Genomic DNA, 57,671 nt, shown 5'->3' with positions numbered 1-57,671 from the left:
TGCCACCTTGAAGTTTATTGATAATAGGGTATAAAATCAATCCATTAATAGCAGGAATTACCAATCTTGTGCTGTCAACTATGTTTTCAGGTATATACATTGCAATTCCAATCAAAGCGAGAGTCCAAAGGATGCCAATAAAAATCCAGGCAACACCTTTCTGGCTCTCTCCGAAATGCTTGTAATTATTATAAATCAGTATTCCAGCTACAATAGGTGATCCAATGACACAGGCTACCTCAATCTGTTTAAGGTTGTAAATCTTATTGTTGTACATCTGATTGCTTTGTTTTCTCAGTTTTAGGGACTATGACTTCAATCCGTCTGATAACCTGCGCTATCAGCCACGAAAATACGAATAAATTTTCCTGGGCTTGAATCATTGTGATGCCCTATCCTGTTAACAGGATACCTTGAATAAATCGATTTAAACAGAAACCTTGATAATGCAGGACTTTGGATTTTAAGCGGTCAATTTTTTTATCATTCCATCGAAAATTATTCCATGAAAAGGGAAAACTGAATACCAGTATAGCCTTCCGGCCAATCCCAATGGCCTGAAAGTCGCTGTATGAATAAGCGTGTTTTCATGAATTCTGAATTCCAGCCATGCTTCCCCTGGCAATTTCATTTCGGCAAAAAGCAGTAGACGGCCTTCCTGCCTGTTTGCATACAAAACCCTCCAAAAATCCAGTGTATCGCCGGTATGGATAGAGTTAGGATTTGTCCGGCCCCTGCGTAAACCGACACCTCCGGCCAGTTTGTCTAAAAAGCCGCGGAATTCCCACAACCAATTTCCATAATACCAACCGTTTTCCCCTCCGATACCCCATATTTTTTCAATGCATTTTTCGCGGTCATTAAACTTCATGATGCGCCTGTCTTTGAAACAGCCATATTCGGGAACCTGAACAAAAGCTGATATTTTGAAATTGAAACCGCTGCTAATATTAGCATCTTTCCAGCTTGATTCAATTTCATGTGTTTCGATCCGGCGGAATGCTTTTTGAATGGCCTCTTCATAGCTCAAGGGGAAGATTTCCAGAATCTGGTTTATTCTGTTGTCGCGGCAAATGACTTCCACTCCCATACTGTCCACCAGGTTTCTGGCAAGCCTGTATGACGTTGAGGTCACAAAATACAACCAGTATGAGGATAAGTTTGGCGACATCACTGGAACAGTCAAAATGCTGCGTTTAAGATTCCTGACTTTTGCAAAACCCATGAGCATGTCCTTGTAAGTCAGGATATCGGGTCCACCAATATCAAAAGTCTGGTCAAATGTTTCAGGATTAAATAATGATTTTGAAAGAAACGCAAGTACATCAGAAACCCCAATGGGCTGGCATCTTGTTTTGAGCCATTTCGGTGCGATCATCACAGGCAGTTTTTCAACCAAATCCCTTATGATCTCGAAGGATGCGCTCCCCGAACCAATGATAATGCCGGCTCTCAAAGCTGTGAAATGATAATTTCCCTGGCTTAATATTGATTCAACATTCTTCCTGGATTCCAGATGTTTGGACAGATTGGATTCATTGACAATACCACCCAGGTAAATGACATGCCTCACATCCGTTTTGTTTAAAGCATCGCGGAAATTACTTGCTGACTGTTCTTCAAGTGTCCGGTAATCATTGGTTGAGGTCATGGAGTGAACAAGATAATAGGCCCCGTCAATGTCGGATGGAATTTTTCCCAAAGAGTCTTTATCCAGCAGATCCAGTTCCAGCACCGAAATATTTTGCTTCAGATACTCCGGTGGATTGAACCTGCTTTCATCCCTTACGCAGCAAATCACTTTATGTCCGGCGTTCACCAGCACAGAAAGAAGCCGCTTGCCAATATAGCCTGTTGATCCGGTCAGCAGTATTTTCATGATTGTATTGCTATTGGGTTCTTATTTACTGCAGTACCTCCAGGTTCTTATCCTCGTTTTTTATTTGTTTTTAAGAACCTTATCGGCTGCGAGTTTACCGGTAAGTATTGACATAGGAACGCCTCCGGGACTGTATACCCATTGCCCAGCCTGATAAATTGATGGAAATGGCGTAAGAACAGAACGATCGGCATGCTGGATTTTGTTTATTACCGGCATCTCGTCTTCAAAAGCCCATCCAGTTATGCCTCCTTCAGAAGTCCCTACTCTGCTTTCTATGCTTAAAGGGGAAAATGAGAAGCGCGCAATGATTTTTTCCTTTAGCATCGGGTAAATGGAATCAGAAATCACGCTTATCACACGATCTTCAATTTCAGCTATGAATTCATTATGCCAGCCTGCCTCCTTTATCTTATTAAACAGATCATATTCAGCAAGAAAACTGATAATGACGCCGGTTTTTCCTGCAGGAACCATTTCATGGTCTTTAAGCCCTGGGATAGATATCTCAAATGTGTTCAGACTGATGAATTTATCCAGCCAGGTCAGAATCTGAGCTTTGTTGACGTCCGAAAAATTATTTAATAGATCCTTTAAATCTTTGCGATGTATTTCGTCCAGGCCTTGTCTCGAGGGTGTATAAAAAAAGTGGCCATGAGCAATCTTAGCAAAGCTTTCCAGCGGTTCATCAACTTCTAAGAAAAGAGTAAAAACAGAATCCCCTCCTCTGCTTTTTAGCATGCTGGTTTTGGTCTCCTTGATATTTGCTTCCATAGCCGGCGGAAAGTTTTCAATTTCAGCAATATTGTAAAGGGTTTTTAAGTCGGCTGCCCATATCAGGTTTTTATAATTATAGCTGTTATTCTGATCATCTATAACAAGATGTTCTTCTGGCAATACCCGGGTGATTCGGGTTTCTGTTTTTATTTCTCCCCCAAATTCCAATAGCTTGCTTAGTAGCGATTCGGAAAGTTTACCCATTCCACCTTTGGGATAGAAATAGTCAAGGTAAAGCGAAAAATAGCTCAATGCGAAAAATGCAGGTGTATTCTTAAAAAAATGCTGGGAGATCATGTCCCTTAAGGATTTGTCTTTGATAATGGTTTTAAGATAATCCTCAACCGGGGTATTCATTCGGTTTATTTTCCGGACAGTAAATATGAACCTTGGAAACCAGGGTAAAAGCTTTTTGAAAATAAAGGGCAAATCTCGTTTTAAGTCTTTAAAAATAGGATTCTCTATTCCATAGAGCACATCCATATGCTTCATGATTTTCCGAATAATTCTTATAACCTCATCAATTTCGATATCACTTTGTGGATGGAATTTTTTCAGAAGATCACTGTATTCCAAAAGGCTATCAATGTTTTTAATATTCAGCACTTCATCCTCTATTCCAATAGAAACATGACTTTTAACCAAGTCGAGCTTAATATTCAGATCCTTGAGCATGGTTAATACGATACCTGCATCCAATAAGGCCCTGACTCCTGCATCGAAAAAAAATCCGTTATGCGAAAATGTATTGACCAGCCCTCCCGCTTCCTTGTTTTTTTCAATGAGCAAAACTTTTTGTCCATTACGGGCTAAATAAGTCGCAGCAGTTAAACCGGCAATTCCTCCGCCAACAATAACAGTATCATAATTCTTTTCGCGCATATCAATCTCTGGTATAACATTCAGTCATCCTTGTATTCAAAGCAGGGCTATTTTAATCCGCATATTTTCAGTGTTTTATCCCAAAGTTCATGGGCAACTTCTTTATCCAAGGCTGGTGGTGCCGGCTCTTCCCGGGTGGTTAAATTAAAGAATTTTCCGCTCACACCATCCAATTCATCTGAAACCCCGAGGTAATAGAGTGCCTCTGCGGATATATCCGGAGATTTTAAGGTTTTATCAAAGAAATTCCTTTTAAACCAACGGTAAACTGGTCCGTTTTCCTGCCCGGTTTCTGTTTTTACTGCTCCGGGATGCATGGTATTAATTGTAACTCCTGTGCTTTTGAAGTGCTCATCAAACACAATCATTGACAATAGCTGAGCAATTTTGGCTGATCCATAGCTTTTTAGTCCTGAATATCTGCGCTTTTCCCAATTCAGGTCATCAAGTCTTAAACCCCATATTGCGAACCGATGTCCTTCAGAACCCACCATAATAATCCTTGCCTTTTCCTGCGCTTTAAGCTTATCCATCAGCAGGTAATTCATGATGAATGAAGAGAGGTAATGAACCACAAAAACCTTTTCAAGTCCATCGGCTGTTAGCTCCCGTTTAGTGAGGTACACACCGGCATTGTGAATCAGCACATCAATCGGGGCATCCAATTGCAACAACTCATCGGAAACTGTGAAAATATCCTTTAAATCACTCAGATCGGCAATCCTGTAGTCGCAGGTAACACCATACTTACTTTCAATTTCCCGCCTAAGATTCTCCGATTTTTCAGGGTTTCGGTTAATGCATAAAAGATTTGCCCCTTTTGAAGCAAACTTTTGCGCTGTAACATAACCTATACCTGATGTGGCGCCAGTGATAACTACAAGTTTATTTTTGAAGTCGTCAGTGCATATTTCAGGGTCTGACCGGTTATTCCTGATCATTGCAAAAATGTTTGACCACTTATACTCCCGAAAGTATTGCGATGTTTTTTTTCTCATAAGCAGTTATTAGCCGAATTTCCTGATCAAAAATCTACGGTACATCCTGCCAAAGCGGGGAATATTATTGAATATATCGCCCCATAAATCGTAATAGTCACGCTGCTCCTTTATCAAGCCATCTTCGCTGAGCACCAGTTTGGTTGCCCCGTAGATAGGGGTGTTGGGATATTTCTTGAACATCATGGTCATCACCCAATCGAACATAATCACATTTTCGTTTTGGGATATGGATATTATTTCCAGTTGAAGCTGCTTTGTGCGTTTGGTCAGCCGGTTGCACATGGCAATAAAATCATCAATTCCCTCAATACGCTGAATGGTATCCTGAAAAACTATTTCCTTGTGATAGTATTTGAAAATATGCGACCAATCGGGCTTACCCTCACGGTTATATGTTTTCGACCACAATTCTTTGATCGTGTCCATATTGATTGTAAGTCTTGCCTCGACTTCTTCCTGGGGCTTCTTATCCTGAAGGTTCATGGTAATGGTTGCTTTAGTAAAATAATTGGGCTTGCATTCTGTGGCTTTTGATCCATTTAACTTGACTACCGGGGAATTTCAAACATCAATAAATCCCAGGCATCATAAGCTCTGCCCGGAAATGCTATTTCATATAATGATAGTATTTCTGCGATTGTTTCAAAAGCAAAGGTAAATATTGCAGCATTGATTCTGGCGTACTAACTGATATGATTTTCTTTAAGATGGTTTGGAACAATAATTAGAAATTCATTTTAGCAGCATTTTTGGTTCCCTGCCTGTGCGGATAGGAAGGTGCGAATGGTTTTGGGCCGGCAACCCTAAGCAACGCGCAGAATCTTCTCCATCTTGCGACCCTTCGCCAATTCATCTACCAACTTGTCCAGATACCTTACCTGTTGCGTTAACGGATTTTCGATCTCTTCAATGCGGTAGCCACAGATTACACCAGTAATGAGAGGAGTATTAGCGTGTAGTTGGGCGTTCTGAAAAAAGCTTGCAAAAGTTACCTTTTCCTCAATGAGTTCCTGCAGCTTCTTTTCATCAAAACCGGTGAGCCATTCTATTACCTGATGCAATTCTTCTTTTGTCCGGCCTTTACTCTCAACTTTTTTGATATAGTGTGGATACACCGCAGCAAATGTCATTTTTGCCATTTGCTCATCGTGTTTGGGTGTTGTTTTCATAGCTTTTGTTTTAATCTTTAGATCATACAAATTATTTCAGCCTTTCCAACAGGTCTTTTCTTTTCACGAGGTTCTTATAGTCCCACTGAATTTCCCTTGATTTCTTTAACCATCTTTTCAGATCGGCCAGGTCAACCTGCTCGGTTGAAGTGTAACGAATGGATGCATCTTTAAATTTACCCGTTCCAATTTTAAGTTTTTCTTCTTCAAAATCTGCACCGCTCCAAAACATCAGCCGGATGCAGTCCTTCTGTTTGCTATAACCTACAGTGGGATTGCCATCTAAAAACCAGACCGGATGTGCATGCCAGGTTTTGCTTTCTGCCTCAGTAAGTTCGGCGGCAATTGTAGTTGCAAGCAGAGTGCAGATTTCTTTGTCAACCGCTGTTTGCCTGTTGTTATATGCCTGAATTTCTGGGTTCATATTTGTTTTAAGTTTTGTTGGCTATTAATATTGCACCCCGAGGCAGCCTATAAAGCAGCCTAAGGTATCAGTCACGAAAATACAAATAAATTCAGATGGCAATCGGGCGGCTAAACCCGGATACTTTCATGAGTTCCAATATGAACCAAACCTCCGGAATTTATAAAGAAGGCGTTACTTAAATGGGGACATACATTCCCGACCGCTCAGGAACTTATCAAGTTGGCTTTTTGTTTTTCACATTCCTTTTTAATAGCCTGGTTCATAAGCTCAAAGCCTGCTTTCGTCTTATTTAGCACCTTTCCCATAATCAAAACAAGAAGTCCACTGAATGTTTCCCCGTGAATAAACCTGGTTTGTTGTTTATTCAATGCTTCAATGATAAAATAGTGTTCTCCATCAAAAATTCCTTTTATTCCAAGCTTACCTTTCCACCTAAACTCTTTATAAGGCTCAAAAGTTAAGATCACAGGTTTGAAAGTCATTCCGTTGCTTTCGGGCGGTTTAAGGAACACAGTTAAGTTTTGCCCAACAGCCTTATTACCCCTTATTGATTTGATAAAAGGATTCCAGTTCGGATGATTCTCAAAATCTGTCAGGACATTCCAAACCGTCTTACTATCAGATTCAATAATTATTTGAGTTTCAATCTTTTTCATTCTACTTGTTTAATGATTGGCGATGCTTTCCTGCCTAAAAGTTAGCATTGTCAGCCACGAAAAAACAAATAAATTTTCCCGGACTTGCACCATTGCGATTCCTTATCCTGTTTAGAGGAAATCTTGAATTATTCATTTTGGGAAACAATAACTATTGGGGATTGTTTTCACCAAGAGTTATTTTTTGGGTGAGTGGCATGTTTATTTCAGCTGCGAATTTTCTAGCTGGAATGATGATTCAAATGGCTTCCTTCTTTTGCTTCTGCTTCAGTTTTTCTACTAAACGATTAAGCTTAAGGATTTCTGTGGATAGTTTATCATTTGCAGATTCTAATTTATTTTTTCTTCCTTCAACATCCAAAGCTTCATCAATATTTGTGATGCGCAATTCCCTTAGTGCTTTTATGTGGTTTACCAGCTTACCAATTATTTGAGTAAGTTCATTTTCTCTTTTCTTTAAGTCTGAAATGTCTGTTGCTATGAGTATATAATTATCGCCTTGCAGATAAGGTGGCAAAAAGTGAATAGACAGTCTGAGATACAATGAATTGGTTAGGGTAACAATTAAAACATCATGCTTGTCATGAGCCAGTTGAGCAAGAAAGTTATCTAATTTTGAATTATCACCTGGGCTGATGAAACGTTTAAGGGAAGAACCAATAACCTTTTCATATGGGGATTGTACAATATCAGTAAATCTCGGGTTACAATAAAGAATCGTACCTTCTTTTGTTAGCGTAACCGCCCCTTCGCTCATTTCCTCTATGAAAGTACGATAGGGTGTTTCAGCAGAGCTGACAGAATAGACTTGTTCTCCCTTGCTGCCGGAAACCATAATCGCATCTACTTCTCCGTTTCTGATAGCTGTAAGCGCATCTTCCATTTCAGCCATGCGGGAACGTAATTCCTCATTTTCAATACTGAGCTGTTCTTTTGTTTTGTCCATTATCATCAAAAATAGAATGTGATAAAATTCCTGGAGCACTTACTTGTCCTGCACCTCTTTCAGATCCAATCCTAAAAGCACTTTATCCTTGTCCGACATATCGCCAATAATACGACGGAAAGGAAGCGGCAATTTCTTAATCAGTGTTGGCGCTGCAATGATCTGCTCACCTTTGGCTAAACTCGGATGTTGATACAGGTCAATCACTTCCAGCTCATATCTCCCTTCAAGATATTCTTCGCAAATCTTTTTCAGGTTGGTAATGGCCAAAACCGATCGAACCGTTGAACCGGTGATGTATAAACGCAATAAATATTTATCCTTGCCCTGTTTAGATACTGTAAGGTCAAGGTCATCAAACTGGCTATTTACTTTTGTTTTTTTCTCTTTCATAGCTGTATAGGAAAATATTTTATATTCAAATCAGCCTGCAGGCAATAAATCCAACCCGACAAGAACTCGTTCAGTATTCGAGAGGTCACCAATTATTTTGCGAACCGGTACAGGCAACTTTCTTACCAGTGTTGGCAGGGCAAAAATCTGATCAGCGGCTCCCAACTGTGGATTTTTCAAAAGGTCAATTACTTCAATGGAGTATTTTCCGTTCAACTGTTCATCACAAATATTTTTAAGATTTGTAAAAGCAGTAAGGGCCTTTGGTGTTTGACCGGCAACGTATAAACGAAGTACCCACATATCTTTTTCAGTTATAACTTGTTTCTTATTTCTAATTTTTTTATCTGTTTTTTCGGTCTTTGGCTTCATCTGATGATACTTTTAATTACTTTGTTTCAATTACGTCTGTGAAGTTGTTGATGTCAACTTTTCTGCTTTCAGCCATTTCTATTTTGTCTTGTTCCAGTTGTTTAATCATTTCTTCTTCTGTTTCTATGACTTTTATAGCATCGTATTCCTGCGCATCAAAATCAGCATTCAAGTTTGCAATCTTTGCTTCCAATGCCCTTCTTTTTGTTGCAACCTCACGTTTTTTTATTTCTAAATCATGCTTGCGTATCAAAACCCCAGCGTTTTCAATCGCTTCCTGTGCAATTCTGGCTGAGCCGGTTAATACTCCGCTTGCACCCACATAAACCTCACGTAAATCTACACCATGGCTGGTGATTATGAATTCACGAATCTGGTTAGAGTTTGCAATCCCACGCGATTTAAGTATGTACATTCCCCTGTTTCTTTCACCGCTTGATTCTATATCACGAAGCAATAACCAGGTGTCTATCAGGGATGATATTCCAACATCAGAACTTTCTAAACTGCATTCAGACCCGGTGAGACTTGTAAACATTGCTGTTATTTGATTGGCCTTCAGAAAATCAACAATCCGCATTAACATCGTTTTTACTTCGACCTCTTTATCGCCAATAACGAATGTATTTATTGGATCAAGAATCACAATATCAGGCTTGAATGTATTTACAGCCTTATGAGTAACTGCCAGATGCATTTCAAGGCTATAAAATGTTGGACGGGTTGCCTGGAATTGCAAAAGCCCTTTCTTCACCCAGACCTCTAATTTTATACCAATGGAAAGCATATTACGCATTAGCTGGTTTGGAGATTCTTCGAAACAGAAATATAGCACCCGTTCACCCCGCTTACAGGCCGCTTCAGCAAAATGAGCTGCAATGCTTGTTTTTCCTACACCGGCGGTACCCGAAACAAGAACAGTACTGCCGCGGTAATAACCTTTTCCTTCAAGCATATTATCAAGCGCTGTTATCCCACTTGAGATTCTTTCGTTTGATACAATATGTTGTAATCCTAAAGAAGTAACCGGTAATACTGAAAAACCAGTTTCATCAATCAGAAATGGATACTCGTTGGTGCCGTGAATTGAACCGCGATATTTAACAACCCGTAAGCGACGTGTTGAAGTCTGTTCGGTTACACGATGGTCGAGCATAATAACACAGTCTGAAACGTACTCTTCCAAACCCTGCCTGGTTAATGTTTCATCGCCGCGTTCGCCTGTAATGACCGCAGTAACACCTTTATCTTTTAGCCAGCGAAATAATCGCCGCAGTTCAGCGCGTATAATCAGTTGGTTCGGCAAACCGGCAAACAGCGATTCAATCGTGTCCAATACAACACGTTTAGCCCCGATAGAATCAATTGCATGACCAAGGCGGATAAACAATGCTTCTAAATCGTATTCCCCGGTATCTTCTATTTCACTGCGCTCAATGTGCACATGGTCAAGAGCAATTTTTTTATTTTTTATCAGATCATTCAAATCAAAACCAAGTGAGGCGACATTTATGGTCAGTTCTTCATTGGTTTCTTCGAATGACATCAATACCCCCGGTTCGTTAAACTGGGTCGCACCACGAACAAGAAACTCAATACCAAAAAGCGTTTTTCCGCAGCCTGCGCCACCGCAGACCAGTGTTGGTCTGCCTTTGGGTAAACCACCGGCAGTTATTTCATCAAACCCCTGAATTCCGGTTGGAGACTTTGGAAGTTGAATAGTGGAAGTTTTATGATTTACCTTTTTCATTCAAACATTTTTACTGTTTTGGTAATGACAAGACACAGATATACAGGCAAATATACCTTTTTCAAAATTTCCATAAAATTCGTATGGATTATGGAATTGGATGTTACATGATTATTGAAAAATGTTACAGAATTCACAGGTTTTGTAAACAAAACCATTACCGTTTTAAAGAGTTTATGAACCAGCAAACGGGCAGGAGTTGTTATATCAAGTTTCCAGGAAGGCAAAGTTCTGCCAGACTGAACAATATTTATAGCTTGTTGTATTATTGTTAAAGCGTGGTATTCGGGCGGCAAAGCCCGGATGCCTTTTTAGGAAGATTTAACCAGTGATAAGAAGAACCCTTTTAATAGTGCAGCCCAATCTTGTTTCTTACTGCGTCCAATAAATGAATGAGCTGTTCGCTGGTTCTGAATGTCATTAGCGGGCTTTCTGTTTTGCCTTTCAGAAGCAAATTGTTGAAATGCTCAATTTCATAACTATAGCCATTTGTTTTCACCTCAAAATCAAACCTCTGGATTTTACCACCCTTTTCAATGCTGAATGAAGAGGGAGCGTGAAAATTCGGCTGAATCGTGATCCTACCCTGTTCACCGAAAATGCTCGCCGCATTTGGAGTTTGTTCAAGGAATGAACTTTTTAAATGGGCTTTGACATGATTCCCATAGCTAAAAATCATGTCGCAAGATGAATCAGCGCCGGAATCGAAAAAACTTGCGTTGGCCTTAATATCATCGGGCATTCCCAGCACCGATAAAGCCAGAAATACAGGATAGATTCCAATATCAAGCAAACTTCCGCCGCCCAGTATCTTTTTTATTAGCCTTGATTCAGGATCATAGTGTGGTTTGAACCCAAAGTCGGCTTCCAATCCGGTAATATTACCAATGTCCCCTTCTTGTATAAGCTGCAAAACCATCTGGTAATGCGGCAGAAATCTTGTCCACATAGCTTCCATGAGCAGTGTATTACTGGCTTTGGCTGTTTCTATCATTTCCTTTGCCTGCGTGCTGTTCATTGCAAAAGGCTTCTCGCACAATACGGCCTTTTTACGGTTCAGGCAAAGCACAGTATGCGCTTTATGAAAAGCGTGAGGAGTGGCAATGTAAACTGCATCAACCTGAGGATCGTCGGCCAAAAGTTGATAGCTATCGTAAGCCATCGTAGCATTATATTTTGTTGTAAAAGCTTTTGCCCTGTCCTTATCCCTGGAAGCAATAGCCAGGAGTTCCGCATTGGGAACTTTTTGGATGTCTTCAGCAAATTTGTGGGCAATGTTGCCCGCTCCAATAATGCCCCAGCGGACTTTTTTAGTTAAGATCATCATATTCATCTCCTTAAATTAATTCGTTGCATTTGTGGAATTCCTTGGGCTTCTTATTACTATAAGTATTGATATAATTCCACTGACTGTCTGGTTCTAAAGTAAAACAGATAGCTCTTTTTCTGGCAATTTCAATTCCTATTACTGTCAAACAGTTACTGCGGTGGGCGAAAAGGCTCATTGGCCTCTTCCTGATCAGGTGCTGGCCTCTGTAATTATTACAAATTCCCTGAAATTTTCTTTATCTATTATCTTTGCTTCTGCTTTATACGCCTCAATAAACGTTGTAGGTAATTTATTGCCTTTCTTTTTGAGCCACTTAAATTCATATCCAAAAACCTTTCCTCCATTTTCTTCTACGAAATCAACCTCCTGCTGTTGTTTGGTTCTCCAAAAGTATGTGTGAGCAAGGCTTTGTTTATACTCGATTTGCTTAAACCTCTCTGAAACCAGGAAGTTTTCCCAAAGCGCCCCTTTATCCGTCCTCAGTTCAATTGGATTAAAATTGCCAATGACCATATTTCTGATACCGTTATCATAGAAGTAAATCTTCTTATTGGTTTTAATTTCGTTCCTAAGGTTTCGGCTAAAGCTGCTTAATTTAAAAATGATGAATCCTTTTTCCAGGATATCAATGTATTTGCCAACTGTGTTTTTATCAACATTAGCCATTTGAGCCAATTCAGAATAGTTAACCTCGCTGCCAATCTGAAGCGCCAACGCCTGAACTAACTTGTCAAGAACTTCAGGCTTACGGATTTCTGCATACGAAAGAATGTCTTTATACAAATAGCTGTTCACTAAGTTCCGTAAGATGCTTACTTCGTCTCCGGCATTATTGAGAACATCGGGGTAGAATCCATAAAGCAATCTGTTTTCTAAATTTTGCTCTGCGTGCAAATAACCGTGGTGGTTTTCGTATTCTTCCCATGAAACCGGATATAAATGATATTCCCATTTTCTCCCGGTCAACGGTTCGTTAATCCTGTTACTCAAATCAAAGGAGGATGAGCCACTTGCAAACAATTGAACATCTTTAAACCTGTCAGTAATTAATTTCATCGTGATGCCAATACCCTCAATTCTCTGAGCTTCATCAATAAAAACATAGTTGTGTTTTCCCAGGATCGTTCGAATCTGCTCTGTATTGGGTTCAGTCAACAAAGTTCTGGTACTTGGGTCGTCACCATCAAGAAGTAAATAGTCTTTCGATTCCAGGATAGATTCAATCAGTGTTGTTTTTCCCACTTGCCGTGGTCCGATTACAACAATCGCTTTTCCTGAATCAATACGATTCTTAATCCTGCCGCTTAGAAATCTTGAATACATGATTTTTGTTGCAAAGGTAATAACTTTTGGTGATCATATTCACCAAAAGTTATGTTTTAATGTGAATGGCGACTTTATCTTGATTCCATGACAAAGGAATCATCTACGAGATTCTGTTGAATCTGCTTTATCCGCATTCTGTTCCTTATTCAAACCAACTCGTTTTGCAGCTAAACCATTCTTGCCTGATTGTAAGGTGAAGGATTTAGTAGATGCTTAAGAGAGAACTGTAAAATGAGAATGGGGAAGCTTTACGCTTCCCCATTCAGCCCTCCTTGTCCCTATCAACCTACAAAAGGTAACATCAATCTAAGGAAAATACAGCTTATTTGATAACCTGCAATTTTTTAGTGTATGTTCCCTGGTTGGTAGTAATTTGTATTAAATACATTCCATTGCTTACGAATGATAAATCCAACAATGCATGGTAGTGTTTGTCATGCACTGTGTACACGGCTTTCCCTGAAATATCTGTTATACTTATTCTTTCTATCATCTGATTTGCAGTTATCTGCAATTGATTGCTGGCAGGGTTTGGAAATAGGTTCACATCAAACTGCTGCACTTCGATGATGGAAGTACCTAATTCTACCTGCAGCGTTACCGGGATAATTAACAGTGGGTTGTCTGGATCGTTGCTTGTGACTCGAAGGTTCGCAGTGTAAGTAGCAGTTTCCAGCCCTTCAGCGTTTAATGAAACGGCTATATCCTGGGTAGCAGCTTCATCAATCACACTTGTAATCGGGTCAATGCTCAACCAATTCATGCCATTGAATGAAAGATTTGCGCGGATATTCCAGTTAGCATTCATACCGTAACCGGTAAGGTGTTCCCAATTGGTGCCATCCTCACTTACCCAATCTCCATCTTGCACGGCCGGGCCCCCATCAATCCCCAGGATGTATGTTCCAGCCTCGTGTATAACTTCAAAACCTACCCAGATATCAGATCCGCTTATAGTAATAGCATTGTTGAGTACAATTGTATTCCAGCTTTCAGGGAGCAGTGCATAATCTTGCTGGTAGAGAATTGAACCAGGGGAGGTTGTGGTGCCGGCATCCCAGATAATGAATTTAAGATTTGATGGGGTATCTTTCATATAAACGTCAACAGATTCAAGCTGATAGTTTTCAAAAACTGATGTTAGCTCTGATGGAAACCGGGCAGCTCCATAGAAAGTTCCTCCGTCAATCAACCCAACAGCGTCGGCATTAGGTCCGTCGTAATGAATTGTGGTTCCTGTTCTGCTTTCTATCGTTGCACCTTCATCCTGAATGTTTGCTTTTTGTTTCGCAAAAGCAAGTTTGCCCGACTTATAATCAATACCGGTTGGAACATGTTGAACTTTGGGTGTAGCAGCGGTGTATTGGACAATAATATTATAATGTAGCAAAGCATCACCAACATTTTCAATGGTTAAGGTTTGTAATGTTGAATCTCCCGGAGCAAGAGTCTCAGCTATCTCCATTGGATTAATTTCAATTCCTGGATTACCGGGTTCTAAATCTAACATAAAGCTTATCCATTCACCCGTTGGTAATTCGGCTGCACCGATGAATTTATTACCATCAGGTGTTACATTATTGATACTAAAGAAGATCCAATCTGAAGCTTCAAACCAACCCCTGCCAGCTACATACTCATTAAATGTTTCCATGCTGCCATCAGGATGCCTCACAAAAGCTCTCCTGTCGGGAGGTTGTGGAGGGAAGCCTTCGGCGGTATAGCCGAATACGGTGCCGTCATCAAGAACCTTAAGAGGGCTCAACGAACCAAGGTTCAGGCTATTTTGGAATAGAGTAATCCCTTCAGTTGGTGACCAAATGAAGCCGTTTTCCCAACCCAATGAACCTGTAACGTAGTTGCCACTGGCAGAAGCGCCAAATGCTTCGCCATACTGCGTTTCATCAACAAAGATAATTTCATCGTTATACCAGATAACTGGAGTCCTGGTCCAGTTTGGTTCAGCCCAACCGTATATTACACTTCCGTTGGCGCTGATTCCGTTTGCCCTGGAGTTTGCCTGAATGGTTGAACCAATCATATCGTATCCTTCCTCCTGTGTCCAGCTAAAAGCCTTCACTGTCCAGTCAGGAAACCATTGCATGCCTGCCACTGTGCTTCCATTGGCTGTGATGCCATAAATACTGTTGTAAAATGTTCCGAATATTTCCGGAGAATCAGGATTAAAACCTAAGAACTGCCATTGGCCGGTTGTTTTGTCCCAAAGTCCGGCAGTACTCACTTCCATTCCTTCGTACTGAAATTCGGTATTGTAGGTGCCTGCAACTATTCCGTTGTCTGAAACCCCCTGGGCATCACCAACGAATCCAACGGTTCCGCTAAACATTGTCCATAAATAGCTGCTCATTCCACCAAACTCGCTTCCCGATACGTACATTCCATTTGATGAAATACCTGTTGGGAAGGTGTATTGAGGAAAAATTACTGTAAGATCCACCGGTTGAGCCTGCATTACAATGAGTGTTGCAACTATTGTAGCTGTTGGATTCACCGTGTCATTGCTTGTAATGTTAATATTTGCCTGATATGTGCCCAAATCGAGACCAGAAGCATCGAAGGCCAATGAAATTGTTTGGTTGGACATCGCAGGAATACTGCCACTGATTGGACTGGCGGCCAGCCAGGAGTTACCATCAAGAAATTCAATGGCTATATCGAAAGTCAGGTTCTGAATACCATCATTCATGACTTTAAAGGATTTTGAACCAGAACCATCCTGCCCTACTGTTTGGCTAATTTCCAACGTACTGACATTCATGATAGGTGAGTCGTCTATTTCTTCGCCCAGCGATATATCATCAACAACCCAATAATGACCCAGTTCGCCTTCATACTTGAATGCTATGTAAACATCTTCGCCGGCATATGCTTCAAGGTCAATGAAATGCTGTGCCCAGTTTTCCACCACATCCTCAACCGTCCATACCTCAACAAAATCCTCGTCACCAGGGTTGCCACTTCCAGTACTGACCAAAACGCTGTTCTTGGTATAATAGGCGGCATCGCCAACAAGGCTCCAAAAGGACAGATAGAAAAATCCTTCTTCAGGAATAGTTATTTGCGGCGAAACCAACCAGCCATCCTGATATTGCCAGCTATATCCATGGTAGGCAGAATATTGTCCTCCGGGAGTATTGTTATACCAGCTTTGGTACCATGCACTTCCGTCGCCATCTGAATCAAAAATTGACCATCCTATGGGCGGAAAAGTTTCGCCTTCAAAATCCTCCGTGAATGGATAGACATTTGGGTCAATAACTTCCAGCGTTACAAGCACCGAAGTTGTTGGGTTCTCAGGATCGTTGCTGCTTATGTTAAGGTTTGCCTGGTATGACCCAAACCCAAGGCCATCAGCATCGAAATCAAGAAAAATTTCAAAAGACGAGAAAGTAGTGATAGTTCCGCTGGATGGGTTTACTGAAAGCCATCCTGCAGTATTGAGATATTCAATTGCAACATTGAAATTCAGGTCAAGAATTCCATCATTCATAACCAACATGGATTGTGAACCGGTTCCATTCAAGCCTAGCACCTGGTTGACTATGGTTGTGCTGACATTCAGAATTGGAGAGTCGTCAACTTCCTCACCTAAAGCAATATCGTCAACATACCAGATATGACCCCAGGGGTCGCCTTCATATCTGAAAGCGATGTAGATGCTCTGCCCGGCATAAGCTTCAAGGTTTACAAAGTATTGATACCAGGCCCAGGCGTTATTGGTTTCTGTCAACGTCCAGACTTCAACATAATCATTGTTGGCCGGATCAGGACTTCCGGTGCTTACCAGAATGCTGCTCTTTTTGTATGACCAGTTATCTGCCAGCCAACTCCAGAATGTGAGGTAAAAAAAACCTTCAGTAGGCATGCTTATCAGGGGAGTAACCAACCAGTTATCCATAGTGAATTCTGAACTTGAGTTATGGTATGCTGAGGTTATTCCATCCGGGGTGTGGTTAAGCCAGGGGTGAAGTTCCCAGTTTTGGGAAGCATTCAACAGGCTGTGCATGCTCCATCCGGTGGGAGGAAATACAACTCCTTCAAAATCCTCGTTGAAAGGATAGTCAGTTCTCCCTTTATCCTGCATCTCACCTGGGAAAACATGCATTGTGCTTAGTGTTAAAACCAGGGCTAATAATGAAACCCCAATTTGTAGAATAGATTTTCTGCGCATAGCAAATTGTTTTTGATTAAAATAATTGATCAGTTTTTATTTATTGGAATTTGTGTTTAGGCTATTATTTGAAGGCTTATGATCCGTCAACTCTTTCTCTTCGATGAATTTGAGCAGTTTTTTTAATGCCCTTGTTTTATCCCTGTTGCGCTCCAGCAGCTTTTGAACATTATCTTCTGGCTTTGGCTCTTCTTTTGAATTATCTGATGATCGTTGCATAGTGTATAATTTTTCGCAATGGTATTATGGTCCTTTGTATTTGGGTTTCTTGCAAACTATAATTTGCCTGCATCGCAATCATTTTATTTTGCTACCCGAAGCTTTCTGGTTATAGTTTCATTCTGTGTAGTTAAAAGAACCAGGTATAAACCAGTCGGAAAGCCTGAGATATCAATTTGCATTGATTTTACCCCGAGCTGTTGTTGGTGAACAATTTTGCCGGTTGCATCTATAAGTTTTATTTTTTCAATTTCAGTATCCATACTCACTGTAACTACTGAACTTGCCGGGTTCGGGAATAAGCTGACTGAAGTGGAAGGAATACTGAGTACTGAAACTGTGCCTGGAATCATAGCAACATCAACTGTTACATTCTGATCTGTCACAACAACATCGCCCTGAACAGTAATAAAACCATCAAGCGATACGCTATAGCTGTAAACTCCCGGTTCTATCTGGAAAAATGAATAATTGTTGGGTGGATTTGTATTGGTTCCTAGAGTAATTGCTGCATTCTCAAGGGAATTTCCATCCTCATCATTCACCTCGAATACGACTTTATAAAATACTTTTGATAAGTCCCACTTCATGAAAAAACCGGCATCATGGATCGAGTAAAACTGGTTACCATCAGTAAATTCGACATAATCAATTGATGCACCCACGGCATATACCTGATCATTTTGCATAGCAATAGCATCCCTGTATTCAACCCTTGATTCAATCCCTTCTCCATACAGCGCAAAAGCTTTTTCAAATTCACCCTCCCCATCAATGATTACCTGAAACATCCCCAAACTATTGGGACTTTGCATTTCAATTACTTTATTCCCCTCAAAATATAACGGGGTGTAGCTGTCGAAACCACCTCCAATAAAAATCCTGTTCTCATCATCAATATTCAGGTTAAAAGCTCTTGAGGCAAACTCACTTCCCATGCTTTTAAGCCAGATCAGGTCAAGGTTATCAGTGAACTTTGCTACATAAGCATCCTCATAACCATAGGCCATGGGCTGACTACCCTGTATGTTGAAATCAGATGCGGATTCAAAAAAACCGGCGGCAACCAGATTGCCATCGGAATCAAGTTTTAGGCGGGTTAAATTTTGGTTCATACTACTGCCGTATGCAATAACTTCCGAAACTTGTGCACTCCCGGTTGAGAGTTTTACAATGCTTATCCAATCATACCAGCCTTGCCCTACATAAGGCAATATGGTGTCGCCAACAATTAGCGGTTTTGAATATTCTATTGCCAGAAAAAGATCTTCATTATTTGTAATGAGGGATCTTGCATTGGACCAACCCGGATCACCTTCGTCTGTAAAATTGAAATTTGTTCCCCAAACAGCTACTCCCTGCGAATCAAGTTTGGCAATGAAGGTTTGAGTGCCCCATCCCGTCTGGGTGTATAGAAATTCTATGCTATCAATAGCAAAACTTGTATTGGAATATCCGGAAATGTAAATATTGTCACCAGCATCAATTGTAACCCTGGTAATGGACATATTGTAATATTCCTCGTAAGGCAGTATTGGTTTATACCAAATCAAGCTACCGTCAGAACCAGAGAACTTCGCAACAACTCCTCTCGAAGTCCATTCCATAACTGGCACATAAACTACTTCGCCGTTAATTTTAATGGTATCGTTTGATGAAGACCATCCCACAGCAACAATATTGTTTTCGCTATCCAATGCCAGTTCGAAAAAGGTTTCATAACCTTCGCCAACCATAGTAGCATTCCATATAATGTTACCATCCAGATCCATTTTAACAATCAGTGCATTGCTGCTGGTATAATAAGGTAAACTTACGCCATCATATTCACCGTCCAGGTACCAATAACCATTGGTAATTATTGATTCCCCATCGAACACGATGTTATTGAAAGCAGATTGTTCGTTCGCTATGATATGCTTCGACCATTCAGCAGTAGTGTGCTGTGAATAAGCAAATTGTATCATTGAGAATGCTAGTAATAATGAGATAATTGTAATTCTGAACTTCATAACAGTTTATTTTATGGACTTGCGTTAAAATCGCTGCAATATTATTCAGTATCAGAAGGATGGGCAAAATATTCGTTGGCACTTTTGTACCACATTCAATTAATTGCGTTGCTACATCTTCACTACATCAATACAGTAAACTGTGATTTATAGGATGTTATAACCGAAGCAGTCATCCGGAGGCTGGAACTAATGTCAAGTAAGATGGCTTGGGAGTAGTATGGGTTAAATTAGGGAAAGGTATTCGATCAAACCCACCTCTGAGTTGGTCAGATTAAGCTTTTGGCGAAGCCGGGTTCTTGCAACATCAATGCTTCTGAGCGATTGGCCTGTAATGGATGAAATTTCTTTGGTTGTCATGTTAAGGCGAAGAAAAGCACAAAGTCTTCTCTCATTTGGGGTAAGATCGGGGCTAATCTCATTAAGCTTTTCGTAGAATTTGTTGTGAACCTGATGAAACCGTGTTTCAAACTCCTTCCAGATGCTATCTTCCTTTGAACCCTCAAGTTCATTGATTATTTCTTTGATAAGGTTCTGATTCTCTTGTTTAAAGCTGTGCCGGTTGACCATTAATTTGTCGGCAATATTATGAATAAGTTCATTCTTGCGTATTTGGTAAATCACATTTGTTGTGAGCTCTTTGTTTTTAATCTCTAATTCCTTGGCAAGCGATTCTTTTTCCAAAGCAGCTTTTTCTGAAGCAAGCTGTATGTTATTGTTCAACAGGCTTAGTCTTCGGAGTCGGTTATGGGAAAGCACATACAAAAGTCCGAGTATGACCACAATTAGCAATAAGAGAATGGCAGTAAAGAGATGACGCAACTTTTGTCTTCTCTGTTCCATGAGCCGGATCTTCTCTTTTTCCTGAAACTGCGATGTGATCTCCATTCTTGTAAACTCACGCAGGGTTTCTTCTCCTTTAATTTTATCAGAATAATCTTTTAACAGAATATGATATTTTAACGCCGAATCGGATTGGTTTAATGAATTGAAAATATCAAACAATTGCTCGCTGATTGATGATAAAATTGAGGTGTTTCCCACCACAGTGGCTAAACTATAACCATTATAAAAGTTGTCAAACGCTTTTTCATAGTTCTGCTGCGACTTGTATAAAATTCCCAGCATTCTGTATGAGGAGGCTTCACCACCTTTGTCATTCATCTCTGTCCGTATCTTCAGTGCTGCATCCATATTCTTATAAGCCTCATCAAATTCTCCCATTTTCATATAAAGGCTTCCGAGGTTATTGTGTAACATTGCCAGGGTTCTTTGTTGATTTAGTATCCGGCTTGCCAGGCTAATACCCCTGTGGTAATAATCAATGGCCTGGTTGTATTCATTCAGATTTTCGTGAACTATTCCAAGATTGTTATAAATGGAAATAACCTGGTAAGGAGGAATCGTATCGCCTCTTTCCCCAGCCAAATCAGTAAAAATCGGCAGTGCTTCGTGAAAATAGCGTTTGGCTTCCTCAAATTTCAGAAGTTGAAGCAAGACCCCGCCAAGGTTTGTTAATGCATTGGCAATGCCATTATTATTCTCTGTTTCTTTGTTAATTGCCAAAGCTTTGTGATAGTGTTGAAACGAAATATCCAGCAAGCCCTGAAAAAAACAAATATTGCCAATCGCCATTAAAGCCTGGGAATAAAACTGGTTATTGCTGCTTTTTTGGGCAATTTCCAATGCTTTGTCAGCATATTGAAATGATAGCGAAAGGTTTGTTGATGAATAGTAGTTTGCAATTTCTATCAGAGAAGCAATCCGGGTAGAATCGTCTTGTGCTACTTCGACCCTAAAGATAAGAGAATCAACTTTGCTATTGCCTTGACCGAAAGCCTCATAGTGAATTGGCCCCCAGATCAACAGCAGACTTAAAACAATTATCCGACTAAATTCTATTTTGTTTGATTCTCTATTGCAAGGCATTATTTATCAGAGCTAATATTTTAAAAGAAAATAGATACCCTCTGTATATTTTATAAAAGCAAGCTTCCTTTGCAGACCTTAACCCGGTGACCATTTTTCAATTTGCTGCCACATGGTCGGTTATATAGCCTCCGTTATTGGCTACGAATATACAAATAAATATACCTGACATTGGCAGAATGGTCTGGGTACAGCAATGCAAAGCAGAGGTGTTCAATCTCTGTTCAATAAATAATTGGCTAGCTTGACGGCATTCTCCTGATAGCCATGGTCAATTGCCACCAATAGGGTATTCTTTTTGTAATAAGCTGATAGCGTTCGCGGAGAAATAAATTCAACATCAACCTCTTCATAGCATTGAATTAACCCTTCAAGCTTAAAAGAAAATGAAGAAGAAGCGAATCTTCCCTTCGTTTGCCGTGCGATAATAGCAATGGCATCTGGGTTTATACTGTTGAAAAAATCGAATATAGTTCTTTGAAAATTTCTGATTTCCCTATTGTCGTGGTCTTCTTTTATTTCCAAATATTTGGACATTCCTGTTAAGTTGTTATAATTCCCCTGGCTGTCTTGTTCCAAAGCAAAACAGACGGCTCTTTTTTTGGCAATTTCAATTCCTATTGTTTTCATTGGGTTGCGGTTTTTAATAGTGCATGTCAGGTAGATTAATGACTTGTAACAGTTTAATCTTAACGCCACGCATGGTTACCGATAAATCGAGGCGGGCGTTGCAGACTTATCAGTCAACTGCTACCTGAAGTAATTTATTAACTCTTATCAACACAAATGAATCCTCAATTGGGGCCATTCTATTAAGAATCAATGAATCACCACTCATTTTTTCTATTTCATAAAACAATATTTCGTTAGCGAATTTGTGGGAGCAGAACATTTTTGTGCCACTCAAATTTAGTGAATATGTTCCTGTTACGGTTTCACCACCAGTGAATTCATTCATTTGCACAGAGTCATTATCAAATCTGAATGAAACTTCATTAGCTGGTATATTACTTTACCTGTCCATTCTCCAATCAACATGTTTCGGTTTACTTTCTGTTGAAAATCAGTTTGATTCAGATAATACAATGGTAATTCGTGTGGTTCTCGTTTCAATTTAAAATGTTTCCCCTCACTTAGTTCTAACAAGAAAACTGGTATTTCATGACTATCAATGATTAATAATTTGTGACCCAGGTATTCTATCAGTCTCCATTCATAAACCTGGGGTGGTCTCTCCAGCATTAAATTGTATGTCAATATTCTTGAGTCGTTCAGGAATTCAAGCGTATCAATAATTTAAATCGAGTCAGAAAGTGTAAACATTTTTTCACATAATGCGATGCTCTGAGTTTCGGTTGTTGATTTTAAGAGTCTGGAATATCTGTATTTATTTTCGGAAATTGACAAAATCATGGCGGTATCATTCAGAACCTCTATTGAAAAAGTATCAACTATTTTGGTGTGATTAGTTATCAGTAAGTTGCTGTCCGAAATTATGTTGGAAAATGTGGATAGTGAATCCCTATCTCCATTAGTGATAAACTTGAAATTTATTGCCCGAATTGGATCTTTACCAATTGATAAGATCAAGTGAAAATTATCAGTGAAAGTGTCGTTACCAAGAATTGATGTTTTTTCATAACCTATCCAGTCACCTTCAATTCCATTCTTTGTTTCGTCAATGCAATTTGTCAGGAATAGTGTAAGAATTATTATTGTGATTGTAGGTCTCATTATTGGAAAATTGTAAAAATGCCTGTCCGTCTAATAACCTGTGTAAGCTGCTACGAATATACAAACAAATATGCCTGACATCCTGGCGGCAAAAACACTGATGCCCTTTATTGAGAACGATTTAACTACAAAGCCCTTGCGTATCCAAGAAATTAAAATTGCATTTTCGCAAAAAATTGTCATAAAATGAATCCGGCCATAGCATCAGCTTCTATTATCTTGCTAAACTTATCAGCCTGCTGAAAATTGCATGTTGTGAGTATGAGCCCTAAATTTTATGTATTTCAGGAAGTATATATCGCTGAAATAAAGCATGCTATAATATTTCTTCCGGGATTTTTATAACAATGTTGGTGAGCTTTTACAATTGTTAATTGGTTGGATTTCTTAACGCCAATTAAATTCAGCTTTTCTTAGTCTGTCCATTATTGCTTTTCCAATTCCTCTTTCATTCACTGGTTCTGCGATTATTATTTCAATCTCGTTATCATCTTCAAAAGAGTGCATGGCTTCAAACATATTTACGGCATAATCCTTCAAATCTTTTCTTTCCGAAACTCTTATCACTTTAAGATAACCGTTTTCCAATTCTCCTGAAAATGAAATAAGACCTGCTTTTAATTTGTCAATCTTCAAAGTTGCATAATTAGCAATTAAAAACATTTTCTTAGGACTGTAATGTGATTTAAGCATTCCGGGAGCTGATATTCCTTCAATCACAGAATTACCATCAAACGGAATAATTGTTTCTAGCTCTTCTTGGGTAATTATTCCATTGCGAAGTATTTGAAAACCATAATCCGTAAGTCTAATTATGGTGGATTCAATGCCAACGGTAGTTTTGCCTCCTTCAAGAATATAGTCCACGTTTGGCAGTTGCTTTTTTACATGAGCAGTAGTTGTAGGACTAATACGCCCAAATTTATTTGCACTTGGTGCAGCAATTGGGCAATCCGATTTACGTATCAGTTCTAAAGCAATTTCATTGCATGGCATTCTGATACCTACTGTTGGTAAGCCCGATGTAACAATGTCGGGGACAAGATTGCTTTTTGGCAATACCATAGTTAACGATCCCGGCCAAAATTTATCAGCTAATTTGTACACTCTTTCATCTGTGCTCAACACAAGTTTTTCCAATTGTGCTAAATTGGCAATATGTATAATCAGCGGATCGAACGAAGGACGTTCTTTGAGTTCAAATATTTTTGCAACTGCCAACGGATTTAAAGCGTTTGCTCCTAATCCGTAAACTGTTTCAGTTGGGAACGCAACCAATTTCCCTTCCTTAATATATTTAGCCGCTATTTCTACGTTACTTAAAACGTTCATTTTTTTCTTGATGTAATATCCTGATTCGTAAACTTTAAACTCTCCGTCAGGCTTGAAACTTGCCAGAATCATTGCACGGAACAATGAACTTGAAAAAAGGATTAAAGTTCACCGATAGTTGTACCGCTAAGGTTTCAATTTATTCGATTTAGCGACTACCTGGTCTTTGAGCTCTTGCTTATACTGAATAATATTGCTGCGTAACGAGCGGTCAGAAATCGATACAATTTGAGCCGCAAGAATACCCGCATTTTTTGCTCCGTTCAGTGCTACTGTTGCAACAGGCACTCCGCCCGGCATCTGCAAAATGGACAGAACAGAATCCCAACCGTCAATAGAATTGCCCGACTTTATTGGCACACCGATTACAGGCAGTGGCGATATAGCTGCTACCATACCCGGTAAATGTGCTGCACCGCCTGCTCCTGCTATAATTACATCTATTCCGCGATTGTGAGCGTTTGATGCAAATTCATATAACTTTTCGGGTGTTCGGTGTGCCGAAACTATATCAATTTCATATCCGATGCCAAATTTATCAAGCATCTCAGCGGCTTGCTTCATTACAGGCAAATCGGAGTCAGACCCCATTACTATACTGACTATTTTTCTGTCCACGATTTTCCTTTCCTTATTTATTCTCAAGGAAAAAACATTACAAAAGATTAAAAATCAAAAAGGTCACCTAGTAGTCCTTTTCTTTTTTTATAGCGATAATCGCTATCCCTGGGATAATTATGTTTTCCTTGAAAATTTCCATCAGGATAATTCTTTATGTTCTGCGAAGAACGTTCTATGATTTTATCAAGTTCGCCACGGTCAAGCCAAACACCCCTGCAATCAGGACAGTAGTCAATTTCAATTCCACTGCGGTCGGCCATAACCAAGTTTACATTACAAGTTGGACACTTCATATTATACCAAATTAAATTGTTATAAATTATTAGTTTGCAGGATTGATTACCCTATTTACGATAGAATCAAACCTTGATGATGATTTATCTATAAGCGAGTCGAGTTTTTTGACCTTATCATATTCTTTGTTAATAAGTGAATCGAGTGTCAATACTTTATCTACTTCTTTGTCTATCAAAGAATCTAAAGATTCAGCTTTTTTCTGCAAATCATCGAGTTTTTTTTCCACCTTTCTATTCAATTCACTACAAGAAATAAGAATACCTGATGTAGTTACCAGCACAACGAGAATTGTAAATAATTTATACCTCATATTAATTCAAAATTAGGTGTTATTTCAAATGTTGGAACGGAATGTTGGACTCATTTATTATCTCATTGCCAGTGACAACTGCTGTTTTAGACCAAAAAATTTTATTTTGATGCTTACTGATTTTCTTTCCTTGATTTTACTCTGATCAATTGTTTTACTTTTTCTGCCTTTTTTAGTGCACATTCCAACGACGATGACAGAATGGTTACGTGCCCCATTTTTCGATAGGGTTTGGTTATTTTTTTCCCGTATAAATGAATCTTTACACCATCAATTGCCATACTCTCCGTTAATCCTTCATAAATTGCAGGGCCTTCGTAGCCATCGGCTCCTAAAATGTTTATCATTACCGAAGGAAGTTTAAGTTTTGTACTTCCCAGGGGCAGGTTTAGTATTGCACGCAAATGTTGCTCAAACTGTGATGTAATTATGCTTTCAATAGTATGATGCCCACTGTTGTGTGGCCGGGGAGCAACTTCGTTTACAATTACTTCCCCTTTTGAATCAATAAAGAACTCAACAGCAAGCAGACCTTCCATATTCAGCAATTCTATGATTTCGCTGGCATAATTAACCGCTTTTTCCGATTGTTCAACTGTAATAGACGAGGGACAAATTAATTTATCTACCAGATTCGCCCGGGGGTCAAAAAGCATTTCGACAATAGGAAAACATTTAATTTCGCCCTTTCTGTTTCGTGCTGCGATTGCTGAAATTTCCTTTACTATCTCTACTTTTTCTTCAATTACTGATGCCCCTGAAAGCAATTTTATTAAATCGCTTTTATCGGTTATAACTGCTACTCCACGCCCGTCGTATCCGCCCTTCCTTAATTTTTGTACAAAAGGGAAATTAATTCCCCCTTTTTCAATACCATTCCGAATGGCTGTTTCCGATTCATAAATTTTAAAGCCGGAAGTTGGAATTCCATTCCTTTCATAAAACGCTTTCTGCAAGCCTTTGTCTTGTATTAACTCTAATATTTCAGGGTCGGGAACAATTTTGTGGCCTTCTGATTTAAGTTTTTTTAGGGCTTCAATATTAACATTCTCTATTTCAAATGTTAACACATCGGCTAGTTTTCCAAATTGGTAAACAGATTCAAAATCAAGGTTGTTTCCTTTAATGAAATGCGAGGCAATTTTCCCTGCCGGACAATTCTCATCGTTGTCCAAAACATAAGTTATTATGTCCCACTTGCTGGCTTCCTGAATAAGCATTTTCCCAAGTTGTCCACCTGCTATAATTCCTAGTTTCAAATTTGATGTTACCAATCTTTCCATGCAGTATCTTTCTTAATGATGCTGTGTAACGGTTGATGAACTTGAATATACTCAAGTCACCCAACATTACGCAAAAACTGTATGTTCCCTGCATAGCTTAACCTGATTATCGGGATAACATGCGGCGCAAATTTGCTGTAAGTTGTTGAAAAAGCTCAAAAATACAAATTTATATAAGCGGATTGTAAAAGGTGCGCAAATTACGAAGGGTGAACATAACAACTGGGCTTAATCGCTCACCTGCTTCCTCTTCATTATGTGAAATATTATTCTTTTGTCTAAGACCCTGCAAATGGTGTCCCGAATATTCCAACCGCTAATTCGGCCCAAACAAGAAATAAGGCAAATAAAATTGCACTCAGGATAATTGATAAATGTTTCATGACTACTATTTAGTTTTATGCCTGTCGTTTTGTTTTAATGCCACCCAACTCGTATAGACCAAATCTTGGTGTATAATCGTACCTTTTGGTAAACTTAATTTTCTGCGATAATATACCAAAAAACAAATTCGACCAACCCTCCAGTAAAACATTCAAATTTTCCCCTCTCCCAAATTTCCCTAACTTTGCACCACGATCATTTATCCATTAACCATAAATTCTCAATTATGAAAAACCGCGACAAAAGCATCGAACTGCTCAACAAAGCCGTAGCCGACGAACTGGCTGCCGTGCACCAATACATGTATTTTCACTTTCATTGCGACGATCAGGGCTACGACCTCCTGGCCAACCTTTTCAAAAGAACCGCCATCCAGGAAATGCTGCATGTGGAGCAACTGGCCGAACGCATCCTTTTCCTGAAAGGAGATGTGGAAATGGTAATAGCCCATCCCACAAAGAAAATCCAGGATGTTAAGGAAATGCTGCAACTGGCCTCTGATATGGAAACCGGTAGCGCCAACGACTATAACGATTGGGCCAATGTTTGCGCACAGAATGCCGACTCAGTAACCAAAAAATTGTTTGAAGCCCTTGTAGCCGACGAAGAACGCCATTTTGATCAGTATGATGTGGAAATGGACAACCTCAAAAAATTTGGCGACAATTACCTGGCGCTGCAATCCATTGAGCGCAGCAAAACTGTGGGCATGGGCGGCGCACCGGCTTAATTAAACGAACAAACCCCAGATCCACTTCAGTATTCCCCAGGCGGCTTTCAGGAGCCACCAGATAATCATCGCGGCAAATGCTATAACGACGATGATGATGCGTATGATCCAGAGCGTAGCCCACATCAGTAAGGTGAGCAGGATCGTTATGCCGGTGGCGTTCAATAAACCAAGCATCACCAATAAAATTCCTGAAAGTAATGCTGTTAGTGCGAACCCGGCCAGGAAACGCGTGAGCACACCGGGAATGATGATAACGGGTTTATGAAATAATTTCTGTATAACTTTCACAGCCCACACACTCAAGGCTATAAATGCCAGGGTTTGGGTCCAGGCATGATATTTATACAGGAAGTTGCCGGGACGGTTGATGAAAGCGGCATAATCAAAAACATAGTTTACATCCTTAAAGTAAGTATAGGCCACAAACCCTCCGAAGAACGCCATGAGAATGGCGGCCAGCATGGTGCCGAAGTAGAATGGCGATTTCATTTTTTCCTTCACCTGCTCAAGTGCTTCATTCACCTTTTCCCGGATCTCAAAAGTGCCTATTTTGGCGGCTTTTTCAAGCAGGCGTTTAGCGCTGTAGTAGGAATATGAACGGCCTGCCTTCGTGCCTTTTTGCCAATAGCTGAACGAAATCTCATAAATAGGGCTGAGACCGGGCACAATTTCATGTGTGCTGCCATGAAACAGCATCACATAATCTTTACCCTGGAAACGGTATTTCAGTTCCCATGTGTCAATACATTCCACATCAAGTTGCTGAAATGCCAGTGTGTGAACCTTGCTTACCTCCTTATGCGACGCGGCAATGTATTCGTCAACAAAAGGGTTCAGATGATTGCCTTTGGGAAGTTGGCCTTTTTGCAGTTTCTCCTCCCGCGGGTTCAGCAGATCATACGATTCGTAATTTGTATATTCTTCGAGGAATTGGGGGAAATTGTCAAAAACCTCACCGTGAATGACGCATGTTGCTTTATCAGTGTAATTAAGATCACGTTTCACATAAAAATGGTGCATGAGTTTTTTGTGACCCTGGCAGTCGGGGCAGGTATTGCGGCCGCTGCCACTGCACCTTGGGCAAGTAATAATTCCCCGCCCGCTGCATCTTGAGCAGGTCACCTGGCCACTTCCTGAACAGGTGCCACAGGTTATTTTGCCGGTTCCACGACAATTGCTGCAGGATTCAGTTTGAGTGGTGGTAGTAGGTTCACTGCGATAATGCCCCTCTCGACCTTTGCCATATAATGGGCTGTCAGAGGTGGCTGGGACCCAAACCTGTCGTGAGCCGCTTACTTGCCGGGTTATTGTTCCTCTGCCATTGCAGGAGTTGCAGCGATGGTTTCCACTACCGCTGCAACTGCCGCATTTTTTCTTGCCGGCGCCGCTGCAATTGGGGCAAGTTACAGTGGTTTTTCCGTTGCACTGTGCGCATGTGATCCAGCCTTTGGCGGCGCAACGGCCGCAATCAGCCACATGTTGCGATCCGTTCACATAATAATTGGTACTGTTGTCTTCAAATTCTTCAATATCAACCAATTCAATGTCCCAGGCATTGAAATCGCTGAGTTTATGGTAAGTCCGTGGCGGAATTTTCTGGTTGGTATAAGGTTCAAAACCTTCATATTTGCCCCGTTCCTCGTATTGGCTCCGCAGCCTGATGGGGTAAGCCGGCTTGTACCAGATATCTGTAATTTCAATCTGGTCGCCGAGGTTTTTCAGATTGTGGTGAGGGATGGAAGCAGCCCATTCGTTGATTTTTTTCCTGAATGACGCTTCGAGTTTTTTATCGCCTTTAACCTGCTGTTCGTATATATAGTTTTCCATGATGTTGCTGTTAATTTATTATCAAACAAATGATTCACTTATCCCTGAGGCGATCAGCTTTTATCTTCATCATCTTCATCTGTTTCTTCATCCACTTCTTCTTCCTCATCATCCCCGTCATCCGGATCAGATTCATTTCCGGCATTCGGGTCGTTTTCCGGTTTGACAACTACGGGCAATTTGGGTCGGCGAATAAACGCTTTGACAAAATACGGGATCATGATAAGTAATAGGATCGCAAGAAAAATGGGCGATAATAACGACATGGCCAACTGTGAATCCTGCACTGACAGCTTAACCAGGTTTTTCGCACGGTACCAGGTTCGGTTCGGAAAGCTTGCAGTGCCTTCTTCTGTGAGCAGGATGCTGTCAGCAATTTGCCTGTTCAAGCTATAGGCTTCGCGGCTCTTTTTCAAGCCAAAGCCTTCAAGTGTTTTTAAAAGGGGAGAACTGAGTAACGAATCTTTTGGGAACGCTACTTCAAGGGTTGTTTTCCTTGTTTTGAGGGCTTCATTTGGAGCCTCATCTTCAGCCCGGACTAAAAATGCCAGGGCACAAAGAATGGACAGGATCAGTAATGTTTTCTTCATCTGATGGGTAGTGTTTGTTTTCGTAGATCAAAGTATTGCAGAACATAGCAATTTATTTCGGGTTTTATCCAGCAGCATTCAGGAGTAGCTGAATCAAAACAGAGATGGGGATTTTCGTGCTGTAAAAATATGGCTTTCTGCAATACAGAAATTAAGAATCATTTTAAATTATGCTGTCAAAATAATAAAACTTACAGGGCAGTAAATCACGTAACAAGGTTGTTTTTGTGGTGAAAAGGTAATTGCTTTGTAAATCATAACTTTGTCACATAAACGAAACTGAAATGCGAATTAAATTAGAGGCTGAAATCGTGAAAACCCTCAATCTTATTGCCGAATACAAGGAGATGAGCAAGCCGGTGGCGCCCGATGATGCCATTGGCCGGGTTTCGCGCATGGATGCAATCAACAACAGAAGTGTTACGGAATCTGCCTTGCGCAAGGCTGAAGAAAAGCTCAGGGCGCTCGACCAGGTGCTAGCCAAAGTTGGAACTGAGGATTTTGGCCGTTGTGTAAAATGCCGCCGCGAAATACCACTGGGAAGGATCATGTTCAGGCCCGAAAGTCTTTATTGTGTAAATTGCGCTTAGTGAAACGTAAGGAAATCAGGAAAACGATAAAAGCCGGAAGTGGAAAGAAATCGCAGTCCGGATTCAGTTGGAACAGGGAGTACTGGCTCTTGCTGGCAATTCTTGTGCTCACATTTTTGATTTATTCTCCTGGTCTGAACCAAAGCTTTCTTTACGGCTGGGACGATGGCGAATACATTGACCATTCCAAGGTTCAGACTCTCAGCAGCGAAAATATAGGAAATTACTTCAGTACTTTTTACCTGGGCATGTACCAGCCCATTCCGGTACTGGCGTTTGCGGTGAATTATCACTTTTCCACCAACAATCCATTGCTTTATAAGCTTTTCAACCTGATGATTCACTTGCTGAACGTGCTGCTGGTTTATTTGTTTATCAGAAAACTCACCGGTAATGGCTATGCCGGCTTGCTCGCGGCTTTGCTGCTGGCCATTCATCCTATGAATGTGGAAAGCATCGCCTGGCTGTCGGCGCGTAGTACAGGATTGTTTACACTCTTCTATCTGTTGGCTTTGCTGGCTTATCTGCGTTATTTACAACACGGCTATCAGTTCAAACATCTTGGGATTACGTTTCTGTTTTTTCTCCTGGCCTTGTTCTCCAAATCCATGGCTGCAACTTTGCCTATGGTGTTGTTTGTTATGGATGCCTGGCATCACAGGCGGTTCGCTAAAATAATGGTTTTTGAAAAGCTTCCATTCTTCGCCCTTTCCATTGTTTTTGGTCTGATCTCAATTCGGGCGGCGGCGAGTTTCGGGCATATTGAAGTATTGGAAGCTGGTTATAATTTGCTGGATCGGATTTTTCTACTGAGTTATGGCGTAGCATTTTACCTCGTGAAACTGTGTTTTCCTTTGAACCTTTCGGCTATATACGCTTACCCGGAAAAAACCGCAGGTTGGTTGCCTGTTGAATATTATCTGAGCTTCGTCTTGCTTTTGTTCATTGCGATTGGAATTTACCGTTTGCGCAAATATCGTCGTGAAACATTTCTCGGTTTCGCATTCTTTATACTTTCGATCTCTATGGTGCTTCCATTGTTCTGGTCGCGCTTGTTCATTGTTGCCGAGCGCTATGTTTACTTGCCTTACATTGGTTTATTTGTGACAGCAGGAATCTGGCTGAAGGCGTTACTCGATGGCGAAATCAAAGTTCCTTCGTCTACCCGAAACTGGATTTTGGGCATTACTGTAACATGGATTCTGGTTTTTAGTATTTCCGCTTTTGTGCGAACCCAGGTTTGGCAAAATACACGCATGCTGATGGAAGATGTAATTGACAAAAAACGCTCCCCTGCTGATCAGGCTTTCGGTTGGTTTTTCCTGGGCAATGTCAGCGACCGCGAGGGAAACATTCAACAAGCGATCAAGGATTACAGCCGGGCGCTTGATCACAATCCAAAACACATTCAAGCCCTCAACAACCGAGGCATCATGAAAGGAAATGTTGGAGATTTCAATAGCAGCCTGATGGATTTTTCAACTGCCATCCGCCTCAAACCCGATTATGCTGAAGCATGGTATAACCGCGGGATTGTAAGATACCAAACGGGTCAAAGTGAAGAGGCATGCAAAGACTGGCAACAGGCGGTTAAATTGGGATTCAGACAGGCAGAGACGGTTTTGAATGAATATTGTAAATGATTAAAATTCAAATTTTTAGATTCCAGATTCAAAATTTCAGATTCAAGATTCCGGGTTATTACTTCAACTTCATTCATGTAAGACTCTTCCTTTTCCAATCTGCGTAATATGAAATAGTTATGAACAATTTTCCCCAAATTAAAAGTCCAACACTACTGCTTGACCGGCAAAAATGTCAGCGTAATATTCAACGGATGGTTGCGAAGGCAAAGGATCATGGCTTGCTTTTTCGGCCACATTTTAAAACCCACCAATCGGCTGCAATTGGCGAGTGGTTCAAAGAGCATGGAGTGAAGAACATCACGGTTTCATCAGTGAGCATGGCATGGTATTTTGCAGATCATGGCTGGGATGATATCACCATTGCCTTTCCTGTGAACCTCAGGGAAATGGATGAAATCAACAGCCTGGCGAAGAGGATCAATCTGAACCTGCTGCTCGATTCACAGGAAGGAGCTTTGCGTTTGCAAATAGAACTAAAAGCAGAAACCGGAGTTTTCATAGAAATCGACACCGGCTCAAAACGAAGCGGAATTGAAGCAAACGAGCTGCAAGAAATTGAAAGAATTATTGGAATCCTCAGCAAATCATCCAGTACCCGTTTTATGGGTTTTTTAACCCACGCCGGGCATACTTACCGGGCAAAAGACAAGGCGGAGGTTCGTGAATTTCATCAGGAATCTTTGAGGCAGATGAAAAATCTTAAAGAGCATTTCGCAGCTTGCAAACCGATAATTTCCATCGGTGATACACCATCCTGCAGCCTGGCAGAAGATTTTTCCGGAGCCGACGAAATCCGGCCGGGAAACTTTGTGTTTTATGATTTGATGCAGGCAGGCATCGGTAGCTGTACACCGGAAGATATTGCTCTGGCAACTGTTTGTCCAATAGTTGCAAAGCATCCGCATCGCTCTGAATTGGTGATTTATGGTGGTGCTATTCACCTTAGCAAAGATTTCCTCAGGCTATCTAACGGCTCTATTACTTTTGGCCGGGTCGCAAAATTGAATAAAACAAACTGGGAAATTCTTCCTGAAGGAAATGAAGTTGTCTCCGTTTCGCAGGAACATGGGATCGTTAAACTTCAATCAAGATTCCTTGATGAATTTTCCATCGGCGAATTGATTACAATAATCCCCGTTCATTCTTGCCTCACAGCCCATCAGTTAAAGCGGTATCAGACTTTTGAGGGCGATGTTTTGTAGTTAACAGTAGCAGTGGCAGCGGTAGTCAACTCCATTCCAAGTGTCATCGAAATCTCCAAAAGTGCGAGTCCCCCTTTTTTAAAAGGGGGTTAGGGGGATTTGAATGCGGATAGCTGGCGTATCAGATTTTTGGAAAAGCGATATAAATGAAAATCAATCCCCCTACCCCCTTCTCCAAGGGGGATGTGCCCTTAGTCAACTTTATTGCTTCACTACAACACAGCATCACTGTATCACAGCATCACAGCATCACAGCATCACCGTATCACAGAAGCAATATCCTTACCTTTGCATCCATTGAAACATACACTGATTTGCAATGGAAAAGAAAATCATCATAGAATTCCTAAAGAAAATTGAACTGTATCGCGGGCTCGAACCGACGGAATTTGAAATACTTGCCGATAATATTATCATTCGCGACTTTTCGCCCAAAGGCATGTTGTTTACCGAGAATAGTCCCCGTGAATGCATTTTCATGATCTACGACGGAGAAGTGGAATTATTTAAAAAAGCCCCCACCGGCGCTGAGGTTGTACTTTCTATTTTTGGCCGTCTCGATTTCCTGGGTGAAGGTTCGCTTACAGATGACTCGCCACATTCTACTTCGGCCCGTGCGAAAATTCAAACCAAGGTTTTCTGCCTGCATAAAGATTTCTTTGCCACACATGGCCCTATTGCTCTGAAGATATTTTCGAACATAGCCAGGGTAATATCCCGGCGCATGAGGCAAACCAATGCAAAAGCCATCAGTTCATCAGCACAGTACGAATCGGGTCGCACCAGGCTTGAACATGATTTACTTGGCGAAAGATCTGTTCCGTTTGAGTATTATTACGGCATTCAAACGCTACGGGCGCTTGAGAACTTTAATATCACCGGTGTTACGCTGAACTTTTATCCTGTGCTGGTTGAATCGCTGGCCATGGTGAAAATGGCTGCAGCCAAGGCTAATTACGACCTGGGTCTGCTTTCCCGCTCGCTGTCCGATGCCATTACCAGGGCTTGCAATGAGATCATTAACGGCAAATATATTTATCACTTTGTGGTTGACATGATGCAGGGCGGGGCAGGTACTTCTACGAATATGAACGCAAACGAAGTAATTGCGAACCGCGCACTCGAAATTCTTGGCCACGAAAAAGGGCAGTACCAGTATTGCCATCCCAACAATCATGTGAACCTATCGCAATCCACCAACGATGCCTATCCTACTGCTATCAAGATTGCATTGATGCGTAGCAACGAACGCCTTGTTCTGGTTCTGAAAGAACTCCATCAAGCCTTCAGATATAAGGCAGAGGAATTTGCCCATGTAATTAAAATGGGTCGCACCCAGTTGCAGGACGCTGTGCCAATGACGCTAGGACAAAGTTTTGAAGCCTACGCCGTTACACTTGAAGAAGAGGTGGAAAGGCTCAACGAAAATGCCCGCCTTTTTCTTGAAGTGAATATGGGTGGAACAGCCATCGGAACCGGCATCAATGCCGAGCCAGGTTATAGTGAAAGGGTGATCCAGCATTTACGCCGGGTTACAGGACTAAATATGGTTTTGGCTTCGAACCTTGTTGAAGCGACCCAGGATACAGGCGCTTTTGTGATGTATTCTTCAGCTGTAAAAAGGCTTGCCGTTAAACTCTCAAAAATATGTAACGACCTGAGACTGCTATCATCCGGCCCTCGCGCTGGCTTTAATGAAATCAATCTGCCGCCCATGCAGCCCGGCAGTACCATTATGCCAGGAAAAGTTAATCCGGTAATCCCCGAGGTTGTGAACCAAATTGCATTCAAAGTAATTGGCAATGATCTTACCGTAACAATGGCTGCCGAAGCCGGTCAATTAGAACTAAATGTTATGGAACCGGTGATTGTGTTCAGTTTGTTTGAATCTATTGAGATGTTGAAAAATGGCATGGAAACCCTCAACCACCGCTGCATTAAAGGGATCACAGCCAATGAAAAACATTGCCGCGAAATGGTCGAAAACAGTATTGGACTTGTCACAGCACTGAATCCTTACATCGGGTATGAGGCTTCCAGCATTGTTGCAGCTGAGGCCCTGCAAACGGGGCGGAGTGTGTATGAGCTTGTGCTTGAGAAGAAACTCATGACAAAAAAACAACTTGAACAAGTGCTGTTGCCTGAAAATATGATCACACCAAAGGTAATGGGGTTTAGGAAGTAATTGAAGACCCAAGAGACAAGGAGACAAGGAGACAAGGAGACAAGGGGACGAAGAGACGAGGGACGAAGGGATAAGGAACCCGGAACGTCGAACGCCAAACGTCGAACTTGTAACTTTGAACTTTGAACCTTGAACCCGGAACAGGATTCTAGATTTCTGTGTCGGGTTTGAACACAATGCCAGTGTGTTTTCTTCCATCAATCTTTACCGCCAACTCTTTTTTGAACCTTACATGACGTAAATACTCGTTTTCAAAAACAGCCGGATGTTTGGAAAGGAATTCCACATCGTAATAACCATCTTTGATGTAAGGGTTAATTGTAAAATAACCCACACGGAAGGAGGTGAGATTATGGAAAAAATGTGTGCCCTGGCTAGGGTCAATACGATAATTTTCAAGCCCGGATTCTACGATTACACGGGCATTTGAAATCTGTGGCCATTTTACGGGGATGCCAAGCCAGGGATCGCTTGAACCCCAGCGGCCGGGTGCTATCAGGATGTAAAAGCGTTTTTCGCTGATCATCTTTTCGTTCAGATTCCCGATCATCACGGCAACATCCTGGTTTTTTGCAGCATTGAACGATTCTGGTTTTATGTACACCACATCATAAAGTCCTTTAATGGTTCCGTTTCCCATTGCGCTACTTGAAAATAGCAAGGTTTCCTCGTAAGGTGTTTCTTCCAGATTGATTTCTACAACTTCCTTGTTTTCTACTATAGGGCGGATTTGCAATAGGTTAAAAATCTTTGGCTGCCCTTTGGGTTTGTCAAGGTTCACGGCAAACTCAATTTCTACGTGCTTGTTCATGGCGCGGTGCCCCATATCCAGTGCTTCGCTGATAATCTTCGCAAGCGGGAAAATATCATGGTTCAGAATATTGCTAAATGTAACAATGCGTTTGCCTTCCTCAAACATGCCATCGCGCAACTGGTTTGATTGCAGATCGAAGGTGGAAGCAACAAAGCGGAGCGCGCTGTGCTTCTCGGCTTCTATGATCCGGTTCTTCAATATGTTAACGCCATCGTCAATGCTGGGGTAAAAACTTTTGGGTTGCAGGTCGAGGGCGTAGAAGCTGCGCTGGCTTTCCTTCAGCGCCATTTCAGGCGAGCTTAGTTGAAGTACTTTTCGCGGGTATTTGGGTGAGAACCTAAGTGTAAGTCCGCCATCCACAATGTATTTCCCAAGCCCAAAAGCAATATTAGCGATCCCATCATCAGGCTTTTCAGGTGGAATAGGGTAGAAGTTAACTGAACGTGCTACTCCTGAAATAGTCGGGTAGAACATGCCATTGTATTCCTCACCGCAAACTTCCTGGAGAACGATGGCCATCTTCTCTTCGTCAATCACGTTCAGCGTTGCGCTCATATAAGCCTTGCTGTCTTTGAAAAATGCAGAAGCATACACACTCTTTATTGCATTGGTGATCATCTCTATCATCAGCCTTTCATCGTTCTGTATATTGGGAACCATATAAGTGCTGTAAATACCTGCAAACGGTTGATAGTAAGAATCTTCAAGCAGACTCGATGAGCGGATCGCAATAGGATTCTTTATTACCGAAATAAAAGTGTACAAATCTTCATGGATCCGGAACGGCAGCCTTGCATTGATGAAATGGTTCAGAATCTCTTCATCCGGAATATCGGAAAGAGCGATTTTATGCAGCCGGTTTTCTTCCATGAACTCATCAAAAACATCCGTACACAGCACCACGGTTCGTGGAATAGTGATAAGTACATCAGAATAATCAGCGAAGGCATGATTTTGCTTGATCAGGTTGTCGAGAAAAGCAAGGCCGCGGGCTTTGCCACCAATAGATCCATCGCCGATACGAGTGAAATTAAGGTATTCATCAAAGCTTTCGCGGTTGAATTTGGCTATGATCCCACGCGATTTATTCAAGCGGTATAGCGCTATTGCATCAAAAATAAACCTGCGCACTTCATCGAGGTCATTGAAATCTTCGGGCCTGAGTTCCCTGAAAAGCTCGGCAAGCGCAAACAACGCCCGCGCCCGGAGCCATTTTGAGAAATGATTGCGGTAAATATGGTAGGCAAGCGACTTGTCGGGGATCTCAAAAACCTTTTGCTGCAATGCTTTCAGGTCAGCTGCACGTGTGAATTCTTCGTGGGTTTCGGGATCTTTAAAAACGAAATCACCAAAAGCAAAAAACTCAATGATAAAGTTTTTCAACTCAAGCGAAAGTGTTTTGGAGTGCTTGTGAATAAATCCAATACGCATTTCCTTGGAATACTGCTGATTTTCAAGATCAGAGGATTGCAGCAGCATTGGCATAAACTCATCATCGCGCTTCACTTTCTCAAAAAGTTTGATGCCGGCATGCTTATCGAGAACACCATTGCGCCGGTAGCTCATGTCGGAAATGATGCCCAGCAGGTTGTGTTTATATTTTTCGTAAAATCCAATGGCTTCCTCGTAGTTGGTGGCCAATAATATTTTTGGCCGGCCTCGCATGCGTAGCATCATCTGGTGTTCGTTCAGACCTTCGGTCATAAAAGCCTTGCTCTGCTTAAATATGATTTTGTACATCAGTGGAAGGTACACCGAATAAAATCTGATAGAGTCCTCAACAAGCAAAATTGCCTGCACGCCAACTTCGTTGATATCGTGTTCGGCATTCCGTTTATCCTCAATTAGTTTTATGATTGCCAGCAATATGTCTGAATTGCCCAGCCAGGAAAAGATGTAATCTATTACGCTCAGGTCTTCTTCGCTTACTTTCAAGGAAACTTCGCGTGAGAATGCAGTAAGAACTACGATAGGGATATTCGTGTATTCTTTTTTTATTTTTTTTGCGAGGTCGAAGGTGTCTTCACCTTCGTCGCTGAGCATGGTAATGATAAGGTCAATATTTTCTTCCTGCAGTGTTTGAAAGGCTTGGTCGCTTGAGTTGACAATAAAAAACTGTGGCGGGTAACGGAGACTCAGCGATACGTATTCGATGAATATTTGCTCATCTATTCGGCCATCGCCTTCCAGTATGAAAGTGTCATAATCACTTGCAATGAGCAAAACATGATAAATACGTCTTTTCATGAGGCCAATAAATGCAGTATCCTTAAAATGATACTTCTCTGCCATGAGTCTCTTGGTCTTATCCATATAATTGTCTTTGATGAGTACAAACCTAACTGAAAATCTGGAGAAACAAAGCAGGTCGGGCATATTTTTTGTATCTTTGCCGCACTAATACCCTAAGGGGCTGACCGGTTTTGACAGCAAGGAAGTGGTATTGTAAGCATGCCGGGTGTTGTGTGTTAACCCGTAATAACAATGCTCACGCCACAATAAATGGCAACGATTACGATTACGCGTTAGCCGCTTAGTCAGGACGATTAAGCCGCTTTCTGCTTCCCGCGAAACCTTTCTGGACGGTGTTGCGGCAGAAGCATCGAAAATGTCTGGATAGAAAAAGTTTTGTTCCGCGGCTTTTTTGAAATAACAGGGACTAAGGTTGAAGTAGGTTGGCTTTTCGCCAGCTTCATCCCGACAAAATAAGAAAAGCTAAGCATGTAGAAAGCATTATTGCTGCTTGTTTGGACCAGGGTTCGACTCCCTGCAGCTCCACCTTCGCCCGCCGAAGCTTTAGCGTAGGCGGGCTTCGCCTTGCAACATGTTCTTTTTAATCGAATTCCGAACGGGCTACGGCGGACGCTGTCCACGAATACATTGAAAGATGTGGTACGTTTACATTTTACGATGTTCTGATGGTAAATTATATACCGGTTGCACATCCAATCTTGAAGAGAGACTTGAAAGGCATAGAAATGGCTACGTTAGCTTTACAAAAAGCCGTTTACCAGTCACTCTTCTAACTTTCATAGCTTTTACAGATAAATACAAAGCCTTTGAATTTGAAATATACCTGAAATCAGGTTCTGGGAGGGCTTTTGCAGCAAAAAGGCTGACATAGCTTATGAGTCATTAATTCTATTTTAGTACAGTTGCAATGATTTCCTCAGTTCTGCTCAGAAGCCATTGGCCTGATAAACTCGCCGGAAAAATAACTGCCCCCTTTTATGACTTCACTGATTGCAGGAATAAGTTCATCGGCTGCTCTTCCTTTGGTAATATAACCCGATGCGCCTGATTTTATAGCGCTTACTGCATATTGATCCTCGGGGTAAATACTAATTATTATAACCAGAATCTCAGGCTTGATTATTTTAATTTCCTTCAACAATTCAAGACCGCTTTTTCCTGGTAATGAGATGTCGAGAAGGATGAGATGATAATCGCGGGCATGGATTCTCTCAAAAAGCTCCGTTCCGTTTTCTGCCTCATCAATAATGCCTATTTCAGCAGATTCCTCCAGAATTTGTCTTAATCCTTGCCTTACTATCCAATGGTCATCAGTAATCAGTACGTTTAACATGTCAGTTTGTTTTGTCTCAAGCACAAGCTTCGTAGAACCTTCTGCAGTAAGGATCGTCGAGTATCCTTCGCTTAAGTTCTTCCTTGAATGCGTATTTACGGGTTTTTGCATAACTCTCGCTTTTATAGCCCATGATGGTGGATATTTCTTTGAACGAATAGTTTTCCATGTAAAGTTTTAATAGCTTGCGGGCGTCCTCTTTTAAACAAAGCAAATGCTGCTGGAAGAGACTGTATTTTTCAACGTCTTCTTCATATAAATCAACTGCATATTCTACAGGGGATTCGACCGGTTTTGGCAAATCCAGGGCAATACAACTTGCTTTGCGTTTCTGTTCCAGGTTTTTCATACACAAGCGTTTGCAGATCGAATACAAATATGTTTTAAAGGTGCAGAAAAGAACCAACTCATCTTTTTTAACCTTGTTGTAAATTATAATCATGGCATCCTGGAAAATATCCTGAGCATCTTCATGACTTCCGGAGAATTTTGATACCAGGTCCTGTATCATTGGGTAGCATTGCTGGTATATGTACTCAAGCGATTTATTTTCTCTCTGTTTGATTCCATCAAGGAGGTCCTGATCCGTAAAATTCGTTTTTCCCCTGCGATCCGAGGTGTTTCCCATTAACTTCCTGTCTTTGACATCAGTGTTAGGTTCTTGATTTATAATAGTAGAGGTGCTCATGATTTGTTATTTTAATTAGGGTTTTTTCAGTAATTAATCATGCACAAGAATACTACACAAGTTAAAGCTGGGTTGTAGGGGAATTGATAAAAAGAGTGTAGGAAATTTTCCTACAAAAAAAGGGAAGCTGCAAGAGAGATTTTGCCTGAATCATTCCTAATGCAGTGGCTCAAGGATGAGTTTGCAGTTGGCATCCCGATAGCTATCGGGAGGCAGTCGGCAGTAGCAGGAGGCAGTGGCAGTATGCAGTAGCAGTCAACCGCAGAGCAACTGAATGACAATTGAATGACAACCGTTTGACCATGAATTACCATCGAATGACAACTCTAAACATCCTAAACCCTAAACACTCTAAACTTTCCTGGCGCCTTCGTGGCTTAGCGGGATGTTTTTGAATAAAACAGGCTTAATCAACCAGGCCATTTTTAATGGCATAACGGATAATTTCGGTATTGCTGGCCAGGTTCATTTTTCCGAGTAGGCGCTCACGATAGGTACTAACGGTTTTCTGACTTATTGCCATAGATTCGGCAATTTCTTTAGGACTTTTGCCTTGCGCAATAAGGCACATCACTTCCATTTCCCTATCCGAAAGGTTTTCATGGAGTGGTTTATCTGCATTCGTATCAAATTCAAAAGCCATACGTTCAGCCAGTGATTGGGTGATGTATTTTCCGCCCCTGGCTGCTTTTAGTATCGCGGTGATGAGTTCCTCGGGCGCACTTGACTTGGTAAGATATCCCGACGCACCAGTTTTTATAGCTCTTACGGCATATTGCTCTTCAGGATAAATACTAAGCATGAGCACTGCAATGCCTGGTTTTATTCTCTTAATATCCTTAAGTAGATCTAGCCCGCTACGGCCTGGCATAGAGATATCGAGCAAGGCTACTCTGTAATCTCTTTTCAGTATTTTATTCAGGCATTCACTGCCATCGGAGGCTTCGTCAATAAAATCAATTTCTTTACAGGTTTCAAGGATTTGCTTGATTCCTTGTCTTACCACCGGGTGGTCATCGGTAATTAGTACGCTGATCATTTCTTGTGATTATTAACAGGTAAATCAATGACCAATTTTGTTCCTTTTCCTGCTTCTCCTGAAATCACAAATTTCCCGCCCCATGATGCGACCCTTTCCTTCATCCCTAGCAAGCCGAAGGAGCGGGGTTTTTCAATCTCTTTTTTTGTGATCCCAATGCCATTGTCGCTAATTTCAATGTGAATTGTTCCGTTATTCTGTTCGAGCCTTATTGAAACCATGCTTGCCTTTGCATGCCTTACAACATTTGTTAAAGCTTCCTGCACGACCCGGTAAATTAAAATAGATAATTTCGGATCAAGCTCAAGTTCTTCAGGGATAATGTTTGAAACAACCCGAATGCCGGTATTGTTTTCGAACTCACTAAAATGCCAACGCAAAGCTGCAGCCAGGCCAAGGTTGTCAAGCGTACTCGGCCTTAATCCTACCGAAATTTTCCTTACCGTGTTGATTGTATCGTCAAGCAGGTTTTTCATGGATCCAATTTTTGCGGTTAAACTGGGCAAATCTTTAGTAAGGTTTTTATTTAGCCACGATAAATCCATGAGCAATGCTGTTAGCTTTTGGCCAAGATCATCATGAAGGTCAAGTGCAATTCTCTTGCGTTCATCTTCCCTTACATCTTCGAGGTGACTGGTTAATTCTGTAAGCTCTTCATGCGACTGCTTCAATGATTGGTTTATACGGTCAAGTTCAAGTGTACTTTCTTCGAGTTTGAGCTGGTTCTCACGAATTTCATTTTTCTGGTTAAATAGTTCCAGAAATACTTTTACCTTGCTAAGCAATATATGACGCTGAAAGGGTTTGGTAATAAAATCAACGGCTCCCACTTCGTAACATTTTTCAAGCACCTCGTTATCCGCAAATGCGGTGACAAAAATTATTGGTATCATACCACGGTCGTGATTGCTTTGAAGGTGGCCGGCCAGTTCAATGCCATCCATCCCAGGCATTTTCACATCAACAAGCGCCATAAATAGCTCTTTGTTCTCCGTTTTCCTTAGGGCTTCGTATCCTGAGTTGGCAAGGATCATTGTAACACCCAGAGGTTTTATGATGTGCTCAAGGAGTGTAAGGTTTTCACTTAGATCGTCAACCAGAAGTATGGAGGGTTTGTTTTTGTTTTCCATAAGCTTAATCATAGGTGGTTGCAACTTTTATTAATAACGTTTTCAACTCAGATGCTTATTAATGATATAAAGAAGATCGTCTTTTCCGAAAGGTTTGGCAATATAATCGTCGCAACCAGCTTCCAAAGCTTTGTCAATATCACCTTCAAAAGCATAGGCAGTAATGGCAATAACCGGAAGTTCCGGATTTTGCTGTTTTATGAGCCGGGTCGCATCGAGGCCATTCATTACGGGCATTTTCACGTCCATGAGCACAAGGTTAATGTCTGTGTTTTTTGTGACGGCATCAACCGCTTTTTCACCGTCGTCAACATGGATAATCTTGAAATTTTCCGGTTGCAGGAATATTTTCAGTAAAACAAAATTACTGTATTCATCTTCGGCAAGCAGTATGGTTCTCAATCCTTGTTTTGTAACTGCATCAATGGCCGGAATGCTTTGTTTTTTTGAGTTTAACGGGGCAATTATCGGTTTGTAAGGTACAGTAAAATAAAATTTTGAACCCTTTTGCGGTTCGGATTCAACCCAGATGCTGCCTCCAAGCAATTGAACATAAGCCCGGGAAATTGACAGCCCCAATCCGTTTCCACCATATTCACTAATATTGTTGTGATTTCCCTGTCTGAACCGGTCGAAAATCAATGACTGATATTCTTGTGAAATACCAATACCGCTATCCTCAACGCAGAAATGAAGAAAATTATCTACTAACCGGCAACTGAACTCCACAAACCCTGATTGTGTAAACTTGATAGCATTGCCTAATAAACTGGTTAATATTTGGGTGAGCTTTGTTCCGTCGCATATTATTGTTGATTCCCGTTCGCTTAATGAAGAGTGAAAGTTGAAATTTAGCTCCTTTACTTCAGCTTTCTGTTTCAGTTGTTCATAGATGTATTTCATTACCAGGCCCACATCGGTATGGCTTTCCCTGATTTTTTCCTGGCCGGCTTCAATGGTGGCAATATTGATGATATCGTCAATAATGGAGAGCAACTGAATACTGCTTTGATTGATTATGCGTGCATAAAATTCACGTTTCTCGTGTGTTGTATTGGGATTGTTCATCAAATCGGTAAAGCCAAGAATTCCGTTAAGTGGGGTTCTTATTTCGTGGCTAATGTTGTTTAAGAAGGCTGTTTTGAGCCTGTCGCTTTCCTCCGCTTGCTCTTTAGCCTTTTTAATCTCAGCTTCTGCACGTTTACGTTCGGTCACATCACGGCCAATCCCGACAATCGCCTTTATTTTTTTATCATTTCCTAGTATGGCTGTATCTGACCAGGCAATCCATCTCCACCCATGTATGGTTAATGCACGTTGTTCAACGTATGCCTGATGAGGAGGAGTGCGCAGGTCTTCCATTGCTTTGGCAGTAATTGCCCTGTCTTCCACATGAACCATCGGCATAAATTTCTTACCCATCAATTCTGTTTCAGATTTGCCGAATAGCTTACAATAGGATGGACTTACGAATAGAAAACGTCCTTGCGGATCAATTTTTACGATCAGGTCGTTTTGGTTGTTGATCAGTAAGCGGTATTTTTCTTCGCTTTCGCTCAGTCTTCTGGTGGCAATCTTCACCCTCATGCGCAAAAGCAGCATAAATGCAACTAAAAGCAGTGCAATACCACCCGATATGATCAATGCAATTTTGTATTTCCTGATAAAATAATTCCTGTCGTGAACCGCAAACCATTTCTCATAGAGCTCGTCGTAAACGCCGCTGACTTTCATCTGGTAAAGCCCCTGGTTCAGAATCCATATCAGTTCAATCCTATCAAGGTTTACAGCCATTGCATACTTTTGCGGATCAATATCAGAGGTTCTGATTTTTACGTTTCGAAGTTTATTTTCTTTCATTAGGTGTGAACCTTGAAAATTGCCTAAGAGCGCGGCGTCATGCTGTTCGTTTTCCAGTAAATGCAAGGCATCAAGCTGAGTTTTTACCACAATAATTTTATCTGTGAGGCCCGACTCCAGCAAATAATCGTGCATACGGTCACGGTTCTGCACGATTATCTCCTTATCCCGAAGTTCTTCCAGTGTTTTGAAAGATTTATTCTTGTGTGTGAATATACCATGGGTCATTACGCTGTGTGGGACGCCAAAATGCATTTTTTCAGCTCTTTGCGGTGATACCATCAGTCCTAACAGAAGATCAATTTTGCCAGTCTCCAGTTCTTCTCTGATCTGATCCCAGGGGCCTAGCTCAAGTTCGTAAGTAAGGCCCAGTTCCTTTGCAATTGCTTTAAAAAGATCAACATTGAATCCATCGGGTTCACCATTTTTATTTATAAACTCGTAAGGTGGGTAATAGTGGTCGCCCCTGACTATTATCGTTCTTTTTAGACTGGCTGAGGTGATGGCATCCTGTGCTGGCAATGATGTGCATAAAATCAATACCGGATTTGCCAGCAGAAGAAGAATCTTTAGTTTGTGCGTCATTCGCATAAAAATACTCTTGCCTTCAAATGGATCAGAAAACCCTGGCAGAAAATCATAATTACAAAACCTGGGATGCCATCAATATCATGTTCCTGATCATCGTATTAAACTATGTTCATAACTGTAAAATGTTAATTCAATAGATTTTGTTCTGTTAAATCAACCAAACGAGATGTATTGAAAACTAGTATTTAATCGCTCATGAAAGCAAAGATAGTGACAAAAGCACCAAATTGATAACAAACGTTTCTTAATAATGAAATGTTTAGGGTGGGGACTGCCTGAATTATATATTCAGACTATCAGGGTCAGAGCACTCTAATCTTCGGAGGCGCTTTCATTCTCTGTCAGTATAATCTTTATTCCTTCAAAATAATCACTCTGGGATTTTGCCATGACCTCGAATTCTATTACTGCTAATTGTTGTGCTCTCAGGAAGCCTAATTGGGCAGGGTCAACCCCGAGTGTATATTTGCCTGGCGGCAAATCCATGGCATAAAAACCACCATCACTAAAAGTACGGATGGTTAGTTCAAAATTGAATAGAACTTAAGATTTGACCGGCAAGGAGATTGAGAAAGTACTTCCTATACCTTCTTTGCTTTCTACACGAATAATGCCCCCATGTTTCTCAATAAATTCTTTGCAGATCAACAAACCTAGTCCGGTGCCTTTTTCTTTTTCAGTGCCGTGCATAGTAAAGTTTGATCCGATATTAAATAGCTTGTTGATGTTTTCTTTGCTGATGCCAATGCCGGTATCGGTTACTGAAATCCTGACTTCAGTATCAGTATTTTCAGCGGTAATGTAGACCGACCCACCTGCCGTTGTGAATTTGATTGCATTGGTCAGCAAATTGCGGAATACAGTTTTGAGCATGTTTTCATCACCATTTACAATCAGTTTGGCAGGAACCTGATTTACCAGATTGATGTTTTTCTTCCTGGCCTGATCACCAACCAGGATCAGTGAGTTGTTCAACGCATCACAAATAACAAGCGGTTTTGGGTTAAACGTGATGGTGCCTTGCTGCATCCTGGCCCAATCGAGCAGGTTTTCAAGCAGCTTTAATGTTTGGTTGGCCGATTCGTAAATGATTGAAGCATATGATTCAACCTCCTTGATTTCAAGGTTCACGGCTTCATGTTTAAGTATTTCGCTGAAACCGATAATGCTGTGAAACGGACTCTTGAGGTCGTGGGCAATCACTGAAAAGAATTTATCTTTTGTGGCATTGAGTTCACGCAAACGCTCTTCACTCTCTTTCAGCGCTTCTTCAGCAAGTTTCCTCGATGTGATATTCTGCATGCTTACAAAGACCTGTTCAGGATATTTTTCGCCCGGTCTGGTTAAAGGCATTGCATTTACAATCACCCAGTTGTATGTGTCGAGTGTGGGTAAATACACGCCAATTGTTTTATTGTAAACCGGAAGGCCTGTTTTTAAAGCAAGAACTGATGGGTGTTCATCAGGCGGCAGCGTCTGGTAATCTTCATTTATTAGTTTCCAGTACTTGTCGTAAGAGTTTTTTCCAATTAACTGGCTTCTGCTTAATCCTAATATTTTTAACGCTGCATCATTTGCCTCTGTAATCTGGCCGTCAACTCCCTGGTAAATAATACCCTGCGAAAGGCTTTCAAACAAGGTGCGATATTTAATTTCGCTGTCTTTGATTGCTTGCTCTGTTATGATTTTCTCAGTAATATCTCTTGAGAAAATCGCAACCTTATCGGTAGGTTCCTCATTGATAACAATTGGGCAAATAGTGTGCTCGCTCCACTTTCCATTGCTGTAATCTTTGCCATAAACCACTTTTCCGCAGGCAATTGCCTTATTCACCCATGCCTGTCGCTTTTTGGCAATATTGGCCGGTAAAATTTTAAAAATGTTTTTACCCAGGAGTTCTTCCCTGTTGCGACCCAGGTTTTTGGCATAGGCCTCATTTGAGTCAATCAAAGTGCCATTTTTATCAATCAGTAGCATAGCATCCTGGGTTGACTCCATGATGGCCCTAAGATGAACCTCGCTTTTTTTTAGCTCTTCCTCGGCTCTTTTGCGTGTCGTGATATTATGAGCCTGCGCAAGGATGTAATCGTTTTCGCCAAAGCTTATCCTGCCTACTGTTACCTCGGCCGGATAAAATGTTCCATCTTTTCTGCGGTGCCTCACTTCAAAGGTTTTTTCATCCAATTTTCCCAGGGTTTCCCAGATATTGTTTGGATCCAACCTTGATGCAGCATCAGGATCAATATCAAAAACAGTCATCTTCAGCAACTCGTCAAAAGTGTACCCGGTTTCACGGATAGTAGCCCTGTTCACTTCAATGATTTTGCCATGCATATCATGCAGAAAAAGCATTTCAGCCGCCTGTTCAATCAATGCCCTGAACTTCATTTCGGAATCTTGCAATGACTTGCTCTGCTTATCTATATTGGTAATATCGTTTCCGATAACGAGCACCCTTGTAATTGCATTTTCTTTTGAAAAAATTGGAATCGTCGTAAACCGGATTGTCTGCTGCGGTTGATGAGTTGTTACTACAATGGAATATTTCTTGCCATCTAAAAAAACACGATCGTAATACGCACGCCATTCTTCATTTAACTTATCGGGAGCGCTTTCAACAAAAACGCATTCACCAGCTCGCAGGCATACTCCGGTTAATTGCTTAAAATAATCCAGGAAAAGGGTATTGCCGAATAAAAAGCAATAGTTGTTGTCAATTGCCCAAACATGGTGCGAAGCGGCATTTATCAGGATCTCCCTCCACTCTTCACTATCAAGCAAAGAGCTATTGCCGAAGTTATTGTTCTTTAAGAAGTTCATACATTCGTCTGGGAAAACGTACAAATATAAGAATTGTTCATCCCATATTGCACGGAATCAGAAAATTAAAAGCAGAACCTTTGCCTTCTTCGCTTTCAACCCAAAGTTTGCCATTGTGCCTTTCAACAAATTCCTTGCACAACACCAGCCCAAGTCCGCTACCTTTTTCGTTGGCTGTGCCACGTTCGTTAAAATCACTGCCTGTTTTAAAAAGTTTAGGAATATTCCCGGCACTAATGCCAATACCGTTATCCTTTACAGTTAGCTGCAAGCCGTTTTTGGTTTTTGCAATAAATATAGTTACTGTACCGCCGTTATTGCTGAATTTAACTGCATTGGTCAACAGGTTACGCAGGATGGTATTTAGCATGTTTTCATCAGCTTCTATCACGATATCTTCTGCGATTTCATTCTCTATGCTTATGTTTTTCTGTATTGCATTGTTATTTACAAGCAGCAGTGCATTGTCGGCTATATCTTTTAGTTTAATAGTCTTAGGTGCGAACACCATATTGCCTTGTTGTATTTTTGCCCACTCCAGAAGGTTTTCGAGCAATTCATGGGCTTGGTGGGCCGTATCATAAATAATTGATGCGTAGTTTTCCATTTCATCAGCGTCGAGGGTACGCGCTTCATTTTTCAGAACCTCACTCAAACCAATAATGCCACTGAAAGGGTTCTTCAGGTCGTGGGCAATAATAGAAAACAGCTTATCCTTGGTAGCATTGGTATCATGGAGGATCACAGCCTGTTTTTTCAATTCCATATTACTTGCTTCCAATGCCTTTTGCTGATCTTCAATGATAAGTGATTGTTCATAAGCAGCCCGATTCCTCCGCCACGACAGGATTGATGCGAATACTCCAAGACCAGTTGCCGCCATCGCATTTACCCTGCCAGAGAGCAGCATAGCTGGGTCAGACTGCGTAATTGGTATTGTAAAATAGAATAGCAAAAATGCAGTGCCAAAAATTATAAAGGTGTAGCGGGGCCTGGTTAAAAATAAAACTGCTGCAACTATTGTCATTAAAATATACGGCGTGATTGCGGGAGTGACCAGTTGATCGAGTACTACAATAGCCACGCCCACTAACACAAACAAAAAGGCTATGATGTGTATTGCGAACCAGATTAATGAATTCCTTTCACTTTTAATTTTATTGCGACGGCTCGTAAGTACCCATATGCACAGGGCTATAAATATTAAAACCGCGTGAGATATGATAATACCATTGCCCCAGGTATGTTCTAAGGTGTTCGGTTCGGAAAGATTATACCAGAAAAACAGTATATGGCCAATATTGATAGGTATGGAAACAAACGGCAGGTAATGAAGTCGCCTGAGGTTTTGAGCCAGTAATTTATTACTGATGATCAATTCATTCGTTTTGTTTCTCATCTTACTTTATGACTTTTTCTGATAGAGATGTTTTTCAACAATGTTCATCAGCAAATCCTTTCTAACGGGTTTTGCCAGGTAATCGTCACAGCCTGCCTGTTTGATCCGGTATTCGTCGCCGCTTAGGGCGTATGCTGTGATGGCGATTACAGGTAAATTGCTCCTGAACTCCTTGATGAGTGTTGTGGCTTCTAACCCATTCATTACAGGCATTTTTATATCCATCAGCACCAGGTTTATCTCAGCATGCTGCCTGCATTTCTCTACGGCAATTTTTCCATTGGCGGCATGCATCACTTTGAACCCCATCTTTTGCAGCACTACTTCAAGATAAAGGTAGTTCGACTCATCATCCTCGGCAACCAGTATCAATGGATGATCGGGCAGTTTTATCTCCTCATGTTCTGGAAGCCGGGTATCAGGCGTTGTTGAAGTGTGTGCTTCAGGAAGATGAAAATGCACCGTTGTGCCTTTTTCCTTTTCCGATTCCAGCCAGATTTTCCCCCCAAGTTTATTGATTATTCCTTTTGATATGGATAAGCCCAAACCACTGCCTTCGTAAGCGCGGGTCATACCAAAATCTTCCTGCTGGAAGGCTTCAAAGATTGTTTCCATGGCTTCGCTGGAAATACCAATACCAGTGTCTTTTATAAAGAATGCCAGTCCGTTGTCCTGCTTATGATATCCAAAAGATACCTGGCCTTGAGGGGTAAATTTAATTGCGTTGTTAAGCAAATGCTCCATCACTTTCTGAAGCAATTCCCTATCGGAGTTTATTGTAATAGCAACATCATTACGGGCTTGTTCAAGTTGAATATCAATGCTTTTTTCCCGGCACCGGGCCTGGGTTCTGCTGAGCATTTGCTCCATAAATTCATGCAGATCAAAAGTATCTTTATTGATTTCGAGGTTGCCGGACACTATGAGCGATATATCCATATAATCGGTGATGGTATGGATAAGCCGGTCAGTGCTTTGCTGAAGGATTTCAAGATATTTCAGGCGTTCGGATTCCGTAAGATTTGAATAAGCAATAATTTGTCCGAAACCAAGAATCCCATTCAGCGGGGTGCGTATTTCATGAGAGATATTGTTCATGAATGCAGTTTTCAACACATCGCTGGCTTCCGCTTTATCTTTGGCTTCACGCAAAGCCTGTTCAGTCTTTTTCCTCAAAGTAATGTCCCGTGATATAGCTACTATCCCGATTGCTTTTTGCTGATGATCGCGCAGGAACGACATGCTGTTTTCAAGCCAAACCACTGAACCATCTTTATGATATTCCTGGAGTTCGAGTTTCAGGGTTCTTTTCGGGTCGGCAGTCCCTTGCGATTCAAGTTGCATTTCGTGGTTAAAAACATCCACTATGATTGGCAGTGATTCAGGAGTTAATATCTCATCTATTTTCTGAGTAATTACCTCCTCTTGAGTATAACCGCGCATGAGAAAAACGGATGGACTGGTATAAGTGATATTTAGGTCCAGGTCCATTACCGTTATATTGTCGGCAGTGTTCTCTGCGATGAGTGTGAACATCTCTTCGCTGTTGCTGAGATTTTCCTGGGCCCTTTTGTGCTCTATATATACGCTTAATTGATTGGCGATACTCTCAAGTACTTTCAATGAAGATTTATCATAAGCGCCGGGATCGGTAAAACTCTGCACCACGATAGCCCCGATAACCTGTTTGCTGGTTTTTATTGGCACGCCCATCCATATTTCAGAGCGTTGGCCAATAAGGTTGATGATGCCATCCCGCACCATCTGGCCTATTTCCTCCTTCGTCAGCAACAACGCTTTACCTTTCTTAATCACAATTCCTGTAAGGGATTTCTCAGCAGGCCAGTTTTGGATGTGATCGTCCTCAGTCATGTCAAAAGGCGAGGATAACAACCCGGTTTTGTCATCGTAAAAAGCAATAAAGAAGTTGGAAGTATCAAATAAAACACTGAGTTCTTCTCTTGTGATCGCATACAATTCCGACAGGTTTTTTGAAACCACCATAGCCTGGGCCATGTTGTACTGGATTTTTTGGATCAGGTCGTATTTGAATCTTTCTGTAATATCCCGGTTCAAAACAATAGCACCTTGTACGTTGCCATCAATTAGGATCGGGGCGGCATAATTGAGGATAATTTTCTTTCGGCCGTCGAATGTATCAATTTCGAGTAGTTCCTCTTCGGTAGTAATGCCTTCAGCAACAGCTTTTGCCAACGCCCATTCTGAGGGTTTTATTTCCTCACGTGAAGGCAGTCTTCTGGCTTTGAATACACCATAATCTTTTATTCCAACCCTGGGTTCTCCGCCCCAGATTTTTACCCCGGCAGCATTTCCCTTGAGCAACGTTCCTTTTTCATCGGCGAACCAAAGCCCGATGGGTAAGATGTCGAAGATCTTTTGCAAAAATTGTTCGCGGTTTTTAAGCACATCCACAACCTTTTTGCGTTCTGTAATATCAATGCAGGTTGACATAGAGCCAATTACTTCACCCTTAGCATTCTTAACAGGCGTTGAACTCATCAGCAAGAATACTTCTTCACCCGATTTGGTGTGCATGTTTAATTCGTATTGCTCAGATATTCCTTTTCGTCGGTTTTGTTCTTTCTCAATGATGAATTTCCGGCTTTCATCATTCAGCAGTATTTTGTGTGCGTTTTTGCCGATGAGTTCTGATTCATCATAACCGAGTATGTTGCAAAACGCTGGGTTCGCAAATTGTATCCAACCTTCAACGCTGACCACCAGCAATCCTTCAAGCATTTGTTCAATAAGTGAGCGGTGCTTTTCTTCGTTTTGCTTAAGTTTTTCTTCCTGGCGTTTGCGTTCTGTAATATCTTCTTTAATACCTATAAAATGTGTTACTTCACCCTTTTCATTCAAAATTGGGGATATTGAAGCCATCTCCCAGTACAGTTTCCCGTTCTTCTTCCTGTTATGGAACTCACCTCTCCAGGTATTGCCGCTGGTGATGGTTTTCCACAAATCATGGTACATCTCTTTAGATGCCAATCCTGATTTCAATATTCTCGGGTTATTTCCTAATGCCTCTTGAGCCGTGTAACCGGTAATATCAGTAAACTTTGGGTTTACATATTCAATGCTGCCATGGAGGTCGGTAATTACAATACTCGCCGGGCTTTGTTCAACAGCCCTGGAGAGTTGGCGAAGTTTAAGTTCGGCTATTTTACGTCCGCTGATATCGCGTGTTGAGCCTTGCAATCCTATCAGTTTTCCTTTTTCATCTGTGAGCAATTTCCCAATAATCTCAACAGGTAATTCTTCACCATTTTTCTTTAGTAAAGTGGATTCAATGAGCACTTTTGACTGCTGTGGAAAATTAGCGATGGTGCTTATGGCAGCGCGCCCCATTTTTGCAAATGCCTTCCAGGTGGCAAATTTATATAAAGGTTTTCCGACCATCTCCTCCTGTGTGTATCCTGTCATACCATAACACGATGGACTCATGTAGGTGAACCTGAGCTTGAGATCCATCTGCCAGATCGCATCAATGGAGTTGCTTGCGATTAAGCGGAACATTTCTTCCCGCTCCTTCAATTCCTTCTCCATTGTTTTATAATCCGTTACATCGCGGGCAACACCATACATGATTTCATCTTCATTTTCGGGATATGAGTTCCACGACAACCACTTTACAGAACCATCTTTACAGATATAGCGATTCTCGAACTGGTAAACTTCTTTTCCGTTAACTATAGTTGACCCAATATTTTTGGTTGCATCAATGTCATCGGGATGGACAAAATCAATCCAGGGTTTAGCCAGCATTTCCTCCTGGCTCCAGCCTAAGACTCTCGACCATGAGGGATTGAGCACTTTAAAGTAGCCATCGAACCCTGCAATGCATAGCATATCCAGCGCATGATTGAAAATCCGGTCACCCGACCTGAGTTTGTCTTCAGTGGTTTTTCGATCGGTAACATCCCAAACTGTTGAAACCATTAACGGCTTTGCGGGAACCGGATTATTTCTGGCATTGATGTATGTGGTGCCCTGGCCTTTCCGGGTAATAGGGATATCCTCCCAGTGCAAACGCTCAGGATCACCGCTGGCAACGTCTTCCAGTAACTGTTGTTTTATTTTTTTCCTGAATTCTGCATCTTCATAAACTGCTTCCCAGAAGGCGTCAGGCTTGAGTAGCGCTTCTGGCGTTGTGCGGTAAATTTTAGCAAAATTGCTGTTCATATATGAGAAATTCACTGTCGGGTCAACAGAATTGACAGCAACACCAACGGGCAGATTGTCAATGATAGCCCTTATCAAAGCTTCATTCTCCCTGAGGGCCAGCCCGGCAGCCTTTTTTTCTGTAATATCTCTTAACACTACCTGGATTGCCGGCTTTCCATCAATATGAAAAGGGGAGGCTCCTACCTCAACATCAACTGTATGCCCATCCAAACGAACGATCTTTTCCTCAATATAGGCCACTGGTTTTTCTTCTTCCAGCATTTCACGGATCCTGTGGTGGATCGTTTCATGGAAATCGGGATGGAAAATCTCGAATGGCGATTTGCCTAATATCTGTTCCGGGGTTTCGGCGCCCAGCAGTTTCAGTGCTGCCGGGTTCACATAAGTGATGCAGTTGTCCTGGTTAATAAATACGGCATCAAGCGAGGTTTCAATCAGGGTCCTGTACTTTTTTTCATTTTCCTTAAGCCGTTCGCGCATTTGATAAGCTTGGGTTACATCCCTGAAAATCACAACAACACCTGTTGTATTGCCATGCACATCCCTGATAGGCGCTGCGCTGTCGGCAATCTGGTACTCCAGGCCGTTTTTTGAGATGAGCTTGGTGTGATTGGCCAGGCCAACAGTTTCACCTGTTTTTAAAACCTGAAAAATCGGATTCTCGGCTTTTTCCTGGGTGGTCACATTTTCGATGTTGAAAATTTCTGTTGCTGGTTTGCCTTTGGCTTCCTGTAGGATCCAACCTGTAAGCATTTCAGCTACTGGGTTCATGTTGGCCACATTTCCATCAATATCAGTTGAGATCACTGCATCACCTATTGAATTCAGGGTGATGCGCAAATTTTCAGCATGTTCTTTTTGGCCTTGCATTGCTTCCTGGCGCTCAAGCCAGATTCCCAGAAGCATGGCAACATGGTCAATCAGTTGTTGCTCTTCAGCAAGAAGCGGCTTGCCGGGATCAGTATAATAAACCGATAGTTTTCCAGCCACAATGTCTTTAACAATAATATTCGAATGCAGGCCATGAGCGTAGGTTATATCTGTTTCATGGGTCGTATAATTGCGTTGCCAGATATCAATAGCTAATACAGCAACTTCAGGAAATTGCATTGCATAGATAAGATGGCGCAGTATACTTCCGATTACTTCTTTTTCATCGAATCCGGATTGCAGCGCCAAACTGATTGCCGAGAGACAGCTTAATTCTTTCACCCTTTCAACAAGTTCGCTCTCTGATTTCTTCTTAGCGTTAGCAAGTTCTATTTTATTCAATGCAAAGCCAATGTCTTCGGCAACTTCCAACAGCAGTTCATGGCTTTCAGTAAGTTTTGAAAATTCGCTGGGGATTGTAACGGTGAGAACGCCGTAGGTTGTTTCGCCATAGCTGATAGCGGTACTTAATCCGGTTCTTATGCCATAATGTTTATAAAAAGGGCAGGTTGAACAAGCTTCCAGGCGATCGGACATGTCAATTACACCATTGCAATCAAGGGCAGTGGTCATGCATTCCGGAATTATACCACTTTTAAGATATTTTGTGAAATCCGCCTTGCTACTGTCACGACCTGCTGATGCTGTTAACGGAACATTTTTGTTCTGATCAATAAGTGCGATCCATGCAGTGAAATAGCCTACAGTATTGGTAAGGTTTTCACATGCTTTTTGTATGAGTTCCCCCGGTTCATTTTCCTGTATGATCAATTGGTTCATATTGCGTACACCCAGCAATACATTTTTCAGATGCTCTTCCCTTTCAAGCGTTTGTTTATGCTCAAGCATTTTCCATACAGGTTCAAGGAGCGATTGCAACTGCATTACATCATTTGGGCTGTAATCAGTTTCTTTGTTTGCAACACCAACAACACCAACAATCTCTTCACCATCAAAAACCGGGATTGTCATAAATTTTTTCAATGAGGTTTGAGCGATGGAATGATCTTGCTTTGATTGATCTAGTCCTGAAAAATCATTCATGATGACTGTTTTGCGTTGCCGAACCGCCTCACCCCAAATCCCAATTTCATCGGGCGTGCGATGTGCATTGGACCTGGTGATGTCAAACTCTTTCATGAACTCTTTCGAGCATGAATTCAACACGAATTCTTTCCGGCTTTTATTGTGATGAAAAATGTAACCGATCTTGCTCCTGCTTAAAACAATGATTTCGGTTAGGGCATGATCAAGAAATTCCTGGCTCGTTTTTGCTTGAAACCGTATAATACGGGTTATGCTCTGTAATAAACCAGAGTTTAATTCCTGGATGCCTGAGTTGATATCTAAAGGATTGTATATTGATTCGGATCTTTCCATATCTGAATGCATTAAAATAATCAAAAATTGTTTTTAAAATCTGATAAATCATAGTCAAGCGGCGCTGAGTATGCCTGAAGCATGCACTGAATGAACAATCTAAATGATTTATCATTGAATTATAATCTTTACTTCGTTTTCGGGGACCAGATATCTCACTATGATTTGGCCACAGCTTACCTGGATTCCTTGTTTTTAGTTTTATGCTTATGCATTTTGTAATAATTTCATTATGGATTGCATCAGCGTTTCTTTCTTCAACGGCTTGGAGATGTAATCATCGCAGCCAGCCTCTATTGCTTTTTCCCTGTCACCGCCAAGGGCATAGGCAGTCAGCGCAATCACTGGCAGGCCGGGTCTTTCTTTTTTAATGATGCGTGTGGCTTCAAAACCATTCAAATCCGGCATTTTCAAATCCATCAATACCAGGTCAATGGCTGGGTTCTTACGGCATGCTTCAACAGCACCTCTGCCGGTGGTAACATGCATAACTTCAAAATTGCTGTATTTTAGTAAGATATCTACCAGGATGAAATTGCTGTATTCATCCTCAGCGTATAAAATGGTAGTTGCCTTTTTCAGGTTCTGAACAGAACCTGTAATGGTTTCTTTTTTCTGAACCATTGGTTTTACAGGCTTATATGCAATGGTGAATGAGAATCGCGCTCCTTGTCCGGGAGTTGATTCTACCCGGATTTCGCCACCCAACAAATTGACATAGGCCTTTGAAATAGCCAAACCCAGTCCATTACCGCCGTATTCGCGGCTACGGTCGGTAGCAGCCTGTCTGAAGCGTTCAAAGATCAATTCGTGATATTTTGGATCAATGCCAATACCGCTGTCTTCAACGTAAAAAAGCAGCTTTCCTTCCCTTACCTGGCATTGAAATTCAATCATTCCTTTCTCGGTAAACTTTATCGCATTCCCTATCAGGTTCGAAAGTATTTGTATAAGCTTGGTTTTATCAGTAAAAACAATTGCCGCTTGCGGGTCAACATGCGAATGATAATTCAGCAACACGTGTTCACTATCTACCTTGTTTGCAAACTGGTCGTAAAGGAATTTCATGAGTCCATTAACATCTGTCTCTGCTTCATTTAACTTTTCCTGGCCGGCTTCGATAGTGGAAATATTAATGATATCGTCAATGATGGAAAGAAGTTGATTGCTGCTTTGGTTGATGATGCGGGCGTAATATTCACGCTCTTCGTGAGAAATTCCAGTGTCGGTAAGC

General features: G+C 41.3%; 42 protein-coding genes and 1 other RNA gene (2 of these 43 cut by a window edge). 7 read left to right on the top strand and 36 right to left on the bottom strand.

What is annotated here, in order from left to right:
• The 24 genes from IH597_08495 to IH597_08380 form a co-directional block, all read right to left on the bottom strand.
• Positions 1–277: the start of a hypothetical protein gene (locus tag IH597_08495; protein ID MBE0662493.1), read on the bottom strand. 806 nt of this gene lie to the left of the window's left edge; the window shows 277 of its 1,083 coding nt (coding positions 1–277); it begins with the start codon at positions 275–277; the stop codon falls past the left edge of the window.
• A 186-nt stretch (positions 278–463) separates the two neighbouring features.
• Complete coding sequence (locus tag IH597_08490; protein MBE0662492.1) at positions 464–1,879, bottom strand: SDR family oxidoreductase; 1,416 nt, start codon at positions 1,877–1,879, stop codon at positions 464–466.
• 60 nt (positions 1,880–1,939) lie between these two features.
• Positions 1,940–3,538 (bottom strand): NAD(P)/FAD-dependent oxidoreductase, encoded by a 1,599-nt coding sequence (locus tag IH597_08485; GenBank protein MBE0662491.1) that lies wholly within the window; start codon positions 3,536–3,538, stop codon positions 1,940–1,942.
• Positions 3,539–3,585: 47 nt separating this feature from the next.
• Positions 3,586–4,536 (bottom strand): SDR family NAD(P)-dependent oxidoreductase, encoded by a 951-nt coding sequence (locus tag IH597_08480; protein MBE0662490.1) that lies wholly within the window; start codon positions 4,534–4,536, stop codon positions 3,586–3,588.
• Positions 4,537–4,545: 9 nt separating this feature from the next.
• Positions 4,546–5,022: a nuclear transport factor 2 family protein gene (locus tag IH597_08475; GenBank protein ID MBE0662489.1), complete on the bottom strand. Its 477-nt coding sequence runs from the start codon at positions 5,020–5,022 to the stop codon at positions 4,546–4,548.
• 320 nt (positions 5,023–5,342) lie between these two features.
• Positions 5,343–5,708 (bottom strand): DUF2200 domain-containing protein, encoded by a 366-nt coding sequence (locus IH597_08470; protein MBE0662488.1) that lies wholly within the window; start codon positions 5,706–5,708, stop codon positions 5,343–5,345.
• Between the two features lie 31 nt (positions 5,709–5,739).
• Positions 5,740–6,132, bottom strand: a complete 393-nt coding sequence (locus IH597_08465; protein MBE0662487.1) for a DUF1801 domain-containing protein — start codon at positions 6,130–6,132, stop codon at positions 5,740–5,742.
• A gap of 206 nt (positions 6,133–6,338) precedes the next feature.
• Positions 6,339–6,791, bottom strand: coding sequence for an SRPBCC domain-containing protein (locus IH597_08460; protein MBE0662486.1), 453 nt, complete (start codon positions 6,789–6,791; stop codon positions 6,339–6,341).
• A 238-nt stretch (positions 6,792–7,029) separates the two neighbouring features.
• Positions 7,030–7,737: a PAS domain-containing protein gene (locus tag IH597_08455; protein ID MBE0662485.1), complete on the bottom strand. Its 708-nt coding sequence runs from the start codon at positions 7,735–7,737 to the stop codon at positions 7,030–7,032.
• Between the two features lie 39 nt (positions 7,738–7,776).
• A complete protein-coding gene (locus IH597_08450; protein ID MBE0662484.1) occupies positions 7,777–8,130 on the bottom strand; it encodes a circadian clock KaiB family protein in 354 nt (117 codons plus the stop codon).
• Positions 8,131–8,160: 30 nt separating this feature from the next.
• A complete protein-coding gene (kaiB, locus tag IH597_08445; GenBank protein MBE0662483.1) occupies positions 8,161–8,502 on the bottom strand; it encodes a circadian clock protein KaiB in 342 nt (113 codons plus the stop codon).
• Between the two features lie 16 nt (positions 8,503–8,518).
• Positions 8,519–10,252, bottom strand: coding sequence for a circadian clock protein KaiC (kaiC, locus tag IH597_08440; GenBank protein MBE0662482.1), 1,734 nt, complete (start codon positions 10,250–10,252; stop codon positions 8,519–8,521).
• A 346-nt stretch (positions 10,253–10,598) separates the two neighbouring features.
• Positions 10,599–11,576 (bottom strand): Gfo/Idh/MocA family oxidoreductase, encoded by a 978-nt coding sequence (locus IH597_08435; GenBank protein ID MBE0662481.1) that lies wholly within the window; start codon positions 11,574–11,576, stop codon positions 10,599–10,601.
• 195 nt (positions 11,577–11,771) lie between these two features.
• Positions 11,772–12,905: an ATP-binding protein gene (locus IH597_08430; GenBank protein MBE0662480.1), complete on the bottom strand. Its 1,134-nt coding sequence runs from the start codon at positions 12,903–12,905 to the stop codon at positions 11,772–11,774.
• Positions 12,906–13,230: 325 nt separating this feature from the next.
• Positions 13,231–17,100 (bottom strand): choice-of-anchor J domain-containing protein, encoded by a 3,870-nt coding sequence (locus IH597_08425; GenBank protein ID MBE0662479.1) that lies wholly within the window; start codon positions 17,098–17,100, stop codon positions 13,231–13,233.
• 36 nt (positions 17,101–17,136) lie between these two features.
• Positions 17,137–17,319 (bottom strand): hypothetical protein, encoded by a 183-nt coding sequence (locus tag IH597_08420; GenBank protein ID MBE0662478.1) that lies wholly within the window; start codon positions 17,317–17,319, stop codon positions 17,137–17,139.
• Between the two features lie 83 nt (positions 17,320–17,402).
• Positions 17,403–19,331 (bottom strand): T9SS type A sorting domain-containing protein, encoded by a 1,929-nt coding sequence (locus IH597_08415; protein ID MBE0662477.1) that lies wholly within the window; start codon positions 19,329–19,331, stop codon positions 17,403–17,405.
• Between the two features lie 225 nt (positions 19,332–19,556).
• Positions 19,557–21,260 carry a tetratricopeptide repeat protein gene (locus IH597_08410; protein MBE0662476.1) on the bottom strand — a complete coding sequence of 568 codons (1,704 nt, stop codon included), beginning with the start codon at positions 21,258–21,260 and terminating at the stop codon, positions 19,557–19,559.
• Between the two features lie 213 nt (positions 21,261–21,473).
• The gene (locus IH597_08405) at positions 21,474–21,890 is read right to left on the bottom strand and encodes a DUF3010 family protein (GenBank protein MBE0662475.1); all 417 of its coding nucleotides are present in this window, start codon (positions 21,888–21,890) and stop codon (positions 21,474–21,476) included.
• 1,491 nt (positions 21,891–23,381) lie between these two features.
• Positions 23,382–24,326: a threonylcarbamoyl-AMP synthase gene (locus IH597_08400; protein MBE0662474.1), complete on the bottom strand. Its 945-nt coding sequence runs from the start codon at positions 24,324–24,326 to the stop codon at positions 23,382–23,384.
• Between the two features lie 126 nt (positions 24,327–24,452).
• Positions 24,453–24,917, bottom strand: coding sequence for a 5-(carboxyamino)imidazole ribonucleotide mutase (gene purE / locus IH597_08395; protein MBE0662473.1), 465 nt, complete (start codon positions 24,915–24,917; stop codon positions 24,453–24,455).
• 74 nt (positions 24,918–24,991) lie between these two features.
• A complete protein-coding gene (locus IH597_08390; GenBank protein ID MBE0662472.1) occupies positions 24,992–25,240 on the bottom strand; it encodes a zf-TFIIB domain-containing protein in 249 nt (82 codons plus the stop codon).
• A gap of 29 nt (positions 25,241–25,269) precedes the next feature.
• Positions 25,270–25,554, bottom strand: coding sequence for a hypothetical protein (locus tag IH597_08385; GenBank protein MBE0662471.1), 285 nt, complete (start codon positions 25,552–25,554; stop codon positions 25,270–25,272).
• A gap of 113 nt (positions 25,555–25,667) precedes the next feature.
• Entirely contained in the window at positions 25,668–26,837 is a 1,170-nt protein-coding gene (locus tag IH597_08380) for a 5-(carboxyamino)imidazole ribonucleotide synthase (protein ID MBE0662470.1), read from the bottom strand.
• Positions 26,838–27,447: 610 nt separating this feature from the next.
• On the opposite strand from IH597_08380, the gene IH597_08375 reads away from it, so the two are divergent.
• Positions 27,448–27,951 carry a bacterioferritin gene (locus tag IH597_08375; protein MBE0662469.1) on the top strand — a complete coding sequence of 168 codons (504 nt, stop codon included), beginning with the start codon at positions 27,448–27,450 and terminating at the stop codon, positions 27,949–27,951.
• Here the strand turns inward: IH597_08375 and IH597_08370 are convergent, their stop codons facing one another.
• Together IH597_08370 and IH597_08365 are read right to left on the bottom strand one after the other, a co-directional pair.
• A complete protein-coding gene (locus IH597_08370) occupies positions 27,952–29,781 on the bottom strand; it encodes a hypothetical protein (protein ID MBE0662468.1) in 1,830 nt (609 codons plus the stop codon).
• Positions 29,782–29,834: 53 nt separating this feature from the next.
• A complete protein-coding gene (locus tag IH597_08365) occupies positions 29,835–30,371 on the bottom strand; it encodes a hypothetical protein (protein ID MBE0662467.1) in 537 nt (178 codons plus the stop codon).
• 269 nt (positions 30,372–30,640) lie between these two features.
• Between IH597_08365 and IH597_08360 the strand changes: the two genes are divergently transcribed.
• The 4 genes from IH597_08360 to aspA all read left to right on the top strand — a co-directional run bounded on the left by IH597_08360 (position 30,641) and on the right by aspA (position 35,994).
• On the top strand, positions 30,641–30,961 hold the full coding sequence (locus IH597_08360) for a TraR/DksA C4-type zinc finger protein (GenBank protein ID MBE0662466.1): 321 nt from the start codon (positions 30,641–30,643) through the stop codon (positions 30,959–30,961).
• Positions 30,961–32,604, top strand: a complete 1,644-nt coding sequence (locus IH597_08355) for a tetratricopeptide repeat protein (protein ID MBE0662465.1) — start codon at positions 30,961–30,963, stop codon at positions 32,602–32,604. Before IH597_08360 ends, IH597_08355 begins: the two co-directional genes overlap by 1 nt.
• A 119-nt stretch (positions 32,605–32,723) precedes the next feature.
• Positions 32,724–33,809, top strand: a complete 1,086-nt coding sequence (locus IH597_08350) for an alanine racemase (GenBank protein ID MBE0662464.1) — start codon at positions 32,724–32,726, stop codon at positions 33,807–33,809.
• Between the two features lie 319 nt (positions 33,810–34,128).
• Positions 34,129–35,994: an aspartate ammonia-lyase gene (gene aspA, locus IH597_08345; GenBank protein ID MBE0662463.1), complete on the top strand. Its 1,866-nt coding sequence runs from the start codon at positions 34,129–34,131 to the stop codon at positions 35,992–35,994.
• A 148-nt stretch (positions 35,995–36,142) separates the two neighbouring features.
• On the opposite strand, the gene IH597_08340 is transcribed toward aspA, so the two are convergent.
• Complete coding sequence (locus tag IH597_08340; GenBank protein MBE0662462.1) at positions 36,143–39,100, bottom strand: phosphoenolpyruvate synthase; 2,958 nt, start codon at positions 39,098–39,100, stop codon at positions 36,143–36,145.
• Positions 39,101–39,217: 117 nt separating this feature from the next.
• Between IH597_08340 and ssrA the strand changes: the two genes are divergently transcribed.
• Positions 39,218–39,589, top strand: a transfer-messenger RNA (tmRNA) gene (gene ssrA, locus IH597_08335).
• A 106-nt stretch (positions 39,590–39,695) separates the two neighbouring features.
• Positions 39,696–39,932, top strand: a complete 237-nt coding sequence (locus IH597_08330) for a GIY-YIG nuclease family protein (protein ID MBE0662461.1) — start codon at positions 39,696–39,698, stop codon at positions 39,930–39,932.
• Between the two features lie 45 nt (positions 39,933–39,977).
• Here the strand turns inward: IH597_08330 and IH597_08325 are convergent, their stop codons facing one another.
• The 9 genes from IH597_08325 to IH597_08285 all read right to left on the bottom strand — a co-directional run.
• On the bottom strand, positions 39,978–40,394 hold the full coding sequence (locus tag IH597_08325; GenBank protein ID MBE0662460.1) for a response regulator transcription factor: 417 nt from the start codon (positions 40,392–40,394) through the stop codon (positions 39,978–39,980).
• Positions 40,395–40,410: 16 nt separating this feature from the next.
• The gene (locus IH597_08320) at positions 40,411–41,082 is read right to left on the bottom strand and encodes a sigma-70 family RNA polymerase sigma factor (GenBank protein ID MBE0662459.1); all 672 of its coding nucleotides are present in this window, start codon (positions 41,080–41,082) and stop codon (positions 40,411–40,413) included.
• Between the two features lie 406 nt (positions 41,083–41,488).
• Entirely contained in the window at positions 41,489–42,121 is a 633-nt protein-coding gene (locus IH597_08315) for a response regulator transcription factor (protein ID MBE0662458.1), read from the bottom strand.
• Positions 42,118–43,251: a response regulator gene (locus IH597_08310; protein ID MBE0662457.1), complete on the bottom strand. Its 1,134-nt coding sequence runs from the start codon at positions 43,249–43,251 to the stop codon at positions 42,118–42,120. The genes IH597_08315 and IH597_08310 overlap by 4 nt, the downstream gene beginning before the upstream one ends.
• A gap of 42 nt (positions 43,252–43,293) precedes the next feature.
• A complete protein-coding gene (locus IH597_08305; GenBank protein MBE0662456.1) occupies positions 43,294–45,702 on the bottom strand; it encodes a transporter substrate-binding domain-containing protein in 2,409 nt (802 codons plus the stop codon).
• Positions 45,703–46,245: 543 nt separating this feature from the next.
• Positions 46,246–48,522 carry a PAS domain S-box protein gene (locus IH597_08300; GenBank protein ID MBE0662455.1) on the bottom strand — a complete coding sequence of 759 codons (2,277 nt, stop codon included), beginning with the start codon at positions 48,520–48,522 and terminating at the stop codon, positions 46,246–46,248.
• Between the two features lie 37 nt (positions 48,523–48,559).
• Entirely contained in the window at positions 48,560–49,921 is a 1,362-nt protein-coding gene (locus IH597_08295) for a HAMP domain-containing histidine kinase (protein MBE0662454.1), read from the bottom strand.
• Positions 49,922–49,927: 6 nt separating this feature from the next.
• Positions 49,928–56,437: a PAS domain S-box protein gene (locus IH597_08290; protein ID MBE0662453.1), complete on the bottom strand. Its 6,510-nt coding sequence runs from the start codon at positions 56,435–56,437 to the stop codon at positions 49,928–49,930.
• 207 nt (positions 56,438–56,644) lie between these two features.
• A protein-coding gene (locus tag IH597_08285; GenBank protein ID MBE0662452.1) for a PAS domain S-box protein crosses the window boundary here: on the bottom strand, positions 56,645–57,671 show its 3' end. Its footprint extends 2,279 nt past the window's final position; only the last 1,027 of its 3,306 coding nucleotides appear in the window; the start codon falls outside the window, past its right edge; it ends in the stop codon at positions 56,645–56,647.

It is taken from the genome of Bacteroidales bacterium (assembly GCA_014860575.1).
Lineage (GTDB): Bacteria > Bacteroidota > Bacteroidia > Bacteroidales > JAAYJT01 > JAAYJT01.
Note: the sequence above shows the minus strand (reverse complement) of the source record. Positions and strands in the feature narration are given on the sequence as shown.

Bases quoted from the DNA above. Each gene is read 5' to 3' on its own strand.
- IH597_08480 (MBE0662490.1), bottom strand. From the start codon at position 4,536: ATGAGAAAAAAAACATCGCAATACTTTCGGGAGTATAAGTGGTCAAAC.
- IH597_08290 (MBE0662453.1), bottom strand. From the start codon at position 56,437: ATGGAAAGATCCGAATCAATATACAATCCTTTAGATATCAACTCAGGC.
- IH597_08405 (MBE0662475.1), bottom strand. From the start codon at position 21,890: ATGAAAACAATAGGAATTGAAATTGCCAAAAAAAGAGCCGTCTGTTTT.
- IH597_08430 (MBE0662480.1), bottom strand. From the start codon at position 12,905: ATGTATTCAAGATTTCTAAGCGGCAGGATTAAGAATCGTATTGATTCA.
- IH597_08385 (MBE0662471.1), bottom strand. From the start codon at position 25,554: ATGAGGTATAAATTATTTACAATTCTCGTTGTGCTGGTAACTACATCA.
- IH597_08370 (MBE0662468.1), bottom strand. From the start codon at position 29,781: ATGGAAAACTATATATACGAACAGCAGGTTAAAGGCGATAAAAAACTC.
- IH597_08340 (MBE0662462.1), bottom strand. From the start codon at position 39,100: ATGGCAGAGAAGTATCATTTTAAGGATACTGCATTTATTGGCCTCATG.
- IH597_08435 (MBE0662481.1), bottom strand. From the start codon at position 11,576: ATGATCTTAACTAAAAAAGTCCGCTGGGGCATTATTGGAGCGGGCAAC.
- IH597_08450 (MBE0662484.1), bottom strand. From the start codon at position 8,130: ATGAAAGAGAAAAAAACAAAAGTAAATAGCCAGTTTGATGACCTTGAC.
- IH597_08350 (MBE0662464.1), top strand. From the start codon at position 32,724: ATGAACAATTTTCCCCAAATTAAAAGTCCAACACTACTGCTTGACCGG.
- IH597_08470 (MBE0662488.1), bottom strand. From the start codon at position 5,708: ATGAAAACAACACCCAAACACGATGAGCAAATGGCAAAAATGACATTT.
- IH597_08325 (MBE0662460.1), bottom strand. From the start codon at position 40,394: ATGTTAAACGTACTGATTACTGATGACCATTGGATAGTAAGGCAAGGA.
- IH597_08485 (MBE0662491.1), bottom strand. From the start codon at position 3,538: ATGCGCGAAAAGAATTATGATACTGTTATTGTTGGCGGAGGAATTGCC.
- IH597_08465 (MBE0662487.1), bottom strand. From the start codon at position 6,132: ATGAACCCAGAAATTCAGGCATATAACAACAGGCAAACAGCGGTTGAC.
- kaiB (MBE0662483.1), bottom strand. From the start codon at position 8,502: ATGAAGCCAAAGACCGAAAAAACAGATAAAAAAATTAGAAATAAGAAA.
- purE (MBE0662473.1), bottom strand. From the start codon at position 24,917: ATGGGGTCTGACTCCGATTTGCCTGTAATGAAGCAAGCCGCTGAGATG.
- IH597_08490 (MBE0662492.1), bottom strand. From the start codon at position 1,879: ATGAAAATACTGCTGACCGGATCAACAGGCTATATTGGCAAGCGGCTT.
- aspA (MBE0662463.1), top strand. From the start codon at position 34,129: ATGGAAAAGAAAATCATCATAGAATTCCTAAAGAAAATTGAACTGTAT.
- IH597_08330 (MBE0662461.1), top strand. From the start codon at position 39,696: ATGTGGTACGTTTACATTTTACGATGTTCTGATGGTAAATTATATACC.
- kaiC (MBE0662482.1), bottom strand. From the start codon at position 10,252: ATGAAAAAGGTAAATCATAAAACTTCCACTATTCAACTTCCAAAGTCT.
- IH597_08380 (MBE0662470.1), bottom strand. From the start codon at position 26,837: ATGGAAAGATTGGTAACATCAAATTTGAAACTAGGAATTATAGCAGGT.
- IH597_08390 (MBE0662472.1), bottom strand. From the start codon at position 25,240: ATGAAGTGTCCAACTTGTAATGTAAACTTGGTTATGGCCGACCGCAGT.
- IH597_08295 (MBE0662454.1), bottom strand. From the start codon at position 49,921: ATGAGAAACAAAACGAATGAATTGATCATCAGTAATAAATTACTGGCT.
- IH597_08400 (MBE0662474.1), bottom strand. From the start codon at position 24,326: ATGAACGTTTTAAGTAACGTAGAAATAGCGGCTAAATATATTAAGGAA.
- IH597_08375 (MBE0662469.1), top strand. From the start codon at position 27,448: ATGAAAAACCGCGACAAAAGCATCGAACTGCTCAACAAAGCCGTAGCC.
- IH597_08415 (MBE0662477.1), bottom strand. From the start codon at position 19,331: ATGAAGTTCAGAATTACAATTATCTCATTATTACTAGCATTCTCAATG.
- IH597_08455 (MBE0662485.1), bottom strand. From the start codon at position 7,737: ATGGACAAAACAAAAGAACAGCTCAGTATTGAAAATGAGGAATTACGT.
- IH597_08425 (MBE0662479.1), bottom strand. From the start codon at position 17,100: ATGCGCAGAAAATCTATTCTACAAATTGGGGTTTCATTATTAGCCCTG.
- IH597_08315 (MBE0662458.1), bottom strand. From the start codon at position 42,121: ATGATCAGCGTACTAATTACCGATGACCACCCGGTGGTAAGACAAGGA.
- IH597_08310 (MBE0662457.1), bottom strand. From the start codon at position 43,251: ATGGAAAACAAAAACAAACCCTCCATACTTCTGGTTGACGATCTAAGT.
- IH597_08460 (MBE0662486.1), bottom strand. From the start codon at position 6,791: ATGAAAAAGATTGAAACTCAAATAATTATTGAATCTGATAGTAAGACG.
- IH597_08365 (MBE0662467.1), bottom strand. From the start codon at position 30,371: ATGAAGAAAACATTACTGATCCTGTCCATTCTTTGTGCCCTGGCATTT.
- IH597_08305 (MBE0662456.1), bottom strand. From the start codon at position 45,702: ATGCGAATGACGCACAAACTAAAGATTCTTCTTCTGCTGGCAAATCCG.
- IH597_08475 (MBE0662489.1), bottom strand. From the start codon at position 5,022: ATGAACCTTCAGGATAAGAAGCCCCAGGAAGAAGTCGAGGCAAGACTT.
- IH597_08320 (MBE0662459.1), bottom strand. From the start codon at position 41,082: ATGAGCACCTCTACTATTATAAATCAAGAACCTAACACTGATGTCAAA.
- IH597_08410 (MBE0662476.1), bottom strand. From the start codon at position 21,260: ATGCCTTGCAATAGAGAATCAAACAAAATAGAATTTAGTCGGATAATT.
- IH597_08420 (MBE0662478.1), bottom strand. From the start codon at position 17,319: ATGCAACGATCATCAGATAATTCAAAAGAAGAGCCAAAGCCAGAAGAT.
- IH597_08300 (MBE0662455.1), bottom strand. From the start codon at position 48,522: ATGAACTTCTTAAAGAACAATAACTTCGGCAATAGCTCTTTGCTTGAT.